The following is a 52,620-nucleotide window of genomic DNA, read 5'->3' as shown; positions in this document are numbered from 1 at the left end:
CTGGTCGCGGCGATGCGCACCAGCACTTCCCCGGCCTTGGGATCCTGGACATCGATTTCGGTGAGTTCGAGGGGCTGGCCCGCGGCCATGGCCACGGCGGCGCGTGATTTCATGTCGGGTCTCCCTGGAGTTGTTGTATGGCCGCAGGGGGCCGTGAAAGGGGCGACGCTGATGTCAGTCTAGGTGAGCCGGGACGAACGGATTGTGACGTGACAACACAACAGAGTTGCCGTTTGGCAACATTCGGCAGGGGAGGCGGACGGAATCAGCGCGGGGCGTGCAGCCACCAGCACCCTGCCAGGCGGCCAGCGGCGAGATCGCGCGCCAGGCCATGGAGGTCATCGGGCCGCAGCGTGTCCAGCGCCTGCGCCTCGGCCTCCCAGGGCAGCGGCTGCCAGGGGGGGGAGAGGGCGCCCGCCGGCCGGCGGCGCAGCGCCTGCCACAGGCGCTCAGTGGCCTCGGCGTGGGTCTCGGGGTGGCCGGCATGGCTGAGCAGCCCTTGTCGGAGCCCTGCCAGCTCCGCCGGGGCGAGCCGCGCCAGCGCCTCGCCTTGCCGGCCCAGGAAGTCGAGCACGGCCTGGCGCAGCGCGCCCGCCTCGGTGCGCGGTGACTGCACCACGTAGCCCAGCCGCGGGAAGCCCGACGCTTCGCGATAGCGCACCACCGCCACGTAGCCCAGGCCGCGCCGCTGGCGCATCTCCTGCTGGAAGGCGGCGTCGTGGCACTGGGCCAGCAGGCGCAGCAGCCAGCGGCTGCGGGGGGTGTCGTCGGGGCCGTCGACCTCCAGCATCGCGGCGTGGTCGTCGCCCTGCGGGGGCAGCCAGCGCGTGGCGTCGGGCGCCTCGGGATGCGGCTCGTGCGCCCGGGGAAGGCTCGCCAGTCGCTCGGCCAGCTGATGCATGATCGCCTCGGCCGCCGCGGCATCGGCATCGCCGCTTATCCAGCCCAGCAGGCGCCCGGTGCCGACGCCAGGGGAAGCGGGCGGCGGTCGGGTCTCGAGCCGCGCCAGCATGCGTTGGGCCAGCAGCCCCTCGGCCGGGGCGGGGGAGGCTGTTGCGACTCGCTCCGGCCAGCATGCCACCGCAAGCTCCACCAGCGCGTCGAGACGCTCGGCCGTGCCTGTGGCGATGAGCCAATCGCCGCGGGTGTCGCCCGTACAGCTCAGGTGCATGTTGTGGCTGGCGGCGACCTGGGAGAGCGGCAGGGTATTCCGCCGCCACTGGGCCAGGCGTGCCGCCTGCGTTGACGCCGGCGCGGGCCAGCCCAGGCAGACGCTGGCGGGCGGGGCATCGGGCCGCTGTGTCGGGTCACCGGTCCAGAGCGTAAACCGCTCGTCCCGGTGCAACTGACGTGGCGTAGGGTCGTCGGCATGTGGGTGGGTCGGGCGTACGACGAGCGCGGGCGGCGCCCGCCAGGGTAGCGGCAGGCTCTCGCCCGGCAGCGGTAGGGCGTGCCAGGCGGTGCCGGTTTCCGCCAGCGTTGCCCAGCGCTGCGGCGTCGCCGGGGATTGCCACAACAGCCGGCACTGTTCGGGAGCGAGCCAGGGCAGTAGCGTCTCGGTCGTGGCGTCGGCCGGCTGGGGCATGTCCTGGTGGTCGGCTACCAATTCAGCGGCGCGTCGGCGCGGCCAGGCATCGAGATCCGGCGAAGAGTGAGGGGGGGCGGGAAGCGGCCCGACCAGCGCCCGTTCCAGCGCACCGCGGCAGGCGCCCAGCATCGCCTGCACCGCCTCCTCGTCGGGTGCCGGTGACAGGCGCAGGGCCAGCGCGCGGCCCACTCCCTCGGGGGCGAGCGTGACTTCCAGGCGTTCCAGCTCAATGGCGGCCTGCAGGGTGGCGGCGAGCCGGCCATCGGCCAGGCGGGCCGCAACGCCGGCCAGCCGGTCGGCCAGGGCACCCGTTGGCTCCTCGGGCAGCGGCCAGATGAGTTCGAGGGCCGTGGCGCCGTGGCTGGCCGCGGGCGGGTGCCAGGCCACGCCGCCGGGCTCGCTCCAGCGCCAGCTTCGCTGCGGAGGCGTCGCGTCGCCCGCCGGCAGCGCCGCGCCATGTCGCCTGAGCAGCTCGAGCTGCGCTTCGAGCGGCAGCGGCCCCAGCATGACCAGCGCCATGCCGCCGGTGCGGTAGTGCCGGCGATGGAAGTCGGCGAGCCGGGCGGCCAGGCGCGCCGCGTCAGCGTCAAGCGTCCGGCGGTTGCCGGCATGGCAGAGCCGGGCGGGATGCCCTTCGCGACAGAGCCGGCCGAGCGCCGCCAGCCGGTGAAGGGCTGGGTCGGCGAGGCGGGCACGGAATTCGGCGTCGAGTACCTCGACCTCGTGGGCGATGCGGTCCGGGGCGAGGCGCGGCCGGGCCAGCAGGTCCACCAGCCGGGCCAGGCCCTCGTCGGCGGCGCCGGGCGGCAGGTGCAGGTGAACGTCGGTGACGGTTTCGTCGGTGCGGGCGTTGTAGCGCCCGCCGCGCTCGGCGACCCAGCGCGGCAGCTCGCCGGCGTCGGGAAAGCCTGCCGAGCCCTGGAACAGGGCATGCTCGAGCAGGTGGGCGAGGCCACGGCACTCCGCCGGCTCGTCCAGGTAGCCCACCCCCACCGCGCCGACCAGGCGCTGCAGGCGGGCCTCGGGCACCTCCGCCGCGACGATCGCCAGGCCGCTTGCCAATCGCGCTTCGTGCAGGCGGCTGCCCGACGGCAGTCCGGCGCGCCGGGCAGCCGCTTCGTCGGGCATCGCGCCGTGGATGTTCATGCGCGGCAGAACACCCGCGACTGGTGGACGTTGCGCGGCGTCAGCGCCTCCATGGTGGACGCACCGGCCTCGGCCTCGCGGCGCGCGGCCTCGATCAGGTGATGGTTGGGTGACAGCGAACAGACCGGATCGGTGGCCGCGGCATCGCCGGTGAGCAGGTAGGCCTGGCAGCGGCAGCCGCCGACGTCCCGGTGGCGCTCGTCGCAGCTGCGGCACGGCTCCTTCATCCAGCCGTCGCCGCGGTAGCGGTTGAATGGCTCGCTGTCGTACCAGATCTCGCGCAGCGGGCGTTCGCGCACGCTGGGAAAGCTCATCGGCAGCATCCGCGCGCTATGGCAGGGCAGCACCGCGCCGTCCGGCGCCACGGTCATGAAGATTGCGCCCCAGCCGCCCATGCACGCCTTGGGGCGCTCGCCGTAGTAGTCGGGCACCACGAACAGCAGGCGCATGTCGCGCCCTTTCGCCGCCAGGCGTTCGCGCCAGCGCGCGGTGGTGGCCTCGGCGGCCTCGAGCTGGGTGCGGCTCGGCAGCAGGCCCGCGCGGTTGAGCTGCGCCCAGCCGTACATCTGGCAGTTGGCCAGCTCCACGGCGTCGGCGCCGAGTTCGTCGCACAGGGCGATGATGGCGTCGAGCTCGTCGATGTTGTGCCGGTGCAGCACCACGTTGAGCACCATCGGGTAGCCGGCGGCCTTGACCGCGCGGGCCATGGCGAGCTTCCTGGCGTGGGCCTTGGGCGAGCCGGCCACCGCCGCGGCGACGTCGGGGTCGGAGGCCTGCAGGCTGATCTGGATGTGGTCGAGCCCGGCCGCGTGCAGCGACGCGATGCGCGCCTCGTCGAGCCCCAGCCCGGAGGTGATCAGGTTGGTGTAGAAACCGAGCCGGCGCGCCTCGGCCACCAGCGCCTCGAGGTCCTGGCGCACCAGCGGTTCGCCGCCGGAGAAGCCCATCTGCACCGCGCCCATGGCGCGGGCCTGGGCCAGCACGTCCAGCCACTCCTCGGTGGTCAGCTCCTCCTTGACCGCGGCGAAGTCGAGCGGGTTGGAGCAGTAGGCGCACTGCAGCGGGCAGCGGTAGGTGAGTTCCGCGAGCAGCCACAGCGGCGCGCCGGTGGCGCCGTTGATGGCGGCGGTATGGCGGCGGTCAGTCATGTTGGATCCACCCTTGTCGGGCAGCGTCGAGCAGGAACTCGTGCACGTCCTGCTCGATCGCCGCGGCGGGGGCATCGGGGAACCGGGCCTGCAGGTTGGCCACCACTCTCGCCACGTCGCGTTGGCCGTCGAGTTCGGCGAGGATGGCGCCGGCGCTGTCGTTGAGCTGCACCATGCCCTCGGGATAGAGCAGCACGTGACGCCCCTGGGCCTCCTCCCACTGCAGGCGCCAGCCGGGGCGCAGGCGATAGACGGTCGCTGTCTTCATCATAGCCCCCGGTGGTAGACGCGCCGGTCGGTGACGCTGTGGTAGGGCGGCCGACCGAGCTGGTAGGCCAGGGTCATGGCATCGAGCATCGACCATAGCACGTCGAGCTTGAACTGCAGGATCTCCAGCGCACGCTGCTGGGCCGCGGCGGTGGTGCACACCCCCATTGCCACCTCCAGGCCGTGGTCGACGTCGCGCCGCGCCTCCTTCAGGCGCTTGCGGAAGTAGCCGTAGCCGGCCTCGTCGATCCAGGGGTAGTGGGTCGGCCAGGTGTCGAGGCGGCTGCGGTGCGCCTCGGGGGCGAACAGCTCGGTCAGCGAGGAGATCGCCGCCTCGCGCCAGTCGGCACGGCGCACGAAGTTGACGTAGGCATCCACCGCGAAGCGTACGCCGGGCAGCACATGCTCCTGGGCCCACAGTTCGTCGCGGGTCAGCCCCACCGCCTCGCCCAGGGTCAGCCACGCCTCGATGCCGCCGCCCTCGTCGTCGTGGCCGTCGTGGTCGAGCAGGCGCTGGATCCAGCGCCGGCGCACGGCGGCGTCGGGGCAGTTGGCCAGCAGCGCGGCGTCCTTCTGCGGGATCATCACCTGGTAGTAGAAGCGGTTGGCCACCCAGCCGCGGACCTGCTCCGGCGTGGCGCGCCCCTCGGCCATGTCGACCTGGTAGGGGTGGTGGATGTGGTAGTAGGCGCCCTTGGCCAGCAGGGCCTCGCGGAAGGCCTCGGGAGAGAGGGCCGGCGCGTCGGTTCCGGCCGTGGTGAACGGGGATGCGATGGGGGTCATGAGGCGCTTCCTTCCCTTGCATGGCGTAGTGATCGTTATCGTTGTGACGTCTACGGACGTGGCCGGTTCATATCTCGAGGTGCAGGCCGTCGCAGGCGACCTCGATGCCGGCGTCGACCAGCGTGGCTCGCTCCGACGAGCGCTCGTCCAGAATCGGGTTGGTGTTGTTGATATGGATCAGCACCCGCCGGGTGGCCGCCGGCAAGCGGGCCAGTTCCTCCAGCAGGCCGCCTGTTCCCGCCAGTGCCAGGTGGCCCATGTCGGCGCCGGTGGCCTGGCCCACGCCGGCACGAATCAGCTCGTCGTCGTGCCACAGGGTGCCGTCGACGAGCACGCAGTCCGCCTGGTGCAGGAAGCCTCGCACCCGGTCGTCGAGCCGGCCGAGGCCCGGCGCGTAGAACAGCCGCGTGCCCCGCGGGCGATCCTCGATCAGCAGGCCGATGTTGTCGCCCGCGGTGGGGGCGCCGCGACGAGGCGAGTAGGGCGGCGCGTTGCTGGTCAGCGCCACGGCGGTGAAGGTCAGGCCGGGACAGGCCGGCACCGAGAACGTGGCCTCGGGGTGCTCTTCGTCGACGGCGATGGAGCGCCAGTTCAGGCCGCCCCAGTGCTCCAGCATGCGGAACAGCGGGAAGCCGCTGCTCAGGTCCTGGTGCACGTTGGGCGTGCACCACACGTCGAAGGGGCAGCCTTCGCGCAGTGACAGCAGGCCGGTGGCGTGGTCGATCTGGGCATCCACCAGCAACACCCCGGCAATGCCGCTGTCGCGCGGGATCCGGCGTGGATGCAGCTCGGGGTTGGCGGTCAGCTGGGCGCGGATGTCGGGCGAGGCGTTGATCAGCAGCCAGCGCTCGCCGTCACTGCTGAGGGCAATCGACGACTGGGTGCGCGGAGTGGCCTCGATGCTGCCCTCGCGCAGGCCGCGGCACAGCGCACAGTTGCAGTTCCACTGGGGAAAGCCGCCGCCGGCGGCGGCGCCCAGAACCAGTACATGCATGCAGAACTCCGTTGCCGATGACAAACGAACGACGGCTGACGCCCGCAGCGGGCGTCAGCCGGTCGATGCCGCATCCTGGATGGGGTTCAACGGTTGGAGATGTATAGCGTGACTTCGAAACCGAGACGTAGATCGGTATACGCAGGCTTGGTCCACATAGGAGGCCCTCCACATTGGGTGGATTTCATTGCATGCACACTCAAGTAAAGCAGCCAGCGCCGCGACTGCCTTTCGACCTAAGTCGTACAAGTGAAACGTAACCGGGCGGCATAACGCCTCGAAGCGCCGCTATGGTGCGGCTCGCTGGCGAATCGAAGGGATTGTTGCCAAGGGGCAATAGTCTTTTGAGCTTGAAGCGATGCCTAAATCACCCCTCTCGGCCTGTGGCGGGGGAAAGTTGTGCTAGACCTTTTCAATGTCAACACCTGAAACACAACTATACAAGATGTGCCGTTTCCCCAGGCACACCTTCAGTGAGACGGAGACAACGCCATGCTTCGGGAGACAGGTTACGTAATTGCGGCCATAGGGTTGATGGTCGCATCGGTGGCTCACGCCAACCAGAATCAACTCGAGCTCCAGCAGAACCCGGAATACTGGGCGACCCAGCTGGGTAACTACCAAGGCAACCGTTTCAGCGAGCTGGACCAGATCAACCGCGACAACGTCGGCGAGCTACGCTCGGTCTGGCAGTTCTCCACCGGCGTGCTGCGCGGACACGAGGGCGGCCCCCTCTACGTCGGCGACGGCCGGCTCTACATCCATACTCCCTTCCCCAACAAGGTGTTCGCCCTCGACCTGGAGGACGAGGGGCGCGTGGTCTGGAGCTACGAGCCGGATCAGGACTCCCGGGTCATCCCGGTGATGTGCTGTGACACGGTCAACCGCGGGCTGGCCTACGCCGACGGCCGCCTGTTCCTGGGCCAGGCCGACAACACCCTGATCGCGCTGGACGCCGAGAGCGGCGAACTGCTGTGGGAGGTCAGCAACGGCGACCACACCGTCGGCGAGACCAATACCATGTCGCCGCTGGTGGTGGGCGACAAGGTCCTGATCGGCATCAGCGGCGGCGAATACGGCATTCGCGGTCACCTGACCGCCTACGACGTCGAGACCGGCGAGCAGGTGTGGCGCGGCTACTCCACCGGGCCGGACGACGAGGTGCTGATCGATCCGGATAGCACCACCATGCTGGGCGAGCCGATCGGCGAAGCCGACCTCGGCGTTTCCACCTGGCCCGAGGGCGAGTGGGAACGCGGCGGTGGTGCCCCCTGGGGCTGGATCACCTACGACCCAGAACTCGACCTGGTCTACTACGGCACCGGCAACCCCGGCACCTGGAACCCCGAGCAGCGCACCAAGGATGGCGAGCCCGCCGACAACAAGTGGGCGATCACGGTATTCGCCCGCGATCCCGACGACGGCTCGGTCAAGTGGGTCTACCAGAAGGTGCCCTTCGACGAATGGGACTACGACGGGGTCAACGAGAACCAGCTGATCGACATCGAGTACGAGGGCGAACAGCGCAAGGGGCTGGCGATCATCGACCGTACCGGCTTCGGCTTCCTGCTCGATCGCGAAACCGGCGAGCTGCTGGTGGCGGAGAAGTTCGCCCCCGAGACCAACTGGGCCGACGACTACGACATGGAAACCGGGCGGCCCAACGTCAACGAGGAGTACAGCACCTACCGCCAGGGGGTGAACGTCAACACCACCGACATCTGCCCCACCGCCATGGGTGCCAAGAACATGCAGCCGAGCGCCTACTCGCCGCGCACCGGGCTGATCTACGCCGGCATCAACCGCATCTGCATGAACTACGAGCCCTTCGAAGCCGAGTACGTGGCCGGCCAGCCCTACGTCGGGGCAACGCTGACCATGATGCCGGCACCGACCCAGAACGGCGGCATGGAAGGGCGCATGGGCAGCTTCATCGCGTGGGATCCGGTGGCCGGCGAGACCGTGTGGGAGATCGACGAGCGCTTCGCGGTGTGGAGCGGGGCACTGGCCACCGCCGGTGACCTGGCCTTCTACGGCACCCTGGAAGGACACGTGAAGGCGGTCGACATCGAGAGCGGCGAGGAGCTGTGGCGCTTCAAGACCCCCTCCGGGATCATCGGCAACGTCAACACCTTCATGCACGAAGGCAAGCAGTACGTGGCCGTGCTCTCCGGCGTCGGCGGCTGGGCCGGCATCGGCCTGGCAGCCGGACTCGAGGAACCCGAGGAGGGGCTGGGCGCCGTGAGTGCCTTCTCCGCGCTGGGCGACTACACCAAGCTCGGCGGGGTGCTGACGGTCTTCGCCCTGCCGGATTGATCGCTTGATCGAGTCGGTTCTTGGCTGGGCGGGCATGGCGGTTGCCGTGCCCGCCCAACCTCATCTTCTCGGCGGCACCGCTGCGGGTGTGGCCGAGCTGCCAGAAGGAAGTCCTGCATGACGCTATTCGCACGCGCCTGCCGCGCAATTCTCACCCTGTTCGTCGCCCTGCTGGCGCTTGGGCTGGTCCAGGTCGGCCTGGCCGACGAGCATCGCATCACCGGGGACGATCCGGGCGCCTTCATCGTCGAGGATGGCAAGGTCGACCCCGATACCTACGAGGGTTACCTCGTCTATACCCGGGTCTGCATGTCGTGTCATGGGCCCGATGGCCTGGGCTCCTCCTTCGCGCCCAACCTGATCCGCGCGGTGGAGAAGCGGGGTTGGGAGAACTTTGCCGGCACCATCGCCTCCGGGCGCGAGGTGCAACCCGGCCAGGTGATGCCCTCCTTTGCCGACGACCCCAACGTCATGGGCAACATCCCCAAGCTCTACAGCTACCTGCGCGCCCGCGGCGAGGGCGGCCTGGGGCGCGGGCGGCCCGATATCATCGAGTCGATGCAGGAGGAGGACGAGCAGGGCGACGCCGAAGGCGGAGGGGACGAAGAGCCGGACGCAGAGGAGGCCGAGGCCGCCGAGGAAGCGAACGCCGAGTAAGTGGCAGCGTTCGCCACATCATGTCCGCCAGCGGAGGAAGCATGCGAGCCGCCTTTCGTCAGATGCTACGAACCGTGACGCTGTCCCTGGGCCTGGCCGGGGCCTGCGCTGCCGTCGCCGAACCCCCCGAACGCCAGGAGCGCGAGGCCCTGCGGGTCTGTGCCGATGGCAACAATCTTCCGTTCAGCAACGAGGCCGGCGAAGGCTTCGAGAACCGCATTGCCGAGCTGATGGCCGACGACCTGGGGGTGCCGCTGACCTATGTATGGGCGCCCCAGGTGATGGGCTTCGTGCGCAACACCCTGGAGCTGCGGGTCTGCGACGTGATCATCGGGACGCCGGCCGGCTACGAGTTCGTGCAGAACAGCAATGCCTACTACCGCTCGGTCTACTCCCTGGTGGTACCCGAGGGCTCCGAGCTCGAGGTGACCCGCCTGGATGACCCGGCATTCGAAGGGCGGCGCATCGGCGTGGTGGTGGAAACCCCGCCGGTGGTGCCGCTGCGCCGCGGCGGGGCGCGGGTGGAAGGCTACCCGCTGATGGTCGATACGCGGGTGCGTGCGCCGGTTCGCGATGCCATCGAGGACGTCGTCAGCGGCAAGACCGACGGCGCCGTGCTGTGGGGGCCGCTGGCCGGCTACTACGCGGCGCGTCAGGAGCCGCCGCTCGAGGTCATTCCGCTGGTCGACGACGACTCCGGGGCGCAGCTCGACTACCGCATCACCATGGGCATTCGTCACGGCGAGCCCCACTGGAAGGACTGGATCAACGACTTCATCGACCGCCACCAGGCGGAGATCGACGCCATCCTCACCGACTACGGGGTACCGCTGCTCGACCGGCACGGCCGGTTGATCCAGGCTGGCGAGGAGGGGGGCTCATGAGCCGAGCGAGCCACCTGCCGGGGCGCCTGCTGCCGCTGGGGCTGGTCATCGGACTGGCGCTGGCCGGCACGGCCCAGGTCGAGGCCCAGCGCGCCGCGGCGGGACCGCCCGACTGGCCCTGCGTGCAGCGCCTGATCCCCGAGCTGGCGTGGGGCACCATGTGGACCGGGCCGTCGCTGGACGAACTCGACCAGGACTGGTGGGAGGACGAGGAAGTCGGGCGGGTGGCGCGCTTCGCCACCGCGCGCTCGACCCCCGGGGAGCAGGCGCTGGCGCGGGTGAGCGAGTTCGTCGCCGCGGTGGACGAGGAGGAGGCCGAGCAGCGACTGACGCTGCTGTTCGCCGGGCTGTTCGAGCTCACCGACCGCGAGCGTCGGCGCACCATCGAGGCGATTCGCCGCGCCTCGCGTGCCCAGCTGGCGCGCCTGGAGACGATCTCGGCCATGGTCGACGAGCTGGAGGAACGGCGTGCCGACGACGCGGCGGACGACGCCGAGATCGAGCGGCTCTCCGAGGCGCTGTTCTGGGAACAGCGCACCTTCCAGCAACGCCAGCAGGCGCTGCCGGCCATGTGCGACCAGCCCTACCTGCTCGAGGAGAGATTGTCCCGCCTGGTCAGGGAGATCATGACGCGCCTGCCGTGAGCCGGCGTGTGAGGCACAACGACACAGCGGCGGCGCAGGCTGCCTGAGGAGCACGCATGAGAACCCTTTCGCGTTCCCTTTGCTGGCTGGCGATGGGGGGGCTGGCCTGCGGCCTGGCCTGGCCGACGCTGCTGCCGGCCGATACGCCGGCACCGATTGTCGTGGGCTACCTGGGCATGGAGCGCCCCGACGACCGGGAGCCGCTCTCGGTGCTCGACCCGGTGCTCGACGACGACGGGCTGCAGGGCGCCCGGCTGGGCATCAGCGACAACAACGCCTCGGCGCAGTTCCTGGGCCAGGAGTTCGTGCTGCACGAAGTGGAGGTGGCCGAGGACGGCGACGTCGGCGAGGCGCTCGAGCGCCTGGTCGAGCAGGGCGCGGAGTGGATCGTCAGCGGCCTTCCCGGCGAGGCGGTGAGCGAGCTGATGGCGCATCCGGCACGCGGCGACAGGGTCGTGTTCAATGCCGCCTCGCCGGACGACGAGCTGCGCGGCGAGGCGTGCCATCCCGAGCTCTACCACACCACCCCCAGCCGGCGCATGCTGGCCGATGCCCTGGCACAATTCCTCGGCTACAAGAAATGGGACCGCTGGGCGCTGGTCTACGGCAACACCGAGGAGGATCGGATCCTGGCCGAGGTGCTGCGCGGCGCGGCCGAGCGCTACGGCCACCGCATCGTGGGCGAGGAGATGTGGCCGCACGACCCGCTGGCGCGCCGCGCCGAAGGCGGCTTCCATGCCATCCAGCGCGAGATCCCGGTGTTCGTGCAGGAGCTGCCCGAGCACGACGTGCTGGTGATCGCCGACGAGACCGACTACTTCGGCGAATACTTCCCCTACCAGACCTGGGCGCCGCGCCCGGTGGTGGGTACCCAGGGCTTGATTGCCACGCCCTGGCACCGCGCCCATGAGTCCTGGGGTGCGGTCCAGCTCCAGCGTCGCTTCGAGGAGTTCGCCGAGCGCCGGATGACGCCGCGCGACTTCGGCGCCTGGCTGGCGGTGCGCTCGCTGGGCGAGGCGGCGGCGCGCACCGGCTCCGTCGAGCGCCAGACGATCCTCGACTACCTGCTCAGCGAGGAGTTCGAGCTCGCCGGCTACCTGGGCCTGCCGGTCAGCTACCGCACCTGGAACCACCAGCTGCGCCAGCCGATCCTGATCACCGGGCCGCGCATGGTGGCGTCGGTGTCGCCCCAGGAGGGCTACCTGCATCCACGCTCGCCACTCGATTCGCTGGGCGCTGACGAGGGGGAATCGACATGCCGTTTCTGAGCCGAGGGAGCGTTTCTCCCGCCATCAAGCACGCCGTCTGCGCTCTGGCGTTGGGTAGCCTGCTGATGCTGCCCCTGGCCGCCCAGGCCGAGCGTATCTTCGTCTCCAACGAGAAGGACAATACCGTCTCGGTGATCGATGGCGAGAGCCTTGAGGTGGTGGAGACCATTCGCGTCGGGCGCCGACCCCGGGCGATGGCCTTCAGCAGCGACGGCAGCGAGCTGTTCGTGGCGGTGGGCGACGACGAGGCCATCGACATGATCGACCTGGAGTCGCTTCAGGTGGTGCGCAGCCAGTCGGCTGGCGACGACCCCGAGGTGATTCGCGTCGACCCCAATCGGCCGCATGTCTATATCTCCAACGAGGACGACAACATCGTCTCGGTGATCGACTACGAGCGGCGCACCCTGGTCACCGAGATTCCGGTGGGGGTCGAGCCGGAGGGGCTCGGCATCAGCCCTGACGGGCGCTGGCTGATCTCGACCTCCGAGACCTCCAACATGGCGCACATCATCGACCTCGAGGCCATGGAGGCGGTGCACCACCGCCTGGTGGGGGCCCGGCCGCGTCATGCCGAGTTCACCCATGACGGCCGCAAGGCCTGGGTCTCGTCGGAGATCGCCGGCGTGGTGTCGATCCTCGACATGGAGGAGAGCTTCGACGTCGAGCACGTCATCCGCTTCGACGTGCCCGGAGTCCCGCGGGAGACCGTGCAGGCGGTCGGCGTTGCACTGACCTCCGACGGGCGCTACGCCTTCGTCGCCCTGGGGCCCTCCAACCGCGTGGCGGTGGTCGACCAGCAGAGCTACGAGGTACTCGACTACCTCCTGGTCGGCCAGCGGGTCTGGCACCTGGCGCTCAACGGCGACGAGAGCCGGCTCTATACCACCAACGGGGTCAGCGGCGACGTCACCGTGATCGAGGTCGACGACCTGCGGGCGGTCAAGTCGATCCCGGTGGGCCGTTTCCCCTGGGGCGTGATCGTCGAGCCGTGAGCGTTGCGAGCCGCAGCCGCGACAGCGCGGTGCCAGCCCTCGAGATCGGCCGGCTGAGCTTTGCCTATGGCGACAGGCGGGTGCTCGATGATGTCTCCCTGAGCGTCGAGGCCGGGGAGTTCGTCGTGCTGCTCGGGCCCAACGGCGCCGGCAAGACGACGCTCTTCTCGCTGATCACCCGGCTGCACGATCGCCGCCAGGGCGAGATCCGCATCGGCGGCTTCGATGTGCGTCGCCAAGCGGTGCAGGCCCATGCCCGGATCGGCGTGGTGTTCCAGCAGCCGACCCTCGACCCCGACCTCAGCGTGGCGCAGAATCTCGCCTATCACGGCGCCCTGCACGGCATGGGGCGGCGCGAGGCCCGTCGGCGCGCCGACGCCCAGCTCGAACGGGTGGGGCTGCTCGAGCAGCGCCACACGCGGGTGCGCCGGCTCTCCGGCGGCCAGCGGCGGCGGGTGGAGATCGCCCGCGGGCTGATGCACGCGCCGCGCCTGCTGCTGCTCGACGAGCCCACCGTGGGGCTGGATATCGCCTCGCGCCGCGAACTGGTCGAGCATGCCCACCGGCTGTGCGCCGAGGAGGGCGTGGCGGTGCTGTGGGCGACCCACCTTATCGACGAGGTGCATCCCGGTGATCGTGTGCTGGTGCTGCACCGTGGCCGACTGCTGGTCGACGAGGGGGCCGCGACGCTGCCCGCTCGGCTCGGCGTCGACAGCCTGGGCGAGGCCTTCGAGCGCCTGGTGGGCGAGGAGGGAGCATGCGCCTGAGCCCCTGGCTGCACTGCCTGCGCGGCGTGGTGGGCCGCGAGCTGCTGCGTTTCCTGCACCAGCGCAGCCGCTTCCTGGCGGCGCTGGTGCGGCCGCTGGTGTGGCTGTTCGTGTTCGCCACCGGCTTCCGCATGGCGCTGGGTGTCGCCATGACCGAGCCCTACCAGACCTACGTCCTCTACGAGGTCTACATCGTGCCGGGGCTGGTGGGCATGATCCAGCTGTTCAACGGCATGCAGAGTTCGCTGTCGATGGTCTACGATCGCGAGATGGGCAGCATGCGGGTGCTGCTGGTCAGTCCCTTCCCGCGCTGGTATCTGCTGGTGTGCAAGCTGCTGGCCAGTACCCTGGTGTCGGTGGTCCAGGTCTACGTCTTCCTCGCCATTGCCTGGACGTACGGTATCCAGGCGCCCCCGCTGGGCTACCTTTACGTGTTGCCGGCGCTGCTGGTGACCGGCTTCATGGTCGGCGCCCTGGGGTTGCTGCTCTCTTCCTTCATTCGCCAGCTGGAGAACTTCGCCGGGGTGATGAACTTCGTCATCTTTCCGATGTTCTTTCTCTCCTCGGCGCTCTATCCGCTGTGGCGCATCCGCGAGGGCAGCCAGCTGGTCTACCAGATCGCCGCGCTCAACCCCTTCACGCATGCCGTGGAGATGATCCGCTTTGCCATGTACGAACGCTTCAACATCGAGGCGGTAGCGATCAGCGTGGCCGTGGCTGCGCTGTTGCTGGGGCTGGCGATCCTCGGCTATAACCCGTCGCGGGGCATGATGGCCCGCAAGGGAAACACGACATAAATGTCTGCGCGTGCGAATCACTGCGTTGCGCGGTGCTCGAAAGCCTCACCTATAACCTCATAGGCTCCGGTTTCTGCGCTCCGTGCGCCTTGTGCTTCGTTCCGCTCGACGATTTATTTAGCGCTTCCCAGGGTGGTGGGGACTGAACCTCAGTGCTCGGCGATACTTTCCAGATAGTCGATAATGCGCTGGCGCGAGCGTTCGTCGAGCCCCCACAGCACCATGCGTGTGCCGGGCAGGAAGTCGTCGGGGCCGGCGAGGAAGGCGTCGAGGGTCTCGCGGTTCCAGGTCAGGTCGGCCTGTGCCAGGGCCGGGGAGTAGTCGAAGTCGTCGAGGCTGCCGGCCCGGCGGCCGAACAGCGCGTGCAGACTGGGGCCGGCCAGGTGCCGGCCGGGCTCGGTGCTGTGGCAGCCGATGCACTGGGCGCGGAACAGCCGTTCGCCCTGGGCGAGCTCGGCAGCGTCGCTCGACAGGGGGGCGGCCAGCATCGTCAGCAGCGCCAGGCCGGAGGAGCGGCGGAGGGGCGTCACGCGGCGTCAGAAGCAGCGCAGGTTGGCGTCGGCCTGGGCCTGGCGCAGGGTCTCGAGCTGGTCCTGCATGCCGCGCTCGGTGCGGAACAGCACGCCGAGTTCGCCGCGCTGGTCCTGCATGCCCAGCACCGTCTCGACCTGCTCGTAGGTCTCGTAGGGCAGGTGCTCGGCGATCACGTCGATGCTGCAGGAGCACTTCTGCATGGTGAGGTAGTCCTCGCCATTGGCAGCCATGCAGCCCAGCACGTAGTCGACACGCGCCTCGGTGGGATAGTCGTTGGCCTGGGCCGTCGCGGCGAGCGGGATCAGCAGGCAGGCGAGCGCCGCATGGCGCAGCACGCCGACCGCTGTGGTCCGAAGTCGAGGCATTGTTGTTGTCTCCGGAAACGTCAGGGCGTATGGCTTCAAGTTATGGCAGTTGAAAGGATTTTGCCAGGCGTGCTTGTCGCCATGGCGGCGAGAGCCCGTGGGCTGATCAGGCCCCGCGCTCGAGGTGTGTCGGCGGGGCCTGCTGGCTATGGCCTGCGTTCGTCGTCGCGGACCTCGTAATCGCCTTCCAGCAGCTCATGCTCGCCCGACCCGGGATTCCCGCGGTAGTGGGTCTCGCGGTAGTGGGTTTCGCGATAGTGGTAGCCGCCGCCGGCGTCCTTGGCCTGCTCGGCGCGGATCTGCTCGAGGCGCTTCTTCATGCGATAGCGCACGAACGGCAGCATGGCCCAGCCGAGCAGCAGGAAGAACAGGCCCAGCACGGTGCCCACGATCAGCAGCAGGCCGAACAGCAGCCAGGTCAGGATCAGCTTCAGCCCGCCCAGGGGGCCGCGGGGGGCCTGGTTCGCCCGGGCGCGCCACTGCTGGGCGGCCTGCCAGGCGGCGTTGCGGCGAGGATCGTTGCGTTCGAACATGCACGTCTCCGGTGAAGACGCCGCGGCGCGGCGTGCGATATGGCTGTCCCTTTGAGGCTGCGGGAGAGGGATCGTTCCCTGGCGGCTAGGCGAGCAGTCGCCACAGCGCCGCGGCCACGATGCCGGCGGTGATCGCCGCCAGCGTCCTCTGCGTGGTCAGCATCACCGCGAGCGTGGCCAGCAGCGCCAGGCGTGCGCCCCAGTCGCCCTGTACCGCCATGGGGGCGATCACCGCCACCAGCACCGAGCCGGCCATGGCGTTGATGAAGCGCTCCACCTTGGGGCCGATGGGCACGCGCGACATCACGAATACGCCGCCGGCGCGGGTCAAATAAGTGACCAGCGCCATGAGCAGGATGGCGGTGACGGCTCCCGCCAGCGTCGCGGGCAGGCTCATGCGGTGGCCTCCCGCTCGCCGCGGCGGGGCGATACCAGCAGGCCCGCCAGGCCCCCGGCCAGGGCGCCGACGATGACGTGGGAGTGCGGCGGCAGCCAGGCCATGGCGGCCAGCGCGGCCAGCGCGGCGGCGCTCCACGGCAACAGCATCGACAGGTCGCGCCGCCCGCCCACCAGCATGGCCAGCAGGAAGCAGCCCATGATCACGTCGAGGCCGAAGCGCTCGGGCGCGTCGATGCCGCTGCCGAAGAGCACACCGAGCAGCGTGCCCGCAAGCCAGGTCAGCCACAGCGCGATGCCGCCGCCCACCAGCATGCCGACGTTGGTTTCGCCGCGCTGGCGGTCGGCCACGGCCATGGCCCAGTTGGAGTCGCTCATCACCACCATGCTGGCGTAGCGCTGGGTCGGCGGCAGTTGGGCCAGCCAGGGCTGGATCGCCGCCCCCATCAGCAGGTGGCGGGCGTTGATGGCAAAGGTGGTGGCGATCAGCGGCAGCAGCGGGATCTCCGGCCCCCACAGCTCGAGGGCGGCGAACTGCGAGGCGCCGGCGAATACCAGCGCGCTCATCAGCAGCGCCTCGAGCCCCGAGAGCCCGCGCGACAGCGCCGCCACGCCGAAGGCCAGACCAAAGACCACCACGAACAGCGACAGCGGCGCCATGCGGCGGACGCCGGAGAGGACGCCGGCGAGGTCGAGCCGGGCGCCGGGGGCGGGCCCACTCATGGCCGCCACACCTCGGCGACGATCTCGTAACTGCGCAGACGGTCCTCGCTGGCGTAGGTGTCGGTGTTGAGCATCAGCTCGTCGGCGCCGGTCAGCTCGAGGAAGCGTTCGAGCCCCTCGCGCACGGTGTCGGGACCGCCGATCACCGCCGCGCCCAGGAACTGCTCCACCTGGACCCGCTCCATGGGCGTCCAGTCGAGGGTCTCGACCGGCGGCAGCGAGCGGGTACGGCGGCCACGCACCATGCCCAGGAACTTCTGGCGGGTGGTGGAGGCGAGGAACTGGGCGCGTGCGTCGTCCTCGGCGGCTATCACCGGTAGCCCGACCATGGCGTAGGGGCGCTCGAGCACCGCCGAGGGGCGGAAGTTGTCGCGGTACAGGCGCAGCGCCTCGTGCAGGTAGCCCGGGGCGAACTGGGCGGCGAAGGCGAACGGCAGCCCCTCGCGGGCGGCGAGCTGGGCGCTGTAGCCGCTGGAACCGAGCAGCCAGAGCGGCACCCGGGTGCCCTGGCCGGGCACGGCGCGCACGCGCTGGCCGGGGCGCTCGTCGTCGAGGAAGCCCTGCAGCTCGGCGAGCAGCTCGGGAAAGTTCTCGGCGCCGGCATAGGGGTCGCGACGCAGCGCCGCCATGGTGGCGGCGTCTGAGCCGGGGGCGCGCCCCAGGCCCAGGTCGATGCGCCCCGGGTAGAGCGTCTCCAGGGTGCCGAACTGCTCGGCGATCACCAGCGGTGGATGGTTGGACAGCATGATGCCGCCGCTGCCCACGCGAAGACGCGAGGTGGCGCCGGCGATATGGCCGATCAGCACGGCGGTGGCGGCACTGGCGATGCCGTCGAGGCTGTGATGCTCGGCCAGCCAGTAGCGGGTGTAGCCGAGGCGTTCGCTCTGCCGGGCCAGCGCCACGCTCTCGGCGAAGCTGTCGGCGATGGTGCCGCCCTCGCGGATCGGCGCCAGGTCGAGCACGGATAGCGGGGTGTCGGAAAGTCGGGGCATATGAAGACTCGTCAAAAACCTTTAGCCTGCTTGGTTTCTCCAGAATCGTCGTCTCGACGCCGCGATGCAATGGTTTTGTGGCCCCGGGGCGATGCCGCGACCGCGAGTCGTGTGGCGCCAGGGTTAGCCTGCTAGGCTGAGGACGTTCAAGGACGAAGCGAGGAGCGCCTTATGGCCAACCACGGAGGGCAGCGGGTCTTTGCCGCATCGGCCCTGATCATCCTGGCGCTGGTGGCAGCCGGCGCCGGCTTTCCCGAGCCGTTCGGCGCCGCCGCCGATGCCGCGCTGGAAGTCGTCACCCGCCTGTTCGGCTGGTTCTACCTCTTCTCGGTGTTCGGCTTTGTCATCTTCCTGCTGGCCCTGGCCCTCAGCAAGTACGGCAAGATCCGTCTGGGGCCTCAGGACAGCACGCCGAGCTTCAGCTTCTTCTCCTGGGTCAGCATGCTGCTGGCGGCCGGCTTCGGCGTGGGCCTGGTGTTCTACGGCATGGCCGAGCCGATGCTCCATTACGTCGAGCCGCCCTACGACGATGTGCCGGCCGAGAGCACCGAGGCGGCGCGCTACGCCATCCAGTACAGCTACTTCAACTGGGGCATCCACCAATGGGCGGCTTTCTCGGTGGTGGGTCTGATCATCGCCTACTTCCAGTTCCGCAAGGGGCAGGCCGGGCTGGTCTCGTCCGTGCTGTCGTCGATCGCCGCGAAATACCCCCGCGTGCGGCCCTACGCGCCGACCCTGGACGTGTTCGCCGTGGTGGCCACGGTGATGGGGGTGGCGACCTCGCTGGGGCTCGGGGTGCTGCAGCTCAACGGCGGCTTCAACGCCGTGTTCGGCCTGCCCGAGAGCGGGCTGTGGCAGTTCGTCATCCTGTTCGTGATGTTCCTGGCCTACATGGCATCGACCTGGTCGGGGCTGGACAAGGGCATCCGCCGGCTCTCCAACCTCAACATGATCCTGTGCATCGGGCTGATGCTCTACGTGCTGGTGACCGGCCCCACGGTGATGATTCTCGAAACCATCACCCTGGGCATCGGCGACTACCTGCAGAACTTCATCGGCATGAGCCTGCGCATCTCGCCCTTCGACGACAACAGCTGGGCGGGCAGCTGGACGATCTTCTACTGGGCCTGGGTGATCGCCTGGTCGCCGTTCGTCGGTACCTTCGTGGCGCGGGTGTCCCGTGGGCGTACCATCAAGGAGTACGTCTTCGGCGTGCTGATCGTGCCGCCGCTGCTGGCCTGCCTGTGGATCGGTGTGTTCGGCGGTGCCGCCCTGCACATGGAGCTGGGCGAGGGTGCCGGGCTCGCCGCGGCCAGCGAGGAGAACATTACCGTGGCGCTGTTCGAGATGTTCGAGCTGATGCCCTTCACCGGCGTCCTCTCCGTGATCGCCATGTTGCTGATCTTTATCTTCCTGGTGACCTCGGCCGACTCGGCCTCCTACATCGTGGCGCAGATGACCGACAACGGCTCGATCAACCCGCCGCTGTTCAAGCGGGTGATCTGGGGGGTGCTGATCGCGGCCATCTGCCTCACCCTGATCGCCGCGGGCGGCCTGACCGGGCTGCAGTCGGCGGCGGTGCTCTCGGCGCTGCCCTTCACCTTCATCCTCTACGGCATGATCGTGGTGCTGATGCGCGAGTTGCGCGCCGACCGCCAGGCCATGTTGACCCAGCTCTACCGTCGCCACGGCGAGACCCCGGTGGGCGCCGATGCCTTCGAGGCGGAGGCGCTGGGCGAGCAGGAGCGCCTGCGGCGTGCGCCCAATGTGGTCAACCGCCGCATCAATCGTCGCGAAGGCGGCTAGCGTCGATTGCCGGTAGCCAGCGCGGGGGACAGGTCGTAAGCTCTGGGGAAATGGGGAACCGGACGTCCAGCATGTCTCTTATCGGCTCACGCCGTCGCGCGCTTCAGCGAGGCGCCACCCGCCGGCGGCAGCCGAATCGCCGGCGTCTGAATCGCTTCGATCGCTGGCTCGACCGTGCGGTGGATGTCGCCGTGCTCACCGCCCTGGCGGTGGGGGGCGTGGCGCTGATCCTGCACCTGCTGCTGTAGCGACGCGGCGAGATGCGTTCTGCGCTGGTGCTGGCCGTGCTGCTGGCTGCCGCGGCGGTGGCCTGGTGGCAGTTCGAGGCGCGTATCCCCAGCCACTGGCACCCGTGGAAACCGCTGAGCGTCGACGACCGCTTGACGCCCCTCACCAAGTGGAAGTTGCAGCGCCTGGCCGACGACCGCGAGGCCTGTCTGGCAGCGCTCGACACGGCCCCGGAGGCGGCGCTGCGAATGACGCCGCTGGACGATCACGAGCCTGCGCCCGGTTGTCCGCTGCGCAATGTGGTGCGTCTCCACGGCAGCCATGTCGAGTTCAACACCAGCTTCGTCGCGAGCTGCCCGCTGGCGCTGGCCTGGGTCATCTACGAACGCCAGCGACTCCAGCCGGCCGCCGAGGCCCACTTCGGCGAGCGCGTGGCACGCGTCGAACACGCCGGCAGCTTCGCCTGTCGCAATGTCTATGGCCGCGAGGAGGGCCGGCGCAGCGAACACGCCACGGCCGAGGCCCTCGACGTCGCGGCGTTCCGCCTGGAGGACGGCCGCCGGATCACGCTGCTCGACCACTGGGGCGATGAGGGGGCGCATGGCGCCTTCTTGCGCGAGGCCCGCGATGGCGCCTGCGACCTGTTCGGCAACGTGCTCGGGCCGTCGTACAATCGGGCCCATGCCGACCACTTCCACTTCGGCATGCGGGGGTTTCGCCTGTGCCGCTGAGATCGTCAGGCTCGCACGCGGTCGTCGGCCCCCGTACACTCAGAGGCAACCACTCGCTGGCGCACGAGGCTTATGCTGGGATTTCTGCAGGGATTCGCCTACGGGCTGTTCGTCACCTGCCTGCCGTGGTGTCTCGTCGGGCTGGCCAATCCGCGCCTGGCGGTGGCCACCGACAACCCCAACCGCCTGCAGGTACTGTTTCGCTACTGCCTGCTGGTGCCCTTCATCAGCATGGTGCTGTGGCTGACCTCTCTGTGGGGCGGCTTCGGGCCGACCCTGGGCGGCTGGCTCGCCGGCCTGGTGGCGGTCGGGGTGGCGCTGCCGGTCGAACGTGGCTGGCGCCGCTGGCGGGCCCGGCGGCACCAGCGCCGGCTGCAGGAGCGGCTGGCGGCCGAGAGCGAACGCCGCCGCGCCGAGCAGGAGCGAGCCGCACGGGAGACCGGCGTGGCCGAGCTCGACCCGACGCGGCCGCCGGTGGGGGCCGATGAGCTGGTACTCGCGCTGTGCCGCGCCAAGCAGGGGCTGCTCGACGTGAAGCGTGCCGACCTGGCGAGCCAGGTCGATCGCTTCTACACCCGCTATGCGCACGTGATGGAGCTGCTGGCGGCCCGCTTCGATCGCAGCGAGCTGGCCTTCGAGCGCTCCCGCGGCCTGATCACCGAGGTCTGCCTCGGGGCGGTGGACACCTTCACCTCCATGGCCGCCCAGGCGCGTGGCGTGATGGGGCTGGACGGCGCCTACGTGCGCCGGCGCCTGGCGCAGGAGGAGAGCCGGCTCTCCGTCGAGGAGCGGATCGCGCTCAAGCGTCGGCTCGAGCTCATCGAGGAGACCGACCGCCGCCTGCGCCGCCTGGTGGCACGCAACGAGTCGGCGCTGACCCTGCTCGACGATACCGCGGTGGCGCTCGCCAGGGTCGAGACGGGGCGACCGCAGGCCACCCTCGCCACCGACCGGGCGCTGGAGGAACTGCGGCGCTTCATCGAGGGGGCGGAACGGTACAGCCGCCAGGAACGCCATTGAGCCGGCCGGCGCCGCGCCAGGCGCCGGCCTGGCTTGCTAAGGTGTGGGAAAGAGCCTGAAGGGGGAAGCGCATATGAAACCATCGTCCGAACGGGGCTCGCCGCTCTCGCTGCCGCCGGTGGAGCAGATCGCCAGCGAACTCGAGGATATCGCCCCCGAGCCCGGGGACAGCGAGGAGATCGTGATCGACGACCCCGAGCTCGAGCAGCTGGCGGAAGCCTTCGTCGACGAGGTGCTCGCCAGCGAAGGCGCCGCGCTCGACCGCCAGCGCCGCGCGGTGGACGAGATGGGGCTCGAGCTGCAGCAGCAGGCGGCGCACCACAGCGAGATGCTGCAGACGCCGCTGCGCAAGCTGGCCCACCAGGGCGACGAGGGCGGACCGGTGGCCAAGGCGCTGATCGACCTGCGCGGGCACATGCAGGAGCTCGACCCGCACCAGCATCGCCTGGCGTCGGGGCCGTTCGACCGCCTGCTGGCGCGCCTTCCCGGTGCCGGCAGCCGCGTGCAGCGCTACTTTCGCAAGTTCGAGAATGCCCAGCAGGCGCTGGATGCGATCATCGCCGACCTGGAGTCCGGGCGCGACATGCTGCGTCGCGACAACATCACCCTGAGCGACGACCAGGAGAGCCTGCGCGAATTGCTGGGCCGGCTCCAGCGCCAGGTCGACCTGGGACGCCTGATCGACCGACGCCTGGGGCAGGCGCTGGAGCGCCTCGGCGACGCGCATCCGCAGCGTGCCTTCATCGAGGAGGAGCTGCTGTTCCCGCTTCGCCAGCGCATCGTCGACCTGCAGCAGCAGCAGGCGGTCAGCCAGCAGGGCGTGCTGGCGCTGGAAGTGATCATACGCAACAACCGCGAGCTGATTCGCGGCGTCGACCGGGCGATCCACGTCACCGTGTCGGCGTTGACGGTGGCCGTGGCCGTGGCGCTGGCGCTGGCCAACCAGCGCCTGGTGCTGGATCGCGTCGAGTCGCTCAACACCACCACCTCGGAGATGATTGCCGGCACGGCGAGGACGCTGCGCCAGCAGGGGGTGGAGATCCAGACTAGGGCCGCCTCGGCCCAGCTCGACATGCAGGCGCTGGAGCAGGCCTTCGACGACGTGCTGGGCGCCATCGACGACCTGTCGCGCTACCGTCAGGAGGCCCTGCCCCAGCTCGACGCCCAGATCGACCGCCTGGCCCAGCTGGCGCGCCGGGGCGGCGGCGCGATCGACAGGCTCCAGCGCGGCAGCGAGGTCCACTCGCCCGACGCGCCGGAGCCGCCGACCCGCCGCGAACCCTAGGCCGCGGCCACCTCCACCGCGCTAGGGCGAGCCCCCCGGGGAGTGGCGCGGGTCATCGTCGTCGTCGACGTCCCTGGGCGGCGGCTCGTGGCGCTGAGCGTCGCGCAGTGCCTTGCGCATCAGCTCCCAGGCATCGTCGAGTCCCTGCTGCAGGGAGTCCCAGGCCGCCTCGCTGGCGAACTGCAGTTCCTCCAGGCGCCGCCGGGCCTCGTCCCGCCGCCGCCGGAGCCGCTCGATGTCGTCATGGTAGCGGACCTGGGCCTCGGCGCCCGCCTTGCGCGCGCGCGCCGCCAAGGCCTCGATCTCGGCATTCCACTCGTCCAGTCGGGCCTTCATCTGCTCGACAAACTCATCGCGTCTGTTCATACAGCTACTCCGCCTCTGGCTGGTGCTACACCTATCGATTCTGCGCCGGCGGGCCGGTTCCCCGGCCGTGCTCAGCCCTGCGCGGCGACCCGGTCGCGGCCCTGGCGCTTGGCGCGATAGAGCTGGCGGTCGGCCTCGGCCATCAGCTCCTCGTAATCGGCGCCATCCGGTGCCGGCGTGCCGCTGGCCACCCCGAGGCTGGCGGTGACCCGGCCGGATCGGGTCGAATAGGCGTGCGGGATCTCGAGGGCACGGATCTGCTCATGGATCCGCCTGGCGACTCTCAGGGCACCCGCCAGGTCGGTGTCGGGCAGCACGCAGACGAACTCCTCGCCGCCATAGCGCGCGACCAGGTCCGAGGCGCGATGTATCACGCCGGTGAGGGCCTCGGCCACGGCCCTCAGGGTGTCGTCCCCGGCGACGTGGCCGTAGTGGTCGTTGAACTCCTTGAAGTGGTCGATATCGAGGAAGATCACCGAGAGGGGGTGGCCGTGGCGTCGGGCGCGATGCCACTCACGGTCGATGAAGGCGTCGAAGTGGCGACGATTGGCGATGCCGGTGAGCCCGTCCATGGTCGAGATCTGGTGGAGCTGGTCGCGCTGGTCGAGGCCGCGCTGGAAGGCCTGGAGCAACTGGTCGACGCTCTCCACCAGGTGCCCCAGCTCGTCGCTGCCGTGGCGTCCCATGGCGGGCTTGGGCCAGCGGCCGGGCTGGCGCGGGTCGGTGTTGACGATGGCCGCATGCACCCGCAGCAACGGCCGGGTCACGAACCAGTGGAACACCAGGGCCAGCAGGGCGGCAATGGCCAGCGCCTTGGCCACGCCCAGCGAGAAGATCAGCAGGCTGCGGTCGGTGAAGTCGCGCGTCAGGCGGTCGAGCGCCAGCGTCAGCTCGAGTTCACCCAGCGACTGGGGCGGGTTGTTGACGCCCGCCTGGTAGTGCAGCGGCTGATGATATTGCAGGATGTCGCCGAACAGGGCATGGGCCACCCAGCTGGAGGAGGGCTCGTACTCGCGCTGGCGCGTGGCCATGGTGCGCCCGAAATCGTCCCTGATCGCCACCCTGGCGACACGCCCACCGTTGAAGAGGCCGTCGACGACCTGGCTCGCCAGCTCCGGGTTGAGCTGGAAGGCGGCTTCCGCCGCGGTGCCGTGCACCAGCTCGAGGCGATGGCGGGTATCGCTGACGATCTCCTGGCGCATCGCGCTGGCATCGACGGCCAGCTCGATGACCCCGGCCAGGAAGCTGAGCAGCAGGGCGATGGCCAGCGTGAGTCCGGCCTGCTTGGCGGTCAGGCTGCGCCTGCCGCTCGGGCGTCGCCTGCCTGAGGGCCCGCTCACGGCGGTGTCTCCGCGCTGGCTCGCGCCCGGTCGAGGGCGGCCTGCAGCCGGGCGACGAACTGGTCGGGAACCGACGGGTGGCACGCCAGGTAGAGATCGACCTCGTTGAAGGCGAACAGACGACGCAGCGGCAGGCCGGCCTCCTCGGCGAGGAAGCGAGCGGTCTGCTCGCCGGTGACCCAGGCATCGATCAGCCCGGCCTGCAGGCGTCCGATGTTCTCGCGCTCGGCGCTGGCCACGACGATGGGAACCCCTTGGCTGACGGCATACTGGCCAACGGCATCTTCGCGAAAGCTGCCTACGCGGAGTTCGGTGAGGTCCTCCAGGGAGTCGGCCTCGATCGCGGACTCCTCGAGGGCGAAGGCGGCCCAGGTGCTCGTCACCAAGGGGCCGACCCAGGTGAACAGAGATTCGCGCTCGGGCGTGCGCGTGGTCGAATAGACGCAGTGGCGCTCGCGCAGCTGGGCCTCGGTCAGGGCCCGCGCCCAGGGCAGCAGGCGGAAGTCGGCGTCGAGTTCGGCGTCATCCAGCGCGTCCCGCAGCAGTTCGGTGGCGTCGCCCGTGATCCTGCCGTCGTCGTCCTGATAGTTGTAGGGAGGGTACTCCTCGGTGTTGAAGGCGATGGTTCCGCCGAGGATCTCGCTGACCACGCCCTGTTCGCGCAGGCGCTCCAGGGCGGCCTGCATACGGTCGACGAGGCGGCGATCGGTGTCGCGATGCAGGGCGTAGTAGAGGTCCGATTCACTGATGGTCAGTGCGGGGACGAAATCGGTGGTCGGCAGCCCCTCCTCCTGCATCAGCCAGAAGGCCACGTCCTCGCCGTAGGCCCACAGGTCGACCCGGCCACGCTCGAGCATGCGCAGCGCACTGACGTTGGAGATCGCCGCCTGGACCTGACTCTCGGGCACCCCGGCTTCCTGCAGCCGCTGGGCGCCGATGTCCTCGCGTATAACGGCGATGCGATAGTCGCCGGCGATCACGTCCTCGATGTCGCTCAGCCGGATGTCGCTGTCGCGCCGGGCGATCAGCGTGACCCGGTCGGTAGCGATCGGCCCCACCCACTGGAACAGCGACTCGCGCTGCTCGGTGCGCGTGGTGGAGAAGAGCACCGTGCCCGGCTCGGAGAGGGCGGTGTCGTAGCCGCGCGCCCAAGGGTAGTAGAGCACGTCCTCGCGTGACAGCGTGGTATCGGTCTCGGCGAAGATGCGTTCGAGCAGTTCGACGGAGATGCCCTCGAGACGGTCGTTCTGCCGATAGTTATAGGGCGGGTACTCTTCGGTGATGAAGGTCAACTCTTCCAGGCCGCCTGCCGCCGGAAGGGGAAATAACAACACCATCAGCATCAGCCACTTTCTCATGCGCCCTGCCCCTGCCTGCTTGTTTTTCTTGTCACCGCGTGGCGGCATGCGCCACGGCCTGGCCGGTTGTCTGGGCCTGCCTTCGTAGTGACGGGAGAGCCACCAGCAGGAGAAATCTGCTTAACCCAGGTTAACAATGATAATGCCCGGGGTATGAGGATAAGTGAAGACGGTCTCTCTCCACGCTACGTGTGCGGCATGCTGCGTAGAGGGCGCGACCGGCGCGCAGCAGGCGCGGGCCGGTCGCAGGGGCCACAGGTCACGTCTCGGGCTCGAGCCGATAGAGCGTGCCGTTCTCATCGCCGGCGAGCACGTAGACCCGGCCGTCGGGCCCCTGGCGCACGTCGCGGACCGGGCCCACCGACTCGTCGAGCAGCTCTTCCACGCCGGCCACCTGATTGTCCCCGTCGACCTCGAGGCGATAGAGCTGCTCGCTTTCCAGGCCGCCGACGAGCAGGTCGCCCTCCCACTCGGGGTAGTGCTCCCCTTCGATCAGCGCCAGGCCTGATGGCGACACCTCCCCGGTGAAGCGATGGGCGGGCTCGACGATGTCGTCTTCGTTGAAGAACCCGCTGCTGGCACCCTGCTCCAGCAGCTCGGGGTCATCGTCCTCATCCGCCGCACCGTGATTCGCACCGGGCTGGATGAGCAACACTTCGTCATGACCGTTACTGCGAGCCTCCACGGCCCAGACGTTGCCGCGCTCGTCGTCCACCGCCAGCCCCAGGACGTGGCGATGGCCCCAGGAGAAGATCTCGGGCAGGAAGCCGGCCTCCTCGAGCAACGGGTTGTCCTCCGGCGCCAGGCCCTGCGGGTCGAGCCGCAGTATCGATCCGGCGTGGTCCTGGGTATCCTGGGCCCGTTCGGGGTCACTGCGGTCGCCGACCGACATCAGCAGGGTATCGTCCTTCAGCCAGGCCAGCCGCGAGCCGGCATGGGGACCGGGTTCGGAGCGCCGGTTCTGCTCGAACAACTCCTCCACGTCCACCAGCTGGTCGCCGGCCAGGCGCCCGCGCGCCAGCGCCGTGGCGGTGGCATCGTCGTCGCCGCTGGCGTAGGTGAAGTAGAGCCAACCGGTGTCGGGGTAGTCGGGCGAGGCGGCGACGTCGAGCAGGCCCGCCTGGCCCTCGACCTGGGTGTCGGGCAGGCCTTCGACCTGCTGCCGCTCGCCGTCATGGACGACCTGGAGCTGTCCGCTGCGTTCACTGATGACGTACAGCTCGCCGGGCAGTACGGCCACGCCCCAGGGCTGTTCGAGATCCTCGGCGACCGGTACCAGCCGCACGCCGTGGTGCTCGGTGTCCATGGATCGCTCTTCGGCATGCGCCGCTGCCACGGCCAGGGTCATCACCACCAGAGGGGTAGCGCTCAAGCGTTCCATTGCCTGCCTCCAGTCTGGAATGTAGTCCTCAGTGTAGTGAAAGCCGCCAAGTCGTCATGTTTGCCGCGAGAAGCTGATAGGCTAGGCGCTTCCGGGCAGGGCGAGGAGGACAGGCACAGATGAGCGCGATACCGGCCGCGGGCGGTACGGCACCCAGGCAGCGGGCGTCGAAGCGGGAAATCTTCGGCTGGGCGATGTTCGACTTCGCCAACCAGGCTTATACGCTGCTGATCATTACCGTGGTGTTCGGCGAGCTGTTCACCACCGTGATCGTCGGCGATCGCGGTGACGGCTTCCGCCTGGCCAACCTGCTGTGGAGCCTGGCGCTGGCCGTCAGTTACCTGCTGGTGGTGCTCACCGGCCCGCTGTGCGGCGCGGTGATGGATTACCGCGCGGCCAAGAAGCGCTTCCTGTTCATCAGCTACATCGCCACCGTGGTGGCCACCGCGCTGCTCTATTTCGTGGCGCCGGGCTACGTCATGCTCGGTCTGCTGCTGATCGTGATCTCGAACTACGCCTATTCCATGGGCGAGTCGTTCATTGCGGCGTTCCTGCCCGACCTCGGCCCGCCGCACGACCTCGGCAAGATCTCCGGCTTCGGCTGGGCACTGGGCTACGTCGGCGGCCTGTTCGCCGCCGGCTTCACCCTGCTGGTGCTGGGCGAGGCCACCGCCGAGAACTTCGAGCGTATCCGCTGGGTGGGCCCCTTCGCCGCGGTGTTCTTCCTGGTCGCCGCCATCCCCACCTTCCTATGGGTGAAGGAGCGCGGCACGCCGCAGCCGCACGCCAGGACCTACCGCGAGATCGCCTGGGAGCGCGTCTCCACCACCCTGCACGAGCTGCGGCGTTTCCGCGACCTGGGCATCTTCCTGGTGTCGCTGCTGTTCTCCATGGCCGGGGTCTACATCATCATCGCCTTCGCCTTCATCTACGGTGCCCAGGTGATCGGCTGGGACGAATCGATTCGCAACGTCATGTTCATCATCGTCCAGGTCACCGCGGCGGCCGGCGCGCTCGGCTTCGGTTTCCTCCAGGATCGCATCGGTACCAAGTTCACCTACCAGTTGACCCTGATGCTGTGGGTGGCGGCGATATTCGCCATCTGGGCCACGCCCGAGGTCACGGCTTTCCTCAATGCCAGCCTGGGGCTGGAGTGGGAGGCCCAGCACCTGTTCCTGTTCGTCGGCTGCCTGGCTGGGCTCTCGCTGGGCTCGAGCCAGTCGGCCAGCCGTGCCCTGGTGGGGCTGTTCTCGCCCACGCGCAAGGCCGCCGAGTTCTTCGGCTTCTGGGGCCTGGCCAACAAGCTGGCCGGGGTGTTCGGCATCATCGGCCTGGGGCTGCTGCAGTCGGTGGTGGGGCTGCAGGCCTCGATCCTGCTGTGCGCGGCACTGTTCATCGTCGCCATGCTGATCTGCCTGGCGGTCGACCAGGCCCGGGGGCAGCAGGCGGCCGCTGCGTGGGAGGCACGCAACGGAACCGCAGCCTGACAAGGAGTCCGCCGCATGGACCTCGATCCATTGCTGATGGCGCTGGTGGCGGCGACCTTCGTCGCCGCCGGCCTCGTCAAGGGCGTGATCGGCATGGGCATGCCCACAGTCTCGCTGGCCCTTCTCACGGCGACGGTGGGGCTGCCGTCGGCCATGGCCCTGCTGCTGGCTCCCACCCTCGTCACCAACGTCTGGCAGGCGCTGGTCGGGGGCTATCTCATGCGGATCCTGGGGCGGCTGTGGCCCTTCCTGCTGGCCTCGGTGGTCACCGTGTGGGTGGGCGTGGCCGTGCTTGCTCGGGTCGAGGTTCGCTGGCTCTCGGGGCTCCTGGGGGTGCTGATCGCTTTCTATGCGCTCGCCGGGCTGTTCGGTCTCGGCCTGGCCAAGTGGGTCAGCCGTGGCCGCCATGCCGCGCCGGTCAATGGGGCGCTGACGGGCCTGCTCACCGGCATGACCGGTTCGTCGGTGTTCCCCGGTGTGGCCTACCTGCAATCCCTCGGCCTGCCCCGGGACATGCTGATCCAGGCCATGGGCGTGCTGTTCGTGGTCACGACCGCCGCGCTGGGCCTCTCCATGGGCGGGCAGCGCCTGCTCAGCGTGGAGCTGGGGCTGCTATCGCTGGGCGCGGTGGTGCCGGCCCTCGTCGGCATGCAGCTCGGCCAGTGGCTGCGGCGTCGTCTCTCCGAAACCACCTTCCGACGTGTTTTCCTCAGTGGCCTGCTGGCCATGGGCGGCTACCTGCTGGCGCGCTCCCTGGCGGGCTAGCTCCGCCAGGGGGCGGACGCCTCATTCGGTCAGGAAGGTGCGCAGCCTGTCGCCGGCCTGGTCGATGGCGAGCACGCCGTCGAGGTGGCCACGGTTGCCCTCCAGCGCGACCAGCTCGACCTCGGTGCCGCCGGCTTCGATCATCTCGGCGGTCTGGCGCACCCCGTCGGGGGCGAAGACCAGGTCGTTCTCGCTGTAGAGCATCAGCGTGGGCGCCTCGATGCGAGCCAGGCCCTCTTCCACGCTGTCGCCGTGCCCGGCGATGAATGCCTGGTTGGCCTTGACCAGGTAGAGCAGGTGATTGGCATCGGCGAGCTCGGCCCGTGAGGCAGCGATGTCGTCGAGGGTCTGTTCGATGGCGTAGCGGGCCTCCAGTTCCTGGGTGGGGTCGGCGTCCTCGTCGGCCCAACTGCGATCGAAGGTCTCGTTGGCCCATCGCCAGTGGTTGGCGTTGAGGGTGACCAGCTTGAGCGATTCGCGCAGACCGTCCAGCGGCGGCTCGCTGTCGTAGTAGTCGCCGTCGTTCCAGTTGGCGTCCACGCGGATGGGCGCGGCCCAGGCGCCCAGGGTGGCCAGCAGCCAGGGGTCGGCGACGCCGCCGCCGATCACCGGGATCAGCCGCTCGACCCGCTCGGGATAGGCGCTGGCCCACTCGTAGGCCTGAAGCGCGCCCATCGAGGCGCCCATCACCGCGTGGAGTCGCTCGATGCCCTGGCTCTCGAGCAGCGCCTTCTGCACCTCGACGAAGTCGCGGATGGTGACCAGCGGGAAGTCGGTTCCCCAGGGCTCGCCGGTCTCGGGGTTGGTGGTGGCCGGCCCGGTGGTGGTCACGTTGGGGTCGTGGGCATTGAGGTTGACCAGGGTGTCCGCGGCGATGACGTAGTACTCGTCGGTGTCCAGCGGCTTGCCCGGGCCGATGATGGCGTCCCAGTAGCCGGGTGCCGCGTCCTCCTCGGCATAGCGGCCGGCGGCATGGCTGGTGCCGGAGAAGAAGTGGGTGATCAGGATGGCGTTGTCCTTGGCCTCGTTGAGCTCGCCGTAGGCCTCCCAACCGATGCGCAGCGGGGCGATGGTCTCGCCGCCGACGGTGGTGTACGACTCCATCTCGAAGACCTGCTTTTCGACCAGCCCGTCCCACGCCGCCACCGGCGTGGCGGTCAGCAGCAGGGCGGCGACGAGGGTGGTCGCGGCCGCGCTCGGGGCGGCGACGGAATGACGGGAAGCGAAAGCGGTCGAATATGCGAAGCTGTCTGGCATGTGGCTATCCTTGTTCTTGTCGAGACGCTGGTCGAGCCTGATCCGTGCGACGGGCGACCCGACCGGGGAGACTTGCCGCCCTAGAGTAAAGACAGCGAAGCCGAGGGTGTCAAAGCGGGCTGGCCGCGCCAACGGGGGTAGTCGATGCAGCGAGAGGGCGGTTCGATCCGGCGCGCCGGAATGGGCATGATGCTGCTGTTCTGGGTGGCGTTCATCGCTGTCGGCAGCTGGTGGTTCCACGGTTATCTCGAGACCCAGCGCAACCCCAACGCCCATCTGGTCAATGCCGTGAGCGGAGCGGAGGAGCCGATCGTGCTCGAGCGCAACCGCTCGGGACACTTCATCGCCACCGGACGCATCAACGACGAGCCGGTGGAGTTCCTGCTCGACACCGGCGCCACCTACGTGGCCGTATCGACCGCCCTGGCCGAGCGTCTTGAGCTGGAGCCGGCGGGTTCGGCCTGGTTCAACACCGCCAACGGGCGGGTGCGCGGTGAGCTCACCTGGCTCGAGGAGGTCAGCCTGGGTGGCTTTTCTGCCACGGGGGTGCGCGGCTCCATCAGCCCCGGGCTCGAGGGTGACGTGGCTCTGCTGGGAATGAGCTTTCTCAACCGCTTCAACATCGAGATTCGCGATGCGCGCATGATCCTGCGCCCGGCGCAGCAGACCAGGGGAGACGAATGAGGAAGTTCTGGCGAGGCAGGCGAGCCGACAATCCAAACCAGATACCCGCTACGGGCTGGCTGGACGTGCTCTGGCGGGTCAAGGCGGAGATGGCGGATGATCGGATCAACATGCTGGCGGCGGGGATCGCCTTCTACGCGCTGCTGTCGCTGTTTCCGGCCATGGGGGCGGTCATCTCGCTGTGGGCGCTGGTCTTCGATCCGATGCAGGTGGCGAGCCAGATCGGGGAGCTGAGTCGCTTCATGCCCCCGGGGGGCGCCCAGTTGATCAACGACCAGGCCGTGGAGGTGAGCGAGAACACCGATACCGGACTCAGCCTGACCGCGGTGCTCGGCCTGCTGGTAGCGATGTTTCTCGCCTCGAAGGGGGTGCGCGGGTTGATGATCGGGCTCAACGTGGTCTACGGCGAGGAGGACCGGCGCGGCCTGGGGCATCGCATGCTGGTGGTGGCCGCGCTGACCGTGGGGCTGATCGTGATATCGCTGGCCGCCACGATCTTCGTCGCGCTCTATCCTCTCGCCGTCGGCTGGCTGGCCCTGGAGGGCCCGCTGGTCACCCTGATCAAGTGGTTGCGCTGGCCGGCGCTGCTGCTGCTGATGATGTTCGTGATCGCCGTGCTCTACCGCTACGGCCCTTATCGCACCTCGCCGCGCTGGGAGTGGGTCAGCACGGGCACGGTGACGGCGACGCTGCTGTGGCTGCTGGGCTCCTCCGGGCTGTCGCTCTATGTCGGCCAGGTCGCTAACCTGGACCAGCTCTACGGCTCGCTGGGGGCCGTGGTGGTATTGATGCTGTGGTTCTGGCTTTCCTCGTTCGTCGTATTGCTGGGGGCCGAGATCAACGCTGAAATGGAGCGCCAGACCCGCCGTGACACCACGGTGGGCGAGCCCCGGCCGATGGGCCAGCGCGGCGCCTATGCTGCCGACACCGTGGGGCCGAAGCGGCCCCGGCAGCGCCCACGACGACAGCAGGGAGACGACCCATGAGCCTGACCCGCCAGCTCGGCCTCGACCTTCCTTTCTTTCAGGCCCCCATGGCCGGCGTGCAGGATGCCGCCCTGGCGGTGGCCGTGAGCGAGGCGGGCGGGCTGGGCGCCTTGCCCTGCGCCATGCTGACGCCCGAGGCGATGGCGGAAGAGCTGCGCCACTTTCGCGCGGCGACGGCGCGGCCGATCAACGTCAATTTCTTCTGTCATGCCCCGCCGCTACCGGACGAGGCGCGGCAGGCGCGCTGGCACCAGGCGCTTGCGCCCTACTACGCGGCGTACGGTCTCGACATCGACGATGTGCCGACGGGCGCTGGGCGACGCCCGTTCGATCACCAGGCCTGCGATGCCCTGGAGCCCTTTCGCCCCGAGGTGGTCAGCTTTCACTTCGGCCTGCCCGAGCCGGCGCTGCTCGAGCGGGTCAAGAGCTGGGGCGCGCTGGTGCTCTCCTCGGCCACCACGGTCGAGGAGGCGCGCTGGCTCGAGGCGCACGGCGCCGACGCGGTGATCGCCCAGGGGCTGGAGGCGGGCGGCCACCGCGGCATGTTCCTCACCGACGACGTTACCACTCAGCTCGGCACCTTCGCCCTGCTGCCGCAAGTGGCGGCGGCCGTCTCGCTGCCGGTGATCGCCGCCGGCGGCATCGCCGACGCCCGCGGCGTGGCGGCCGCGCTGACGTTGGGAGCCGGCGCCGTGCAGGTCGGCACCGCCTTCCTGTGCTGCCCCGAAGCCACCACCTCGGCGCTGCACCGCCGGGCGCTGCAGAGCGAAGCCGCGCGACACACCGCCCTGACCCGACTCTACACCGGGCGACCGGCACGCGGCATCGTCACCCGGCTGATGCGCGAACTGGGCCCGCTTGGCGACGTGGCGCCGGCCTTCCCGCTGGCCACCGCCGCCATTGCGCCGCTGCGCCGCGCCGCCGAGGCCGCGGGCAGCGCCGATTTCTCGCCGCTGTGGGCCGGCCAGCACGCCAGCGCCTGCCGGGAGGCGCCGGCCGCCGAGGTGGTGCGTTCACTTGCCGCAGGCCTGCGCTGAACGGTGAGGATGGCGCCGGGCCGCGGGGCTGATATCATGGATGCATGAACAGTATTCCAGGCGCCGCTTCGGTCACCGCTTCCCTCGACGATCCGCTCTATTACCTGGCGAACTTCCGTTTCGTCCTCGACTGGGTGAGCGAGCGCCACGGCGACCTGCTGACCGCGGCGGAGCGCCGTCTCGTCGCCGATTTCATGGCCCTGCCGCAGTCGTCCCAGGCGCTGCTGGTGCGCATGGTGATGCGCAAGGGCGAACTGTTTCGCAGCAGCAAGCTCGCCTATCCCGAGATCGGCGATACCCAGAGCGCCCTGGCGCCGCTCGTCGAGGCCGGCTGGATCGAGGCCGACCCGGCGCTGGGCCTCGTCGACCTGTTTCGCCTGCTGCGCCTGGCCGAGCTGCGCCAGGCGCTGGCGGGCGAGATCGCCGCTGCCGGGTTGTCGCCCAGGGCGAGCAAGGCGCAGCTGGGCGAAGCACTGGCGCCATGGCTGGAGCAGTCGCAGCGCCTGGAGGCGTGGTGGCCAGAGGCCAGCGACGTGCTGGCGGGGGAGCAGATCGTGCGGCTGACGGTGATGCCCTGGTGCGATCGATTGCGGCTGATGTTCTTCGGCAACCTGCGCCAGGACTGGGCCGAGTTCGTGCTCGCCGAGCTCGGCCTGCAGCGCTTCGAACGGGTCGAGGCGACCCCCGGCTCGCGCGCCTTTCACCGCCGCGAGGAGGTCGACGCCTACCTGCTCCTGCACCGGCTGCGCGAGCGCCTCGAGGCCGGCGAGGAACCCGCAACGCTGGAGGCCGAGATCCCCGACGTGCCGGAGGGCAACGCCTGGCTGAACCAGCGCCGCGGCCGGCTGCTGTTCGCTCTCGGCCATGCCGCCGAGCGCGGCGGCGAGGAGGAGCGGGCACTGCGGCTCTATGCGGCGAGCGGCGACGGACCGGGAGGCCAGGTGGAAGCGCGCATCCGCCGCCTGCGCCTGCTGGAGCGGCGGGGCGAGTACCGCCAGGCTCATGCCCTGGCGATCCAGGCCTGGGACTCGGCTGCCGGCGAGCAGGAAGCCCAGGCGTTGGCGCGGCTGCTGCCGAGGCTCTGCCGCCGGCTGGGGCTGGTGCCGCCGGAGCGTGAGCCGGAGGCGGCGCCGCCACGATTCGACCTGTGCCTGCCGCGCGCCGGCATGGGGGGCGTCGAGCAGGCCGTGGCCGAGCACCTGAGCCGCCCCGAGGCTCCCGTGCACTATGTCGAGAACGTCCTCGTCACGGGGCTGTTCGGCCTGCTCTGCTGGCCGGCGCTGTTCGCGCCGCTGCCCGGCGCCTTCTTCCACCCCTTCCACGGCGGCCCGGCGGATCTCCATCGCGACGACTTCGTGGCCCGCCGACGCGAGCGCTTCGCGGCCTGCCTGGCACGGCTCGATGCCGGTACCCATGACGAGGCGATCTGGCGCACCTGGCGCGACAAGCACGGCCTGGCCTCGCCCTTCGTCCACTGGGAAGGACTCGACGAGGTGCTCATCGAGCAGGCGCTCGCCTGCATACCCGCGGCGCACCTGCGGGCCTGCTTCGAACGCCTGCTGGCCGACCTCCGGGCCAACCGCGCCGGCCTGCCCGACCTGATCCAGTTCCTGCCGGGCGCCACGGGTGGGCCCCGCTACCGGCTGATCGAGGTGAAGGGCCCCGGCGACAGGCTGCAGGACAACCAGCGCCGCTGGCTGGCGTTCTTCCGGGGGCAGGGGATCGACGCGGTGGTCTGCCACGTCAGCTGGCAGGCGGAGGCGATGCCATGAGCGATGCCGCCAAGGCGTGCGAGGTGACGCCCTACCGGGTGGCGGTGCGGGCGCTGTGCGACTTCACCGCCCGCGCGGGCGATCTCGACCATCGCTTCACCCCGTCGCCCAGCGCTCGCGAAGGCATTGCCGGCCATGCCCGGGTGACGGCGCGGCGCGGCGAGGGTTACGAGCGCGAGATTGCCCTGAGCGGCTGCCATCGCGGTCTCCTCGTCAGCGGCCGCGCCGACGGCTTCGACCCGGCGAGCCAGTGCCTCGAGGAGATCAAGACCCACCGCGGCGACCTGTCGCGCATGGCGGCCAACCAGCGCGCCCTGCACTGGGCCCAGGTCAAGGTCTACGGGGCGCTGCTGTGCGCCGAGCGGGGGCTCGACTCCCTGACCCTGGCGCTGGTCTACCTCGACATCGGCAGCGAATGCGAGACGCGCCTGACCGAGGAGGCCAGCGCCGCCGAACTCACCGCCTTCTTCGAGTCCCAGTGCGAGCGCTTCCTGGGCTGGGCCGAGCAGGAGCGGGCCCATCGCCAGGCGCGCGATGCTGCCCTGGTCGAACTCCGTTTCCCCCACGCCGGCTTTCGCTCCGGCCAGCGCGAGCTGGCCGAGGGCGTCTACAAGGCGGCGGCCACTGGCCGCTGCCTGTTGGCCGAGGCCCCGACCGGCATCGGCAAGACCGTGGCCACGCTGTTTCCCAGCCTCAAGGCGATGCCGCGCCAAGCCATCGACCGGCTCGCCTTCCTGACCATGAAGACCCCCGGGCGGCGACTGGCGCTGGAGTCCCTGGACCGGCTGGGGGCGGGCGGCGGAAAGGATGGGGCAGGGGGCGGCGAGCAGCGCCTTCCCCTGCGGGTGTTGGAGCTGGTGGCCCGCAGCAAGGCCTGCGAGCACCCCGACAAGACCTGTCATGGCGATGCCTGTCCGCTCGCCGCCGGCTTCTACGACCGGCTGCCCGCCGCCCGCCAGGCCGCGGTGGCACGCGGCTGGCTCGACCGCGAGGCGCTGCGCGAGGTGGCGCTCGAGCACGGCATCTGCCCCTACTACCTGGGCCAGGAGCTGGCGCGCTGGAGCGATGTCTGCGTGGGCGATGTCAATCACTACTTCGATGCATCGGCGCTGCTCCACGGCCTGGCGCAGGCCAACGGCTGGCGCCTGGCGCTGCTGGTGGACGAGGCTCATAACCTGGTGGAGCGTGCCCGCGGCATGTACAGCGGCGAGCTGCACCAGCGCGCCTTCGGCCAGCTGCACCGCCAGGCCCCGGCGCCACTGATCAAGCCCCTCGGTCGGCTGGTGCGCCAGTGGCAGGCCCTGCTGCGCGAGCAGGGCGGGGCCGACGAGGGCCGGGTGGGCCAGCCGGCCTACCGCGTGCTCGACGACCTGCCCGGGCGGTTTGTCGGCGCCGTGCAGCAGGCGGCTGCGGCGATCACCGACTACCTGGCCGAGCACCCGGGCGGTGCCGACCCGCTCCTGCAGGAGCGGCTGTTCGAGGCCCTGGGCTTCTGTCGCCTGGCCGAAGCCTTCGGCGAGCACTCGCTGTGCGACCTGACCCGGCACGGTCGCGGCCGCGCGGTGCTGGGCCTGCGCAACGTGGTGCCGGCGGACTTCCTCGCCCCGCGCTTCGCCCTGGCCCACAGCAGCGTCCTGTTTTCCGCCACCCTGAGTCCGTCGCACTACCATCGCGACCTGCTGGGCTTGCCCCGCGACTGCGTCTGGCAGGCGGTCGCCTCGCCGTTTCGCGCCGAGCAGCTCGAGGTGCGCATCCGCGGCGGCATCTCGACGCGGCTGCGCGATCGTGAGGCCTCGCTGGACCCGATCGTGGACGAGCTGGCCGGCCAGTTCCGTCGCCTCCCCGGCCTCTACCTCGCCTTCTTCAGCAGCTTTGCCTACCTCCAGGCGGTGGAGGCGCGGCTGGCGCAGCGTTACCCCGAACTGCCCCGCTGGAGCCAGACCCGCGGCATGCGCGAGGTCGAGCGCGAGGCCTTCCTGGCGCGCTTTCAGCCGGGCGCGCAGGGCATCGGCTTCGCGGTGCTGGGCGGGGCCTTCGGCGAGGGCATCGACCTGCCCGGCGAGCGGCTGGTCGGGGCCTTCATCGCCACCCTGGGGCTGCCGCCGTTCGACCCCTTCAACGAGGCGCTCAAGGTAAGGCTGGAGTCACGCTTCGGCTGTGGCGATGCCTATGCCTACCGCATCCCCGGCCTGATCAAGGTGGTCCAGGCCGCGGGCCGGGTGATCCGAAGCCCGCGGGACCGCGGCACCCTGGTGCTGATGGACGACCGCTTCCAGCGCCGGGACGTGCGCCGGCTGCTGCCCGAGTGGTGGCGACTCGGCTGATCGGCATTACCTCGGTTCACCTGCGGTAACAGTTTCTGTTTGTTACCTTCGCCGCCGCGTGCTACTCCTTGAACCAACACCAACCGCGGGACAAGGAGATGTCTGATGGGAATCGAAGTGGGCGGCCTGCTGGGCCTGATCTGGCTGATCATACTGGTATGGGCGATCGTCAAGGTGGCCAAGAGTTCGGCCGGCCCCATCGCCAAGCTGCTGTGGATCATCGTGCTGCTGGTATTTCCGCTGGTCGGGCTGATCATCTGGCTGTTGATGGGGCCAAAGGGTTAGCAGGTTCGCCGCCGCCGCGACCGGGCGGTCAGGGATTGTCGCGGGGCTCGCCGCGGTCGCACTTGACGCACGACAGCTCGAGACCGAGGCGCGAACGGCGCCCGGCCGCCGTCGTGACCCAGGGGCGCTCGACCTAGGGCGGCTGGTGGCGGACATGCTGGTTGTGTCCGCATGCCAGCTCGGCGACCCAGTGCCCCTCGTCGTCACGGTGATAACCCACGATGGCTTGCCGCATGCAGGCTCCTGTGAGGCATGGCGGGGTCAGCAGTCGAGGGTGCCGCCGGCGCGCACCCGGCCGAAGTTGCTGAGCACCAGTTCGGCACCCTGTTCGTGGCGACCGCAGATACGGAAGGTACCATTGTGTCCCGCAGGCCGCCCCAGCGCGCCGTAGCGAACCGGCTTGCCGTCCCGGCGATAGCGGACGCTAACGCCGCGGCCGGCCTCGATCACTCGCAGCAGGGCCCCTTCGTCGAATTCGCTGCCCGCCAGCGGGCCGAGCACGATGGCCAGCGGGGCGCTCCAGTCGCGGGTATCGCAGCGCCGGTGGTCGGGGCTGGGGCAGACGATCACCGTGCTGCGCCGGGTGATGGCGCTATTACGCCCCAGCGACAGCGCCACCCGGAGACGGTGTGCTTCGGCGATGACCTCCTGGCGGGCGTTCATCGCCTGGAGGCCGGGCACGGCCCAGCCCATCAGCAGGATAGCCACGGCGATGACCACGAGGAGCTCGATGAGGGTGAGGCCGCGCTGGCCCGGGGCGGTGGCGGAGGCAATACGAGCCGCATCCATGGCGCTCTCCTGGAGGGATTCCCGGTCACGAGGCATCCACTCTAGTCGAGCCTGGGGTGGCGTCTATCAGTCATTGCCGATGGAATTTGTAGGCGATTGCCACCAGCGCCCGCCGGCTACTCCCCGGGGGGCTGCTGCTCCTGCAGGAAGCGATCGCGATGGGCGCTGCTGCAGAACCACTCGCCCTGGTCGCGCACGGCGTCGCTCTCCGGCACGTGTACCTGGCACCAGGCGCAGCGTACCATCGGTCGCCCCTCCTGGGTCGACTCGTCATCGAGCCGGTTCTCGCGGTCCAGCTTCCATTCGCGGTACATGCGGTAGAGCTTCAGGCCGGCGAAGAACAGCACGGCGAAGATGATCAGCCGAATCAGCAACAGGTTCATCCTTGTTCGTCTCCCAGGTGGGGGCTAGCGGCTTTGCCAGCCGGACGCCCTTGCGGGACAATACAATGACTATGGATTCTCAAGAGATTTCTACGCCCATGCAAGATTTGACGCTGGTGATGGCGCAGCTGGACCCGCTGGTGGGGGACATCCCCGGCAACGCCGATCGTGCCATCGAAGCCGTTCGCGAGGCGCGCATCGAACATGGTGCCGATATCGTGGTGTTTCCGGAGCTGTTCCTGAGCGGCTACCCGCCCGAGGACCTGTTGCTGCGCCCTTCCATGGAGACCCGCTTGCGCCAGGCGCGTTCCCGCATGGCGGCGAAGATGTCCCGCGACGTGCTGGTGATCATCGGCTACCCCGGCCGGCGCGAGGGGCTTGGCTACAACCTGGCCGGCCTGCTCTACAACGGCGAATGGATCGGCGAATATGCCAAGCAGGTGCTGCCCAACTACCAGGTCTTCGACGAGCGGCGCTACTTCGCCACCGGCGACGAGAGCCTGGTGATCGAGCACAAGGGTGCCAGGCTCGGCGTGCTGATCTGCGAGGACATCTGGGATGGGGCGCCGGTGCGGGCGGCACGTGAGGCGGGAGCGGACATTCTCGTCACGCTCAACGCCTCGCCCTACCACCAGGACAAGCCTGCCGAGCGCCTGCGCCTGCTCGAGCAGCGCGCCTCCGAGGTGTCGCTGCCGATGGTCTATGTCAATACCATCGGCGGGCAGGACGAGCTGGTCTTCGACGGCGGCTCGGCCTGCGTCGATGCCGAGGGCCAGGTGCGGGTGGTGGCGCCCTACTGGCAGGCGGGCCTGATGCCGGTACAGCTGATTCAGGAGGCGGGCAGGTGGGTGCCGCAGGAGGGCGAGATCGAGCCTTCCGAGGCGCCCGAGGAGAGCCTCTACTGCGCGCTGGTCAGCGGCGTACGCGACTACGTCAACAAGAGCGGCTTCCAGGGCGTGGTGCTGGGGCTCTCCGGCGGCATCGACTCGGCCCTGTCGCTTGCCATCGCGGTGGACGCGCTGGGGCCGCAGCGGGTGCATGCTGTGATGATGCCCTATCGCTACACCGCCGACATCTCCCAGGAAGACGCCGCCGAGCAGGCGCGGCTGCTCGGCGTTCACTACGAGGTGCTGCCGATCGAGCCCATGGTCGACGCCTTCCTGGCCACCCTGGCCGACACCTTCGCCGGCACCGAGCGCGACACCACCGAGGAGAACCTGCAGTCGCGCTGTCGTGGTGTGCTGCTGATGGCGATCTCCAACAAGAAAGGCCTGATGGTGCTCACCACCGGCAACAAGAGCGAGATGGCGGTGGGCTACGCCACGCTCTACGGCGACATGGTGGGCGGCTTCAATGCGCTCAAGGACGTCTACAAGACCTGGGTCTATCGCCTGGCCCGCTGGCGCAACACCCAGTCGCCGGCGATCCCCGAACGTGTCATCACGCGCCCGCCCTCCGCCGAGCTGGCACCCGACCAGAAGGACACCGACTCGCTGCCCGACTACGACACCCTCGACGCCATCCTGGCGCGCTACATCGAGGGCGACATGAGCGCCGAGGCGATCATCGCCGCCGGCTTCGAGCGCGACGACGTCTACCAGGTGGTCAGGTTGGTCGATCGCAACGAGTACAAGCGACGCCAGGCGCCGGTCGGCGTGCGGGTGACGCCGCGTGGGTTCGGTCGCGACCGTCGCTACCCCATCGTCAATGGCTGGCAGGCCGGCGACTGAGGAGCCAATGGGCAACGAGAGGAACCCGCGAGCAGGCTCGCGGGTTCCCGGTGTCGCGCTTCGGCTGCGCTCAGGCGGAGAGCGAGTCCGCGCGCACGTGCTGCGGTCGGAAGGTGCGGCCGCGCAGACGGTCGTTGTTGGGGTCGTTCTCGATCAGCACCTGCAGCACCTCGCGGGCGCGATCGCGCATGTCGAGACCCAGGTATCCCTCGACCATCACCGCCAGCGCATCGCGGGTGGCCTCGGCTTCGGGATAGTTCTCGACCACCCAGCGTCCGCGTTCGACGGCGGCCAGGTAGGCGCCCTTGCGCAGGTAGAAATCGGCGACGTGAAGCTCGTGGCGGGCCAGCACGTTGCGCAGGTAGACGATGCGCTGCTCGGCGTCCGGCGCGTATTCGCTGTCGGGGTAGCGTGACACCAGCTCGCGGAAATCGGTGTAAGCGTCGCGGGACGCGCCCAGGTCGCGCTTGGAGATGTCGATCAGGCGCAGCCGTTCGAGGCTGAAGCGACCCGCCTGCCACGAGGCCAGCCCGCGCATGTAGAGGGCGTAGTCGGCTTGCGGATGCGTGGGGTGCAGGCGGATGAAGCGACTGGCGGCGGCGCGGGTGGCTTCCCAGTCGCTGGTCTCGTAGTAGGCGTAGATCAGCTCGAGCTGGGCCTGTTCGGCATGGCGGCCGAAGGGGTAGCGCGTATCGATGGCCTCGAGGCGCGAAATGGCGGTGGTGTAGCGGCCGTCCTCGAGCGCGTCGCGCGCCTCGTCGTAGAGCTGCTGTTCGGCAACACCTTCGAACTCGTCTGGCTCTTCTTCCGTGGCAGACCTGCCGGCACAGCCGCTGACCAGGGCGGCCGCCAGGAGCAGGGCGATAAGGCGTGTGGCGATGGGGGAAACGCGCATCGTGATCCTCGTGTCTAACAAGCCGTGTCGGCCGTGGTAGAATCGACCGTAACCCGTCCACTATAAAGCACCTCGCGTGAAAACGCAGTCCGAGGATGCTGACAGCGATACCCCCCTATGCCCCAGATCGTGGAAGCCCAGCAACGCGTGCCCGTCACTCTGGCCGGCTGTCGCCTCGACCAGGCCGCCGCCGAACTCTTCGCCGACCATTCCCGCGAGCGCCTCAAGGGCTGGATCAAGCAGGGAGCGCTGACCGTCGACGGCCGTCCGGGCAAGCCCAAGGACAAGATGGCTGGCGGCGAGTGGCTGCAGCTCGCCGCCGAGCTCGAGGAGGAGGTGCGCTTCGAGCCCGAGGCGATACCGCTTGACGTCATCCATGAGGATGACGAAGTGCTGGTCATCGACAAGCCGGCGGGCCTGGTGGTGCATCCCGCCGCGGGCAACCCCGACGGCACTCTGCTCAACGCGCTACTGCATCACTGCCCGGGCCTGGCCACGGTGCCGCGGGCCGGCATCGTGCACCGCCTGGACAAGGACACCACCGGACTGATGGTGGTGGCCAAGAGCCTGGCCGCTCAGACGGCCCTGGTGGAGCAGCTCCAGGCGCGAACGGTGTCGCGCGAGTACGATGCAGTCAGTGTCGGCGTGATGACCTCCGGCGGCACGGTGGACGCCCCTATCGGCCGGCACCCCAAGGATCGCAAGCGTCAGGCGGTGCACGCCGGCGGCAAGCCGGCGGTGACCCACTATCGCGTGGTCGAGCGCTTCCGCGCCCATACCCACGTGCGCTGCCGGCTCGAGACCGGCCGCACCCACCAGATTCGCGTGCACCTGGCGCACCGACGCTTCCCGCTGGTTGGCGATCCGGTATACGGTGGGCGGCTCAAGCTGCCGGCCGGGGCCAGCGAGGCGCTCAAGAATCTGCTACGGGCGTTTCCCCGCCAGGCGCTGCATGCCCGCAAGCTGGCCTTCCGCCACCCTGCCAGTGGTCAGCCGGTCGAGTTCCGGGCCGCGCTGCCCGACGACCTGCTGCTGTTGATCGATTACCTGCGTGACGACCACGAGGCCATGCGCTGAGGAGCCCCATGAGCGACGCCCCCCATCTGCAACCGACCCTGATCGAGCCCGACTGGCCGGCCCCCGCCAGCGTCGGGGCCTTTGTCACCACGCGCGAGACCGGCCCCAGCCAGGGTGAGTTCGCCTGCTTCAACCCGGCCGACCAGGTAGGCGACAATCCCGCGCACGTGGCGCTGTGCCGCCGCCTGATCGGCGCCGAGCTTGACGACGAGAGGCCGCTGCTGTGGCTCCAGCAGGTCCACGGCGCCCGGGTGCAGGCGAGCCATACGGAGGCCGTTACCGAAGCCGATGCCTCGGTAGCCTTCGATCGCGGCCACGCCTGCGTGGTGCTCACCGCCGATTGCCTGCCGGTGTTCTTCTGCGACCGCCAGGGCACCCGCGTCGGCGTGGCCCATGCGGGGTGGCGGGGGCTGGCCGGCGGGGTGCTCGAAGCCACCGTGGCGGCGCTCGCCGCCCCGCCAGAGGAGCTGCTGGCCTGGTTGGGGCCGGCGATCTCCAACGCCCAGTTCGAAGTGGGACCCGAGGTGCAGCAGGCCTTCGTCGGCGTGCACCCGGAGGCGGCGGTCGCCTTCGACCCCAGCCCCTACCGCCTGGGTCACTACATGGCCGACCTCTACAAGCTCGCGCGGCTGCGCCTGGAACGGCTCGGTGTCGCCCACGTCAGCGGCGGCCACTTCTGCACCGCCTGCGAGTCGCGCTTCTATTCGCATCGTCGCGACGATGGCAGGACCGGGCGCATGGCCAGCGTCATCTGGTTGAGGTGAACCGCTCCGGAGGTGATGAACGGAATCACCCTGTCGCGCCGTCCTGCTGGACTTGACCCACGTCAAGCTGACGCACTCCTCCCCTGGCCGACGACTTGAAAGCCGGCCACGCTGACTCCATTGAGACTGTCAATACGATACGACAGGGCCAAGCGGCGCGTCCGACCGCGCCGCCATCCCGATGGAGGAAAGCGAATGCGTTTCGACAAGTTCACCGCCAAGCTGCAGAACGCCGTGGCCGACGCCCAGTCCCTGGCCGTGGGGCGGGGGCACAACCAGCTCGAGCCCGGCCACCTGCTGCTGGCACTGCTCGATGCCCGGGACACCGGCATCAAGGCGCTCGTCCAGAAGGCCGGCGGCGATGCCGCGCGCCTGCGCGACACCCTGGTGGGTCACCTCGACGACCTGCCCCAGGTCGGCCAGTTCACCGGCGAGGTCCAGCCCTCGCGCGACCTGATCAAGCTGTTCAACCTGACCGACCGCGAGGCGCAGAAACGCGGAGACCAGTACATCGCCAGCGAGCTGGTGCTGCTGGCCGCTCTCGAGATGGGGCATGCCGTGACCAAGCTGCTGACCCAGGCCGGGGTGACCCGCAAGGGGCTCGAGAGCGCCATCGACAGCGTGCGCGGCGGAGAGAAGGTCGACGACCCCAACGCCGAGGAGCAGCGCGAGGCGCTGGAGAAGTACACCCTCGACCTGACCGAGCGCGCCGCCGACGGCAAGCTCGATCCGGTAATCGGCCGCGACGACGAGATCCGCCGCACCATTCAGGTGTTGCAGCGGCGCACCAAGAACAACCCGGTGCTGATCGGCGAGCCCGGCGTGGGCAAGACCGCCATCGTCGAGGGACTGGCCCAGCGCATCGTCAACGGCGAGGTGCCGGAGGGGCTCAAGGACAAGCGCGTGCTGTCGCTCGACATGGGCTCGCTGCTGGCCGGGGCCAAGTTCCGCGGCGAATTCGAGGAGCGCCTGAAGGCGGTGCTCAAGGAGCTGGCCCAGGAGGAGGGCCGGGTGATTCTGTTCATCGACGAGCTGCACACCATGGTCGGCGCCGGCAAGGCCGAGGGCGCCATGGATGCCGGCAACATGCTCAAGCCGGCGCTGGCCCGCGGCGAGCTGCACTGCGTGGGCGCCACCACCCTCGACGAGTACCGCAAGTACATCGAGAAGGATGCCGCACTCGAGCGGCGCTTCCAGAAGGTGCTGGTCGACGAGCCCTCCGAAGAGGACACCGTGGCGATCCTGCGCGGTCTCAAGGAGCGTTACGAGGTGCACCACGGGGTCGACATCACCGACGGCGCGATCATCGCCGCGGCCAAGCTCTCGACCCGCTACATCACCGACCGCCAGCTGCCCGACAAGGCCATCGACCTGATCGACGAGGCGTCGTCGCGCATCCGCATGGAGCTCGACTCCAAGCCCGAGGAGATGGACCGCCTCGACCGCCGGCTGATCCAGCTCAAGATGGAGCGCGAGCACCTCAAGAAGGAGACCGACGAGGCGTCGAAGAAGCGCCTCGAGAGCCTGCAGGAACAGATCGACGACCTGGAGCGCGAATACGCCGACCTCGAGGAGATCTGGAAGGCCGAGAAGGCCAGCATTCAGGGCGCCGCCCAGTTCAAGGACGAGCTCGACCGCGCCCGCATCGATCTGGAGCAGGCGCGCCGTCAGGGCGACCTCGGTCGCATGTCGGAGCTGCAGTACGGGGTCATCCCCGAGCTGGAGAAGAAGATCGCCGAAACCAGCGAGACGGAGGCCGACACCTCGCAGCACAAGCTGCTGCGCTCCAATGTCACCGAGGAGGAGATCGCCGAGGTGGTGTCGCGCTGGACCGGCATTCCCGTCTCCAAGATGCTCGAGGGCGAGCGCGACAAGCTGCTGCGCATGGAGCAGGCGCTGCATCAGCGCGTGATCGGCCAGGAGGAGGCGGTCGAGGCGGTGGCCAACGCGGTGCGCCGCTCGCGGGCCGGGCTCGCCGACCCCAACCGGCCCAACGGTTCGTTCCTGTTCCTCGGCCCCACCGGGGTGGGCAAGACCGAGCTGTGCAAGGCGCTGGCGAGCTTCCTCTTCGACACCGAGGAGGCGATGGTGCGCATCGACATGTCGGAGTTCATGGAGAAGCACTCCGTGGCGCGACTGATCGGCGCACCGCCCGGCTACGTGGGCTACGAGGAGGGCGGCTACCTGACCGAGGCGGTGCGGCGCAAGCCCTACTCGGTGCTGCTGCTCGATGAGGTCGAGAAGGCGCATCCGGACGTCTTCAACATCCTGCTGCAGGTGCTGGAGGACGGGCGCCTCACCGACGGCCAGGGGCGCACCGTGGACTTCCGCAACACCGTGATCGTGATGACCTCCAACATGGGCTCGGACATCATCCAGCGCATGGGCGGCGACGAGCACTATGACGAGATGAAGCGTGCGGTCATGGACGTGGTCGGCACGCACTTCCGTCCCGAGTTGATCAACCGCATCGACGAGGTGGTGGTGTTCCATGCCCTGCGCCAGGAGCAGATCGAGGCCATCGCCGGGATCCAGCTCGACCGCCTGCGGGCACGTCTCGCCGAGCACGGCATGCAGCTCGAGGTCAGTGCCGCGGCCATGGCCCAGCTCGCCCAGGCGGGCTTCGATCCCGTGTTCGGTGCGCGACCGCTCAAGCGGGCGATCCAGAGCCGTATCGAGAACCCGCTGGCCCAGGACCTGCTGGCCGGGCGCTTCGCCACTGGTGACGTGATCCATGTCGAGGAGGAGGCGGGCAAGCTCGTGTTTCGTGCCTGATACACGGGCATAACGGGTTGCCCGGTACAGCCGCCGGCAAACGACTACACTGTCTTATAGGTTGCGTCCTGTAACCCCCTTGCCCGCCCGCGGCTTCGCCGGCGGGCTTTTTTATGGTGTTCCAACCTCCCGGAGGCCGCCCACGGTTGACACTTCCGCTAGGCTGTTGGAATCTTGAGCGTTCCTGATTTGCGGGCGCGGACTCCTGCGGGCAACCCCCCATTCCCGCGCGAAGGGTAGGCCGCCTGGCCTCTACCCGCCGAAGGATTCCGGAGCCGGCCAACCGCCGGGTCCGGCCAATGCCCCGACGCGGCGATCCGCCGTGATGAGAGTGCAGGCCCCAACCGGGCCTAATGCCAGGGTTTGGCATCAGGTGTCGGCCTCGCCGACAGCGGCATACCGCCGCACTCGAATCCGTACCCGTTGCGGGACGGATCGCACTCGAGACCTCCAGGGGAGATACACAAGTGGAATTGCTTTCCGGCGCGGATATGATCGCCCGATTCCTGCAGGATGAAGGCGTCGAATACATCTATGGCTATCCGGGCGGCGCGGCGCTGCACATCTACGATGCGCTGTTCCGTCAGGACAAGGTCAAGCACATCCTGGTGCGCCACGAACAGGCGGCCACCCACGCCGCCGACGGCTATGCACGCGCCTCCGGCAAGCCCGGCGTGGTGCTGGTCACCTCCGGCCCCGGCGCCACCAACGCCGTCACCGGCATCGCCACCGCCTACATGGACTCGATTCCCATGGTGGTGCTGTGCGGCCAGGTGATGAGCCACCTGATCGGCGATGACGCCTTCCAGGAAACCGACATCATCGGCGTGACCCGCCCGATCGTGAAGCACAGCTTCTCGATCAAGCACCCGACCGAGATCCCCGAAGTCCTCAAGAAGGCCTTCTACCTGGCCTCGACGGGACGTCCCGGCCCGGTGGTGGTGGATATTCCCAAGGACATGACCGCACCCACCGAACGCTACGAGTACGTCTATCCGAAGAAGGTCAAGATGCGCTCCTACAACCCGGTGGCACGGGGGCACACCGGCCAGATCAAGAAGGCCGTGGAGATGATGCTCAAGGCCAAGCGCCCGGTCTTCTACACCGGCGGCGGGGTCGTTACCGGGCGTGCCTGCGAGGGCCTGACCGACCTGGTCAAGCGCCTCGGCTATCCCATCACCACCACGCTGATGGGCATCGGCGCCTACCCGCAGAGCGACCGCCAGTGCCTGGGCTGGCTGGGCATGCACGGCTCCTACGAGTCGAACATGGCCATGCACCACGCCGACCTGATCATCGCCATCGGGGCGCGCTTCGACGACCGCGTGACCAACAACACCTCCAAGTTCTGCCCCACCGCCAAGATCATCCACGTCGACATCGATCCCAGCTCGGTGTCGAAGACGGTGCGTGCCGACGTGCCCATCGTCGGGCCGGCGGCCAGCGTCATCGACGAGATGATCAGCCTGGTGCAGGGCAAGGAGATCGCCCACCCTGAGGCCTTGGCTGAGTGGTGGGACAAGATCGACGGCTGGCGCGAGGAGCGTCGCGGCAAGCTCTACGAGCCCTCGAAGCCCGGCGAGCAGCTCAAGCCGCAGGAGGTGATCGAGGCGCTGTGCGAGGTGACGCGCGGCGAGGCCTACGTCACCACCGACGTGGGCCAGCACCAGATGTTCGCCGCCCAGTACTACAAGTTCGACAAGCCCAACCGCTTCATCACCTCGGGCGGGCTCGGCACCATGGGCTTCGGTTTCCCGGCGGCCATGGGCATCAAGCAGAACTTTCCCGACGAGCAGGTAATCTGCGTCACCGGGGAGGGCAGCTTCCAGATGATGATGCAGGAGCTCTCCACCTGTAAGCAGTTCGGCGGCGGAGTGAAGATCATCAACCTCAACAACGCGTCGCTGGGCATGGTGCGTCAGTGGCAGGACCTCAACTACAAGTCGCGCCACGCGCACTCCTACATGGAGTCGCTGCCCGACTTCGCCAAGCTGATCGAGGCATATGGCTTCACCGCGCTGCGGGTGGAGACGATGGACGAGCTGCGCCCGGCGCTGGAGCGTACCTTCGCCGACAAGCATGAGCTGGTGTTCGTCGACGTCATCGTCGACCCGCGCGAGCACGTTTATCCGATGCAGGTGCCCCTGGGCTCCATGCGTGACATGCTGCTTTCCAAGACGGAGCGGACCTGATGCGCCATATCATCTCGATTCTCATGGAAAACGAACCGGGCGCACTGTCTCGCGTGGTGGGGCTGTTCTCGCAGCGCAACTTCAACATCGAGACGCTCAACGTGGCGCCCACCGAGGACCCGTCGCTGTCGCGGCTGACCGTGACCACCGTCGGCGACGACCGGGTGATCGAGCAGATCACCAAGCACCTCAACAAGCTGATCGACGTGATCAAGCTGGTCGACCTCACCGAGGGCAACCACATCGAGCGCGAGCTGATGCTGGTCAAGGTCAAGGCGCTGGGGGCCGCACGCGACGAGGTCAAGCGTACCGTCGATATCTTCCGCGCGCAGATCGTCGACGTGACACCAAGCCTATACACCGTGCAGATCACCGGTGACGCGCCCAAGCTCGATGCCTTCCTTCAGGCCATGGGGCCGGTGGGTGTGCTCGAGGTGGCGCGCACCGGCGTGTCCGGTATCGCCAGGGGCGACAAAGTTCTCAGCCTCTGACTACCGTGTCTGCAGTATCGACAAGCCGCCTTTCGAGGCGGCTTTTTCGTGGGCCGGCTTAACGCTCCTCGACTTCGTCCCATAGCGCCTGGATCAGCGGGCTCTTTAGCTGGCGATTGAGCACGCACAGTCCGACGTCGTAGTGCGGCAGTTCGGGCTTCACCGGCAGCACGCGCACCCGCTCGGCGAGCGGGCTCGCGTCGAGCACGATCTTCGGCACCACGCCGATGCCGAAGCCGAGCCCCACCATGCTGACGATCGCCTCGTGGCCGGCCACCTGGGCGTAGATCCTTGGTGCCACGCCCAGTGCCCTGAACCAGGTATCGGCATACTCGCGCGACAGCCCCGCCTCGGAGAGGACCATCGGTACGACCCGCCACTGCACGGCGGAGGGAGAGTCGGGCGTGGTCGGGATCCAGTCGGCCGGTTCCACCGGAGCGATAAACACCAGCGGCGAGCGGGTCAGTGACTTGAAGGCCAGTGCCCCCGGGGCACTGCGTGGCCGTGGCGTGATCGCCATGTCCTCCTCGCCGGCCAGCACTCGGTTCATCGCCTCTGCCGGGTCGCCCGTGTGCAGCTTGAGCTCGATGCGCGGATGGCGCAGGCGAAAATCGCTGAGCAGATCGTAGAGGAAGCTGTAGCTGGCCGTGACCGAGCAGTAGATGCTGATCTCGCCGGCCAGCTCCTCGGCATGGTTGCTCAGGGTGTGGCGCAGCAGTTCCCACTGGGCCAGGGCCTCGCGAGCGTAGGCCTGAAACGCCTGGCCTTGGCGCGTCAAACTGACATGGCGGTTGTCGCGCACGAACAGCGGCGTCTCGAGGGTTTCCTCGAGCTGGCGAATGGTACGCGAGAGCGTCGAGGGGCTGACGTGGCACAGCTCGCTGGCACGACCGAAGTGCAGCGTGTCGGCCAGGGTGAGAAACTGCTTGAGGGGGCGCATGTCCATGGGCTGAATTATTGCATGATTCGGCACGTGACGTTGCAAATATCGCGTTTTACGCAACATGGCTGTGGCGTTAAGGTGGGGACATCGAATGAGCCGACTCCCAGCACCGCGACAGACGGTGCGGGTGGCCGTCAACGCTGACACCAACTCCGCCTACTTCCGCTTTCAGGAGCACACCATGCGCGTCTACTACGACAAGGACTGCGACCTCTCCCTCATCCAGGGCAAGAAGGTCACCATTGTGGGCTACGGCTCCCAGGGCCATGCCCACGCCAACAACCTCAAGGAGTCCGGCGTCGACGTCACCGTCGCGCTGCGCTCGGGTTCCGCTTCCGCGGCCAAGGCCGAAGGTGCCGGCCTCAAGGTCGCTTCCGTCGAAGAGGCGTGCAAGAGCGCCGATGTGGTCATGATCCTGGCCCCCGACGAGAACCAGAAGGCGATCTACGAGAGCCAGGTCGAGCCGAACCTCAAGCAGGGCGCCACGCTCGCCTTCGCCCACGGTTTCAACATCCACTACAACCAGATCGAGCCTCGCCGCGACCTCGACGTGATCATGATCGCGCCCAAGGCGCCGGGCCACACCGTGCGCTCCGAGTTCGTCAAGGGCGGCGGCATTCCCGACCTGATCGCCATCCATCAGGACGCCTCCGGCAAGGCCAAGGAGCTCGCGCTCTCCTACGCCGCGGCCATCGGCGGCGGGCGCAGCGGGATCATCGAGACCACCTTCAAGGACGAGACCGAGACCGACCTGTTCGGCGAGCAGGCCGTGCTGTGTGGCGGCGCGGTGGAGCTGGTCAAGGCCGGTTTCGAAACCCTGACCGAGGCCGGTTACGCCCCCGAGATGGCTTACTTCGAGTGTCTGCACGAGCTCAAGCTGATCGTCGACCTGATGTACGAGGGCGGCATTGCCAACATGAACTACTCCATCTCCAACAACGCGGAGTACGGCGAGTACGTGACCGGCCCCGAGGTGATCAACGAGCAATCCCGCCAGGCCATGCGCAATGCGCTCAAGCGCATCCAGACCGGCGAGTACGCCAAGATGTTCATCCAGGAAGGCGGTTCCAACTATCCGTCGATGACGGCCCGTCGGCGCCTGAACGCCGAGCACGAGATCGAACAGGTCGGCGCCAAGCTGCGTGGCATGATGCCATGGATCGCTGCCAATCAGCTGGTCGACAAGAGCAAGAACTGAGTCGCCTGGCTCGTTACGACCGGGACAAGGGCGCGGATTTCCGCGCCCTTGTTGCATCCGGCTGCCGGCCGCTGCGCTTTTCGCCCCGGTATCACCGTGTAGAATGAGGGGCAGCACTTTCGAGTGGCCCCATTCTGGCAACGGACGAAGCGAATGAGTCAGGATCCCCGCAGCACCGAGCACGACAGCCATCGCGATGGCGCCCAGACAGACCCTGCCGCCGGCAAGGACGAGCGATCGGAGGAGGAGGATCTGGCCGCTGCCTTCGTGCGCGAAACGGAGGTGGTCGAGGAGTCGATCGAGGATGGCAAGAAAGTCCGCCGCAGGGGGATCTACCTGCTGCCCAACCTGTTTACCACCTCCGCCCTGTTTGCCGGGTTCTTCTCGGTGGTCGCCGGCATCAACGGCGACTTCACGGCGGCGGCCGTGGCGATCTTTATCGCCATGGTGCTCGACGGCCTGGATGGCCGCGTGGCACGGCTGACCAATACCCAGAGCGCCTTCGGAGCCGAGTACGACAGCCTTTCCGACATGCTCTCCTTCGGCGTGGCGCCGGCGCTGGTGGCGTTCACCTGGATTCTCCAGGATATCGGCAAGACCGGTTGGGTCGTGGCCTTCCTCTACGTGGCCTGTGCGGCACTGCGCCTGGCGCGTTTCAATGTGCAGATCGGCAGCGTCGACAAGAAGTGGTTCATCGGACTGCCCAGCCCCTCGGCGGCGGCCTTCGTGGCGGCCAGCGTGTGGACCTTTCACAGCTTCGATGCGGAAGCCGTAGGCTTCAAGCTTCTGATGTTGTTTGTCGTTGCGGCGGCGGGCGTACTGATGGTCAGCAACATCCGCTATTACAGCTTCAAGGACATCGACCTCAAGGGGCCGGTGCCCTTCGTGGTGCTGCTGGCCATCGTGCTCGGCTTCGTGGTGGTTTCGGTCGAGCCCTCCGTCATGCTGCTGCTGCTGTTCGGCGCCTATGTGGCTTCGGGGCCGACGCTGGCCATCATGCGCAAGATGAAGCATGCGCCTCCCGAAGGCTGAGTGTACTTGTGCCCACTTTCAACGCCCGCCTCGAGCGGGCGTTGTCGTCTCCGCCTCGCCTTTTCTTTCCACAGGCCCTCATCATTCGGGCCTGTGGAGAGCGCGGCCTATCACGGCGCCGTCACCCTCCTGAAACTTTTTTACAGGAAGGCCTTGCGGGGTCTGCGAGGAATACGTAAAGTACGCATCCGCTGCCGGCAACGGGCCAACGTGACCGGCGGCGGAAGTGGAGAAGTGCTTGTTTCTGTTTGGTTTTTTCGGGTCGGCTAGAGAGATTCGTGATTGACAGAAGCGCCGGAGACGGTAAAATGCACCACCACGCTGAAGGACGCCGGCAGGAACGGCGCTTCGCGGCCAGGATCACCTCGGTGGCGGCAGCGAAGAGAGTTGACAAGCTCAGCCACTTCAGTAGAATACGCCTTCCTCGCAGGGCGCTGGCGAG

50 protein-coding genes and 2 pseudogenes are annotated in these 52,620 nt (G+C 68.8%); 29 read left to right on the top strand and 23 right to left on the bottom strand.

Features of this window, described 5'->3' with window-relative positions; genetic code table 11:
- The 7 genes and pseudogenes from DIS04_RS20800 to pqqA all read right to left on the bottom strand — a co-directional run.
- A pseudogene (locus tag DIS04_RS20800) lies at nt 1-113 on the bottom strand (S-(hydroxymethyl)glutathione dehydrogenase); the annotation flags it as partial.
- A 152-nt stretch (nt 114-265) separates the two neighbouring features.
- Nucleotides 266-2,734, bottom strand: a complete 2,469-nt coding sequence (locus DIS04_RS19190) for an insulinase family protein (RefSeq protein WP_111415400.1) — start codon at nt 2,732-2,734, stop codon at nt 266-268.
- A complete protein-coding gene (pqqE, locus tag DIS04_RS19185; RefSeq protein ID WP_111415399.1) occupies nt 2,731-3,882 on the bottom strand; it encodes a pyrroloquinoline quinone biosynthesis protein PqqE in 1,152 nt (383 codons plus the stop codon). The genes DIS04_RS19190 and pqqE overlap by 4 nt, the downstream gene beginning before the upstream one ends.
- Nucleotides 3,875-4,150 (bottom strand): pyrroloquinoline quinone biosynthesis peptide chaperone PqqD, encoded by a 276-nt coding sequence (gene pqqD / locus DIS04_RS19180; RefSeq protein WP_111415398.1) that lies wholly within the window; start codon nt 4,148-4,150, stop codon nt 3,875-3,877. The genes pqqE and pqqD overlap by 8 nt, the downstream gene beginning before the upstream one ends.
- Entirely contained in the window at nt 4,150-4,932 is a 783-nt protein-coding gene (gene pqqC, locus DIS04_RS19175; protein ID WP_111415397.1) for a pyrroloquinoline-quinone synthase PqqC, read from the bottom strand. Before pqqC ends, pqqD begins: the two co-directional genes overlap by 1 nt.
- 67 nt (nt 4,933-4,999) lie before the next feature.
- Nucleotides 5,000-5,926 carry a pyrroloquinoline quinone biosynthesis protein PqqB gene (gene pqqB, locus DIS04_RS19170; protein ID WP_111415396.1) on the bottom strand — a complete coding sequence of 309 codons (927 nt, stop codon included), beginning with the start codon at nt 5,924-5,926 and terminating at the stop codon, nt 5,000-5,002.
- A gap of 86 nt (nt 5,927-6,012) precedes the next feature.
- Nucleotides 6,013-6,084 carry a pyrroloquinoline quinone precursor peptide PqqA gene (gene pqqA / locus DIS04_RS19165; RefSeq protein ID WP_081786101.1) on the bottom strand — a complete coding sequence of 24 codons (72 nt, stop codon included), beginning with the start codon at nt 6,082-6,084 and terminating at the stop codon, nt 6,013-6,015.
- Between the two features lie 388 nt (nt 6,085-6,472).
- On the opposite strand from pqqA, the gene DIS04_RS19160 reads away from it, so the two are divergent.
- The 8 genes from DIS04_RS19160 to DIS04_RS19125 all read left to right on the top strand — a co-directional run bounded on the left by DIS04_RS19160 (nt 6,473) and on the right by DIS04_RS19125 (nt 14,254).
- Nucleotides 6,473-8,242 (top strand): methanol/ethanol family PQQ-dependent dehydrogenase, encoded by a 1,770-nt coding sequence (locus DIS04_RS19160; protein WP_281270214.1) that lies wholly within the window; start codon nt 6,473-6,475, stop codon nt 8,240-8,242.
- Nucleotides 8,243-8,359: 117 nt separating this feature from the next.
- On the top strand, nt 8,360-8,899 hold the full coding sequence (locus tag DIS04_RS19155) for a c-type cytochrome (RefSeq protein ID WP_111415394.1): 540 nt from the start codon (nt 8,360-8,362) through the stop codon (nt 8,897-8,899).
- A gap of 41 nt (nt 8,900-8,940) precedes the next feature.
- Nucleotides 8,941-9,783, top strand: coding sequence for a quinoprotein dehydrogenase-associated putative ABC transporter substrate-binding protein (locus DIS04_RS19150; RefSeq protein WP_162623120.1), 843 nt, complete (start codon nt 8,941-8,943; stop codon nt 9,781-9,783).
- The gene (locus tag DIS04_RS19145; RefSeq protein WP_111415392.1) at nt 9,780-10,427 is read left to right on the top strand and encodes a hypothetical protein; all 648 of its coding nucleotides are present in this window, start codon (nt 9,780-9,782) and stop codon (nt 10,425-10,427) included. The genes DIS04_RS19150 and DIS04_RS19145 overlap by 4 nt, the downstream gene beginning before the upstream one ends.
- Nucleotides 10,428-10,483: 56 nt before the next feature.
- Entirely contained in the window at nt 10,484-11,695 is a 1,212-nt protein-coding gene (locus tag DIS04_RS19140) for an ABC transporter substrate-binding protein (protein ID WP_111415391.1), read from the top strand.
- On the top strand, nt 11,683-12,690 hold the full coding sequence (locus DIS04_RS19135) for a PQQ-dependent catabolism-associated beta-propeller protein (RefSeq protein WP_111415390.1): 1,008 nt from the start codon (nt 11,683-11,685) through the stop codon (nt 12,688-12,690). Before DIS04_RS19140 ends, DIS04_RS19135 begins: the two co-directional genes overlap by 13 nt.
- The gene (locus tag DIS04_RS19130; protein WP_111415389.1) at nt 12,687-13,457 is read left to right on the top strand and encodes an ABC transporter ATP-binding protein; all 771 of its coding nucleotides are present in this window, start codon (nt 12,687-12,689) and stop codon (nt 13,455-13,457) included. The genes DIS04_RS19135 and DIS04_RS19130 overlap by 4 nt, the downstream gene beginning before the upstream one ends.
- On the top strand, nt 13,448-14,254 hold the full coding sequence (locus tag DIS04_RS19125) for an ABC transporter permease (RefSeq protein WP_111415388.1): 807 nt from the start codon (nt 13,448-13,450) through the stop codon (nt 14,252-14,254). The genes DIS04_RS19130 and DIS04_RS19125 overlap by 10 nt, the downstream gene beginning before the upstream one ends.
- Before the next feature lie 149 nt (nt 14,255-14,403).
- On the opposite strand, the gene DIS04_RS19120 is transcribed toward DIS04_RS19125, so the two are convergent.
- The 6 genes from DIS04_RS19120 to DIS04_RS19095 form a co-directional block, all read right to left on the bottom strand.
- On the bottom strand, nt 14,404-14,784 hold the full coding sequence (locus DIS04_RS19120; RefSeq protein WP_111415387.1) for a c-type cytochrome: 381 nt from the start codon (nt 14,782-14,784) through the stop codon (nt 14,404-14,406).
- 6 nt (nt 14,785-14,790) lie between these two features.
- Nucleotides 14,791-15,153 carry a hypothetical protein gene (locus DIS04_RS19115; protein WP_111415386.1) on the bottom strand — a complete coding sequence of 121 codons (363 nt, stop codon included), beginning with the start codon at nt 15,151-15,153 and terminating at the stop codon, nt 14,791-14,793.
- Nucleotides 15,154-15,299: 146 nt separating this feature from the next.
- Nucleotides 15,300-15,686, bottom strand: a complete 387-nt coding sequence (locus DIS04_RS19110) for a hypothetical protein (protein WP_111415385.1) — start codon at nt 15,684-15,686, stop codon at nt 15,300-15,302.
- An 85-nt stretch (nt 15,687-15,771) separates the two neighbouring features.
- The gene (locus DIS04_RS19105; RefSeq protein ID WP_111415384.1) at nt 15,772-16,083 is read right to left on the bottom strand and encodes an AzlD family protein; all 312 of its coding nucleotides are present in this window, start codon (nt 16,081-16,083) and stop codon (nt 15,772-15,774) included.
- The gene (locus tag DIS04_RS19100) at nt 16,080-16,805 is read right to left on the bottom strand and encodes an AzlC family ABC transporter permease (RefSeq protein ID WP_111415383.1); all 726 of its coding nucleotides are present in this window, start codon (nt 16,803-16,805) and stop codon (nt 16,080-16,082) included. Before DIS04_RS19100 ends, DIS04_RS19105 begins: the two co-directional genes overlap by 4 nt.
- Entirely contained in the window at nt 16,802-17,797 is a 996-nt protein-coding gene (locus tag DIS04_RS19095; RefSeq protein ID WP_111415382.1) for an LLM class flavin-dependent oxidoreductase, read from the bottom strand. Before DIS04_RS19095 ends, DIS04_RS19100 begins: the two co-directional genes overlap by 4 nt.
- A gap of 171 nt (nt 17,798-17,968) precedes the next feature.
- On the opposite strand from DIS04_RS19095, the gene DIS04_RS19090 reads away from it, so the two are divergent.
- The 5 genes from DIS04_RS19090 (at nt 17,969) to DIS04_RS19075 (ending at nt 22,867) form a co-directional block, all read left to right on the top strand.
- Nucleotides 17,969-19,603 carry a BCCT family transporter gene (locus DIS04_RS19090; RefSeq protein WP_111415381.1) on the top strand — a complete coding sequence of 545 codons (1,635 nt, stop codon included), beginning with the start codon at nt 17,969-17,971 and terminating at the stop codon, nt 19,601-19,603.
- Nucleotides 19,604-19,674: 71 nt separating this feature from the next.
- Complete coding sequence (locus tag DIS04_RS20585) at nt 19,675-19,851, top strand: hypothetical protein (RefSeq protein ID WP_179951310.1); 177 nt, start codon at nt 19,675-19,677, stop codon at nt 19,849-19,851.
- A gap of 12 nt (nt 19,852-19,863) precedes the next feature.
- Nucleotides 19,864-20,562, top strand: a complete 699-nt coding sequence (locus tag DIS04_RS19085) for an extensin-like domain-containing protein (protein ID WP_111415380.1) — start codon at nt 19,864-19,866, stop codon at nt 20,560-20,562.
- Between the two features lie 72 nt (nt 20,563-20,634).
- A complete protein-coding gene (locus tag DIS04_RS19080; RefSeq protein WP_111415379.1) occupies nt 20,635-21,582 on the top strand; it encodes a cobyrinic acid a,c-diamide synthase in 948 nt (315 codons plus the stop codon).
- Nucleotides 21,583-21,655: 73 nt separating this feature from the next.
- Entirely contained in the window at nt 21,656-22,867 is a 1,212-nt protein-coding gene (locus tag DIS04_RS19075) for a toxic anion resistance protein (protein WP_111415378.1), read from the top strand.
- A 21-nt stretch (nt 22,868-22,888) separates the two neighbouring features.
- On the opposite strand, the gene DIS04_RS19070 is transcribed toward DIS04_RS19075, so the two are convergent.
- From DIS04_RS19070 to DIS04_RS19055, 4 genes are all read right to left on the bottom strand, one after another.
- The gene (locus DIS04_RS19070) at nt 22,889-23,233 is read right to left on the bottom strand and encodes a sll1863 family stress response protein (protein ID WP_111415377.1); all 345 of its coding nucleotides are present in this window, start codon (nt 23,231-23,233) and stop codon (nt 22,889-22,891) included.
- Between the two features lie 71 nt (nt 23,234-23,304).
- Nucleotides 23,305-24,573, bottom strand: coding sequence for a GGDEF domain-containing protein (locus tag DIS04_RS19065; RefSeq protein ID WP_111415376.1), 1,269 nt, complete (start codon nt 24,571-24,573; stop codon nt 23,305-23,307).
- Nucleotides 24,570-25,931 carry a substrate-binding periplasmic protein gene (locus DIS04_RS20795; RefSeq protein ID WP_245904627.1) on the bottom strand — a complete coding sequence of 454 codons (1,362 nt, stop codon included), beginning with the start codon at nt 25,929-25,931 and terminating at the stop codon, nt 24,570-24,572. The genes DIS04_RS19065 and DIS04_RS20795 overlap by 4 nt, the downstream gene beginning before the upstream one ends.
- A 259-nt stretch (nt 25,932-26,190) precedes the next feature.
- On the bottom strand, nt 26,191-27,312 hold the full coding sequence (locus tag DIS04_RS19055) for a PQQ-dependent sugar dehydrogenase (protein WP_111415375.1): 1,122 nt from the start codon (nt 27,310-27,312) through the stop codon (nt 26,191-26,193).
- A 119-nt stretch (nt 27,313-27,431) separates the two neighbouring features.
- On the opposite strand from DIS04_RS19055, the gene DIS04_RS19050 reads away from it, so the two are divergent.
- Both DIS04_RS19050 and DIS04_RS19045 read left to right on the top strand, forming a co-directional pair.
- Nucleotides 27,432-28,799 (top strand): MFS transporter, encoded by a 1,368-nt coding sequence (locus DIS04_RS19050; protein WP_111415374.1) that lies wholly within the window; start codon nt 27,432-27,434, stop codon nt 28,797-28,799.
- A 15-nt stretch (nt 28,800-28,814) separates the two neighbouring features.
- The gene (locus DIS04_RS19045; protein WP_111415373.1) at nt 28,815-29,564 is read left to right on the top strand and encodes a sulfite exporter TauE/SafE family protein; all 750 of its coding nucleotides are present in this window, start codon (nt 28,815-28,817) and stop codon (nt 29,562-29,564) included.
- Between the two features lie 21 nt (nt 29,565-29,585).
- Here DIS04_RS19045 and DIS04_RS19040 read toward each other — a convergent pair whose 3' ends face one another.
- Nucleotides 29,586-30,821: an E22 family MetX-like putative esterase gene (locus DIS04_RS19040; RefSeq protein WP_111415372.1), complete on the bottom strand. Its 1,236-nt coding sequence runs from the start codon at nt 30,819-30,821 to the stop codon at nt 29,586-29,588.
- A gap of 144 nt (nt 30,822-30,965) precedes the next feature.
- Here DIS04_RS19040 and DIS04_RS19035 point away from each other — a divergent pair, with 144 nt between their 5' ends.
- The 6 genes from DIS04_RS19035 (at nt 30,966) to DIS04_RS19010 (ending at nt 37,909) form a co-directional block, all read left to right on the top strand.
- Entirely contained in the window at nt 30,966-31,505 is a 540-nt protein-coding gene (locus DIS04_RS19035) for a retropepsin-like aspartic protease family protein (RefSeq protein ID WP_111415371.1), read from the top strand.
- Nucleotides 31,502-32,491: a YihY/virulence factor BrkB family protein gene (locus DIS04_RS19030; protein ID WP_111415370.1), complete on the top strand. Its 990-nt coding sequence runs from the start codon at nt 31,502-31,504 to the stop codon at nt 32,489-32,491. The genes DIS04_RS19035 and DIS04_RS19030 overlap by 4 nt, the downstream gene beginning before the upstream one ends.
- Nucleotides 32,488-33,528: an NAD(P)H-dependent flavin oxidoreductase gene (locus DIS04_RS19025; protein ID WP_111415369.1), complete on the top strand. Its 1,041-nt coding sequence runs from the start codon at nt 32,488-32,490 to the stop codon at nt 33,526-33,528. Before DIS04_RS19030 ends, DIS04_RS19025 begins: the two co-directional genes overlap by 4 nt.
- 44 nt (nt 33,529-33,572) lie before the next feature.
- Entirely contained in the window at nt 33,573-35,300 is a 1,728-nt protein-coding gene (locus tag DIS04_RS19020; RefSeq protein ID WP_111415368.1) for a VRR-NUC domain-containing protein, read from the top strand.
- A complete protein-coding gene (locus tag DIS04_RS19015) occupies nt 35,297-37,624 on the top strand; it encodes an ATP-dependent DNA helicase (RefSeq protein ID WP_111415367.1) in 2,328 nt (775 codons plus the stop codon). The genes DIS04_RS19020 and DIS04_RS19015 overlap by 4 nt, the downstream gene beginning before the upstream one ends.
- A gap of 105 nt (nt 37,625-37,729) precedes the next feature.
- The gene (locus tag DIS04_RS19010) at nt 37,730-37,909 is read left to right on the top strand and encodes a PLDc N-terminal domain-containing protein (protein WP_111415366.1); all 180 of its coding nucleotides are present in this window, start codon (nt 37,730-37,732) and stop codon (nt 37,907-37,909) included.
- Nucleotides 37,910-37,937: 28 nt separating this feature from the next.
- On the opposite strand, the pseudogene DIS04_RS20690 reads toward DIS04_RS19010, so the two are convergent.
- The 3 genes and pseudogenes from DIS04_RS20690 to DIS04_RS18990 form a co-directional block, all read right to left on the bottom strand.
- Nucleotides 37,938-38,144 (bottom strand): annotated as a pseudogene (locus DIS04_RS20690) (DUF3565 domain-containing protein).
- Nucleotides 38,145-38,170: 26 nt separating this feature from the next.
- The gene (locus DIS04_RS18995) at nt 38,171-38,698 is read right to left on the bottom strand and encodes a GspH/FimT family pseudopilin (RefSeq protein WP_162623121.1); all 528 of its coding nucleotides are present in this window, start codon (nt 38,696-38,698) and stop codon (nt 38,171-38,173) included.
- Between the two features lie 116 nt (nt 38,699-38,814).
- Nucleotides 38,815-39,081, bottom strand: coding sequence for a PP0621 family protein (locus DIS04_RS18990; protein ID WP_111415363.1), 267 nt, complete (start codon nt 39,079-39,081; stop codon nt 38,815-38,817).
- A 98-nt stretch (nt 39,082-39,179) separates the two neighbouring features.
- Here DIS04_RS18990 and DIS04_RS18985 point away from each other — a divergent pair, with 98 nt between their 5' ends.
- The gene (locus DIS04_RS18985) at nt 39,180-40,811 is read left to right on the top strand and encodes an NAD+ synthase (RefSeq protein ID WP_111415362.1); all 1,632 of its coding nucleotides are present in this window, start codon (nt 39,180-39,182) and stop codon (nt 40,809-40,811) included.
- A 70-nt stretch (nt 40,812-40,881) separates the two neighbouring features.
- Here DIS04_RS18985 and DIS04_RS18980 read toward each other — a convergent pair whose 3' ends face one another.
- A complete protein-coding gene (locus tag DIS04_RS18980) occupies nt 40,882-41,706 on the bottom strand; it encodes an outer membrane protein assembly factor BamD (RefSeq protein WP_111415361.1) in 825 nt (274 codons plus the stop codon).
- 117 nt (nt 41,707-41,823) lie between these two features.
- Between DIS04_RS18980 and rluD the strand changes: the two genes are divergently transcribed.
- The 5 genes from rluD (at nt 41,824) to ilvN (ending at nt 49,005) form a co-directional block, all read left to right on the top strand.
- Nucleotides 41,824-42,783: a 23S rRNA pseudouridine(1911/1915/1917) synthase RluD gene (gene rluD / locus DIS04_RS18975; protein WP_111415360.1), complete on the top strand. Its 960-nt coding sequence runs from the start codon at nt 41,824-41,826 to the stop codon at nt 42,781-42,783.
- 8 nt (nt 42,784-42,791) lie between these two features.
- Complete coding sequence (pgeF, locus tag DIS04_RS18970; protein ID WP_111415359.1) at nt 42,792-43,547, top strand: peptidoglycan editing factor PgeF; 756 nt, start codon at nt 42,792-42,794, stop codon at nt 43,545-43,547.
- A 195-nt stretch (nt 43,548-43,742) separates the two neighbouring features.
- Complete coding sequence (gene clpB, locus DIS04_RS18965; RefSeq protein ID WP_111415358.1) at nt 43,743-46,322, top strand: ATP-dependent chaperone ClpB; 2,580 nt, start codon at nt 43,743-43,745, stop codon at nt 46,320-46,322.
- Between the two features lie 467 nt (nt 46,323-46,789).
- Nucleotides 46,790-48,514, top strand: coding sequence for an acetolactate synthase 3 large subunit (locus tag DIS04_RS18960; RefSeq protein ID WP_111415357.1), 1,725 nt, complete (start codon nt 46,790-46,792; stop codon nt 48,512-48,514).
- Nucleotides 48,514-49,005, top strand: coding sequence for an acetolactate synthase small subunit (gene ilvN, locus DIS04_RS18955; RefSeq protein ID WP_111415356.1), 492 nt, complete (start codon nt 48,514-48,516; stop codon nt 49,003-49,005). The genes DIS04_RS18960 and ilvN overlap by 1 nt, the downstream gene beginning before the upstream one ends.
- Nucleotides 49,006-49,063: 58 nt before the next feature.
- Here the strand turns inward: ilvN and ilvY are convergent, their stop codons facing one another.
- Nucleotides 49,064-49,951 carry an HTH-type transcriptional activator IlvY gene (ilvY, locus tag DIS04_RS18950; protein ID WP_111415355.1) on the bottom strand — a complete coding sequence of 296 codons (888 nt, stop codon included), beginning with the start codon at nt 49,949-49,951 and terminating at the stop codon, nt 49,064-49,066.
- A gap of 178 nt (nt 49,952-50,129) precedes the next feature.
- On the opposite strand from ilvY, the gene ilvC reads away from it, so the two are divergent.
- Both ilvC and pssA read left to right on the top strand, forming a co-directional pair.
- Entirely contained in the window at nt 50,130-51,146 is a 1,017-nt protein-coding gene (gene ilvC / locus DIS04_RS18945) for a ketol-acid reductoisomerase (protein ID WP_111415401.1), read from the top strand.
- Between the two features lie 153 nt (nt 51,147-51,299).
- On the top strand, nt 51,300-52,178 hold the full coding sequence (gene pssA / locus DIS04_RS18940; RefSeq protein ID WP_111415354.1) for a CDP-diacylglycerol--serine O-phosphatidyltransferase: 879 nt from the start codon (nt 51,300-51,302) through the stop codon (nt 52,176-52,178).
- Nucleotides 52,179-52,620: the final 442 nt, after the last annotated feature.

Source organism: Billgrantia lactosivorans (assembly GCF_003254665.1).
Taxonomy (GTDB): domain Bacteria; phylum Pseudomonadota; class Gammaproteobacteria; order Pseudomonadales; family Halomonadaceae; genus Halomonas; species Halomonas lactosivorans.
This window is presented reverse-complemented; position numbering and strand designations above follow the sequence as displayed.

Excerpts from the sequence above, each read along its gene's own strand:
- DIS04_RS19110 (WP_111415385.1), bottom strand. The coding sequence starts at position 15,686 with ATGTTCGAACGCAACGATCCTCGCCGCAACGCCGCCTGGCAGGCCGCC.
- DIS04_RS19145 (WP_111415392.1), top strand. The coding sequence starts at position 9,780 with ATGAGCCGAGCGAGCCACCTGCCGGGGCGCCTGCTGCCGCTGGGGCTG.
- clpB (WP_111415358.1), top strand. The coding sequence starts at position 43,743 with ATGCGTTTCGACAAGTTCACCGCCAAGCTGCAGAACGCCGTGGCCGAC.
- DIS04_RS18980 (WP_111415361.1), bottom strand. The coding sequence starts at position 41,706 with ATGCGCGTTTCCCCCATCGCCACACGCCTTATCGCCCTGCTCCTGGCG.
- pqqD (WP_111415398.1), bottom strand. The coding sequence starts at position 4,150 with ATGAAGACAGCGACCGTCTATCGCCTGCGCCCCGGCTGGCGCCTGCAG.
- DIS04_RS19090 (WP_111415381.1), top strand. The coding sequence starts at position 17,969 with ATGGCCAACCACGGAGGGCAGCGGGTCTTTGCCGCATCGGCCCTGATC.
- DIS04_RS19135 (WP_111415390.1), top strand. The coding sequence starts at position 11,683 with ATGCCGTTTCTGAGCCGAGGGAGCGTTTCTCCCGCCATCAAGCACGCC.
- DIS04_RS19055 (WP_111415375.1), bottom strand. The coding sequence starts at position 27,312 with ATGGAACGCTTGAGCGCTACCCCTCTGGTGGTGATGACCCTGGCCGTG.
- ilvY (WP_111415355.1), bottom strand. The coding sequence starts at position 49,951 with ATGGACATGCGCCCCCTCAAGCAGTTTCTCACCCTGGCCGACACGCTG.
- DIS04_RS19050 (WP_111415374.1), top strand. The coding sequence starts at position 27,432 with ATGAGCGCGATACCGGCCGCGGGCGGTACGGCACCCAGGCAGCGGGCG.
- DIS04_RS19085 (WP_111415380.1), top strand. The coding sequence starts at position 19,864 with ATGCGTTCTGCGCTGGTGCTGGCCGTGCTGCTGGCTGCCGCGGCGGTG.
- ilvN (WP_111415356.1), top strand. The coding sequence starts at position 48,514 with ATGCGCCATATCATCTCGATTCTCATGGAAAACGAACCGGGCGCACTG.
- DIS04_RS18985 (WP_111415362.1), top strand. The coding sequence starts at position 39,180 with ATGCAAGATTTGACGCTGGTGATGGCGCAGCTGGACCCGCTGGTGGGG.
- rluD (WP_111415360.1), top strand. The coding sequence starts at position 41,824 with ATGCCCCAGATCGTGGAAGCCCAGCAACGCGTGCCCGTCACTCTGGCC.
- DIS04_RS19155 (WP_111415394.1), top strand. The coding sequence starts at position 8,360 with ATGACGCTATTCGCACGCGCCTGCCGCGCAATTCTCACCCTGTTCGTC.
- DIS04_RS19100 (WP_111415383.1), bottom strand. The coding sequence starts at position 16,805 with ATGAGTGGGCCCGCCCCCGGCGCCCGGCTCGACCTCGCCGGCGTCCTC.
- DIS04_RS19025 (WP_111415369.1), top strand. The coding sequence starts at position 32,488 with ATGAGCCTGACCCGCCAGCTCGGCCTCGACCTTCCTTTCTTTCAGGCC.
- DIS04_RS19075 (WP_111415378.1), top strand. The coding sequence starts at position 21,656 with ATGAAACCATCGTCCGAACGGGGCTCGCCGCTCTCGCTGCCGCCGGTG.
- DIS04_RS20795 (WP_245904627.1), bottom strand. The coding sequence starts at position 25,931 with ATGAGAAAGTGGCTGATGCTGATGGTGTTGTTATTTCCCCTTCCGGCG.
- DIS04_RS19045 (WP_111415373.1), top strand. The coding sequence starts at position 28,815 with ATGGACCTCGATCCATTGCTGATGGCGCTGGTGGCGGCGACCTTCGTC.
- pgeF (WP_111415359.1), top strand. The coding sequence starts at position 42,792 with ATGAGCGACGCCCCCCATCTGCAACCGACCCTGATCGAGCCCGACTGG.
- DIS04_RS19080 (WP_111415379.1), top strand. The coding sequence starts at position 20,635 with ATGCTGGGATTTCTGCAGGGATTCGCCTACGGGCTGTTCGTCACCTGC.
- DIS04_RS19035 (WP_111415371.1), top strand. The coding sequence starts at position 30,966 with ATGCAGCGAGAGGGCGGTTCGATCCGGCGCGCCGGAATGGGCATGATG.
- DIS04_RS19030 (WP_111415370.1), top strand. The coding sequence starts at position 31,502 with ATGAGGAAGTTCTGGCGAGGCAGGCGAGCCGACAATCCAAACCAGATA.
- pqqC (WP_111415397.1), bottom strand. The coding sequence starts at position 4,932 with ATGACCCCCATCGCATCCCCGTTCACCACGGCCGGAACCGACGCGCCG.
- pqqE (WP_111415399.1), bottom strand. The coding sequence starts at position 3,882 with ATGACTGACCGCCGCCATACCGCCGCCATCAACGGCGCCACCGGCGCG.
- DIS04_RS19010 (WP_111415366.1), top strand. The coding sequence starts at position 37,730 with ATGGGAATCGAAGTGGGCGGCCTGCTGGGCCTGATCTGGCTGATCATA.
- DIS04_RS19070 (WP_111415377.1), bottom strand. The coding sequence starts at position 23,233 with ATGAACAGACGCGATGAGTTTGTCGAGCAGATGAAGGCCCGACTGGAC.
- pqqB (WP_111415396.1), bottom strand. The coding sequence starts at position 5,926 with ATGCATGTACTGGTTCTGGGCGCCGCCGCCGGCGGCGGCTTTCCCCAG.
- DIS04_RS18990 (WP_111415363.1), bottom strand. The coding sequence starts at position 39,081 with ATGAACCTGTTGCTGATTCGGCTGATCATCTTCGCCGTGCTGTTCTTC.
- DIS04_RS19115 (WP_111415386.1), bottom strand. The coding sequence starts at position 15,153 with ATGCCTCGACTTCGGACCACAGCGGTCGGCGTGCTGCGCCATGCGGCG.
- DIS04_RS19020 (WP_111415368.1), top strand. The coding sequence starts at position 33,573 with ATGAACAGTATTCCAGGCGCCGCTTCGGTCACCGCTTCCCTCGACGAT.
- DIS04_RS19015 (WP_111415367.1), top strand. The coding sequence starts at position 35,297 with ATGAGCGATGCCGCCAAGGCGTGCGAGGTGACGCCCTACCGGGTGGCG.
- DIS04_RS19190 (WP_111415400.1), bottom strand. The coding sequence starts at position 2,734 with ATGAACATCCACGGCGCGATGCCCGACGAAGCGGCTGCCCGGCGCGCC.
- DIS04_RS19105 (WP_111415384.1), bottom strand. The coding sequence starts at position 16,083 with ATGAGCCTGCCCGCGACGCTGGCGGGAGCCGTCACCGCCATCCTGCTC.
- DIS04_RS19040 (WP_111415372.1), bottom strand. The coding sequence starts at position 30,821 with ATGCCAGACAGCTTCGCATATTCGACCGCTTTCGCTTCCCGTCATTCC.
- pssA (WP_111415354.1), top strand. The coding sequence starts at position 51,300 with ATGAGTCAGGATCCCCGCAGCACCGAGCACGACAGCCATCGCGATGGC.
- DIS04_RS19140 (WP_111415391.1), top strand. The coding sequence starts at position 10,484 with ATGAGAACCCTTTCGCGTTCCCTTTGCTGGCTGGCGATGGGGGGGCTG.
- DIS04_RS19095 (WP_111415382.1), bottom strand. The coding sequence starts at position 17,797 with ATGCCCCGACTTTCCGACACCCCGCTATCCGTGCTCGACCTGGCGCCG.
- DIS04_RS19150 (WP_162623120.1), top strand. The coding sequence starts at position 8,941 with ATGCGAGCCGCCTTTCGTCAGATGCTACGAACCGTGACGCTGTCCCTG.
- DIS04_RS20585 (WP_179951310.1), top strand. The coding sequence starts at position 19,675 with ATGTCTCTTATCGGCTCACGCCGTCGCGCGCTTCAGCGAGGCGCCACC.
- DIS04_RS19125 (WP_111415388.1), top strand. The coding sequence starts at position 13,448 with ATGCGCCTGAGCCCCTGGCTGCACTGCCTGCGCGGCGTGGTGGGCCGC.
- DIS04_RS18995 (WP_162623121.1), bottom strand. The coding sequence starts at position 38,698 with ATGGATGCGGCTCGTATTGCCTCCGCCACCGCCCCGGGCCAGCGCGGC.
- ilvC (WP_111415401.1), top strand. The coding sequence starts at position 50,130 with ATGCGCGTCTACTACGACAAGGACTGCGACCTCTCCCTCATCCAGGGC.